This window comes from Falsigemmobacter faecalis, from assembly GCF_003863335.1.
Lineage (GTDB): Bacteria > Pseudomonadota > Alphaproteobacteria > Rhodobacterales > Rhodobacteraceae > Wagnerdoeblera > Wagnerdoeblera faecalis.
The window spans coordinates 57,672-112,505 of sequence record NZ_RRAZ01000008.1 but is presented as its reverse complement, the minus strand read 5'-3'; the positions used below and the strand labels follow the sequence as shown (position 1 = coordinate 112,505).

General features: G+C 63.9%; 57 protein-coding genes and 3 pseudogenes (1 of these 60 cut by a window edge). 20 read left to right on the top strand and 40 right to left on the bottom strand.

Annotated features, from left to right (window positions below):
• From EG244_RS21385 to EG244_RS20640, 5 genes and pseudogenes are all read right to left on the bottom strand, one after another.
• Positions 1 to 759: pseudogene (locus tag EG244_RS21385) on the bottom strand (TRAP transporter large permease); it reaches 111 nt to the left of the window's first position.
• A gap of 59 nt (positions 760 to 818) precedes the next feature.
• Entirely contained in the window at positions 819 to 989 is a 171-nt protein-coding gene (locus EG244_RS20655) for a hypothetical protein (protein ID WP_199737861.1), read from the bottom strand.
• Entirely contained in the window at positions 949 to 1,329 is a 381-nt protein-coding gene (locus EG244_RS20650) for a TRAP transporter small permease (protein WP_233588932.1), read from the bottom strand. The genes EG244_RS20655 and EG244_RS20650 overlap by 41 nt, the downstream gene beginning before the upstream one ends.
• Complete coding sequence (gene dctP / locus EG244_RS21460; protein ID WP_199737856.1) at positions 1,212 to 1,949, bottom strand: TRAP transporter substrate-binding protein DctP; 738 nt, start codon at positions 1,947 to 1,949, stop codon at positions 1,212 to 1,214. Before dctP ends, EG244_RS20650 begins: the two co-directional genes overlap by 118 nt.
• Positions 1,950 to 1,954: 5 nt before the next feature.
• On the bottom strand, positions 1,955 to 2,272 hold the full coding sequence (locus tag EG244_RS20640; protein ID WP_199737853.1) for a type 2 periplasmic-binding domain-containing protein: 318 nt from the start codon (positions 2,270 to 2,272) through the stop codon (positions 1,955 to 1,957).
• A gap of 181 nt (positions 2,273 to 2,453) precedes the next feature.
• Between EG244_RS20640 and EG244_RS07275 the strand changes: the two genes are divergently transcribed.
• Both EG244_RS07275 and EG244_RS07270 read left to right on the top strand, forming a co-directional pair.
• On the top strand, positions 2,454 to 3,206 hold the full coding sequence (locus tag EG244_RS07275; protein ID WP_124964346.1) for a GntR family transcriptional regulator: 753 nt from the start codon (positions 2,454 to 2,456) through the stop codon (positions 3,204 to 3,206).
• A complete protein-coding gene (locus EG244_RS07270; RefSeq protein ID WP_199737850.1) occupies positions 3,203 to 3,697 on the top strand; it encodes a GntR family transcriptional regulator in 495 nt (164 codons plus the stop codon). Before EG244_RS07275 ends, EG244_RS07270 begins: the two co-directional genes overlap by 4 nt.
• Positions 3,698 to 4,168: 471 nt before the next feature.
• Here EG244_RS07270 and EG244_RS07265 read toward each other — a convergent pair whose 3' ends face one another.
• Genes EG244_RS07265 through EG244_RS07255 form a run of 3 tightly spaced genes read right to left on the bottom strand, consistent with a single transcriptional unit; the run spans position 4,169 to position 6,757 of the window.
• Positions 4,169 to 5,110: a dihydrodipicolinate synthase family protein gene (locus EG244_RS07265; protein ID WP_124964345.1), complete on the bottom strand. Its 942-nt coding sequence runs from the start codon at positions 5,108 to 5,110 to the stop codon at positions 4,169 to 4,171.
• A 9-nt stretch (positions 5,111 to 5,119) separates the two neighbouring features.
• Positions 5,120 to 5,977, bottom strand: a complete 858-nt coding sequence (locus EG244_RS07260; RefSeq protein ID WP_124964344.1) for a D-amino-acid transaminase — start codon at positions 5,975 to 5,977, stop codon at positions 5,120 to 5,122.
• 9 nt (positions 5,978 to 5,986) lie between these two features.
• A complete protein-coding gene (locus tag EG244_RS07255) occupies positions 5,987 to 6,757 on the bottom strand; it encodes a LamB/YcsF family protein (protein WP_124964343.1) in 771 nt (256 codons plus the stop codon).
• A 172-nt stretch (positions 6,758 to 6,929) separates the two neighbouring features.
• On the opposite strand from EG244_RS07255, the gene EG244_RS07250 reads away from it, so the two are divergent.
• The 9 genes from EG244_RS07250 to EG244_RS07210 all read left to right on the top strand — a co-directional run bounded on the left by EG244_RS07250 (position 6,930) and on the right by EG244_RS07210 (position 15,614).
• Positions 6,930 to 7,916, top strand: coding sequence for a TRAP transporter substrate-binding protein (locus EG244_RS07250; RefSeq protein ID WP_124964342.1), 987 nt, complete (start codon positions 6,930 to 6,932; stop codon positions 7,914 to 7,916).
• 112 nt (positions 7,917 to 8,028) lie between these two features.
• Entirely contained in the window at positions 8,029 to 8,562 is a 534-nt protein-coding gene (locus tag EG244_RS07245) for a TRAP transporter small permease (RefSeq protein WP_124964341.1), read from the top strand.
• Between the two features lie 12 nt (positions 8,563 to 8,574).
• The gene (locus tag EG244_RS07240) at positions 8,575 to 9,876 is read left to right on the top strand and encodes a TRAP transporter large permease (RefSeq protein ID WP_124964340.1); all 1,302 of its coding nucleotides are present in this window, start codon (positions 8,575 to 8,577) and stop codon (positions 9,874 to 9,876) included.
• Between the two features lie 73 nt (positions 9,877 to 9,949).
• Positions 9,950 to 10,684, top strand: coding sequence for a 5-oxoprolinase subunit PxpB (gene pxpB / locus EG244_RS07235; protein WP_124964339.1), 735 nt, complete (start codon positions 9,950 to 9,952; stop codon positions 10,682 to 10,684).
• Positions 10,681 to 11,745, top strand: coding sequence for a 5-oxoprolinase subunit C family protein (locus EG244_RS07230; RefSeq protein ID WP_124964338.1), 1,065 nt, complete (start codon positions 10,681 to 10,683; stop codon positions 11,743 to 11,745). Before pxpB ends, EG244_RS07230 begins: the two co-directional genes overlap by 4 nt.
• A complete protein-coding gene (locus EG244_RS07225) occupies positions 11,742 to 12,401 on the top strand; it encodes a GntR family transcriptional regulator (protein WP_124964337.1) in 660 nt (219 codons plus the stop codon). Before EG244_RS07230 ends, EG244_RS07225 begins: the two co-directional genes overlap by 4 nt.
• Positions 12,402 to 12,536: 135 nt before the next feature.
• Positions 12,537 to 13,817, top strand: coding sequence for a hydantoinase/carbamoylase family amidase (locus tag EG244_RS07220; RefSeq protein WP_124964384.1), 1,281 nt, complete (start codon positions 12,537 to 12,539; stop codon positions 13,815 to 13,817).
• Entirely contained in the window at positions 13,814 to 14,449 is a 636-nt protein-coding gene (locus EG244_RS07215) for a GntR family transcriptional regulator (RefSeq protein ID WP_124964336.1), read from the top strand. The genes EG244_RS07220 and EG244_RS07215 overlap by 4 nt, the downstream gene beginning before the upstream one ends.
• Positions 14,450 to 14,453: 4 nt before the next feature.
• A complete protein-coding gene (locus EG244_RS07210) occupies positions 14,454 to 15,614 on the top strand; it encodes a M24 family metallopeptidase (RefSeq protein WP_124964335.1) in 1,161 nt (386 codons plus the stop codon).
• A gap of 48 nt (positions 15,615 to 15,662) precedes the next feature.
• On the opposite strand, the gene EG244_RS07205 is transcribed toward EG244_RS07210, so the two are convergent.
• From EG244_RS07205 to EG244_RS07170, 9 genes and pseudogenes are all read right to left on the bottom strand, one after another.
• The gene (locus tag EG244_RS07205) at positions 15,663 to 16,385 is read right to left on the bottom strand and encodes a ribonuclease activity regulator RraA (RefSeq protein ID WP_124964334.1); all 723 of its coding nucleotides are present in this window, start codon (positions 16,383 to 16,385) and stop codon (positions 15,663 to 15,665) included.
• Between the two features lie 18 nt (positions 16,386 to 16,403).
• Positions 16,404 to 16,541 (bottom strand): hypothetical protein, encoded by a 138-nt coding sequence (locus tag EG244_RS20875; RefSeq protein WP_233588930.1) that lies wholly within the window; start codon positions 16,539 to 16,541, stop codon positions 16,404 to 16,406.
• Positions 16,542 to 16,655: 114 nt separating this feature from the next.
• The gene (locus EG244_RS20870; protein ID WP_233588929.1) at positions 16,656 to 16,943 is read right to left on the bottom strand and encodes an SDR family oxidoreductase; all 288 of its coding nucleotides are present in this window, start codon (positions 16,941 to 16,943) and stop codon (positions 16,656 to 16,658) included.
• A gap of 636 nt (positions 16,944 to 17,579) precedes the next feature.
• Positions 17,580 to 17,831 (bottom strand): hypothetical protein, encoded by a 252-nt coding sequence (locus EG244_RS07195; RefSeq protein ID WP_124964333.1) that lies wholly within the window; start codon positions 17,829 to 17,831, stop codon positions 17,580 to 17,582.
• Positions 17,818 to 18,189 carry a hypothetical protein gene (locus EG244_RS07190; RefSeq protein ID WP_124964332.1) on the bottom strand — a complete coding sequence of 124 codons (372 nt, stop codon included), beginning with the start codon at positions 18,187 to 18,189 and terminating at the stop codon, positions 17,818 to 17,820. The genes EG244_RS07195 and EG244_RS07190 overlap by 14 nt, the downstream gene beginning before the upstream one ends.
• Positions 18,168 to 18,452 (bottom strand): hypothetical protein, encoded by a 285-nt coding sequence (locus tag EG244_RS07185; RefSeq protein WP_124964331.1) that lies wholly within the window; start codon positions 18,450 to 18,452, stop codon positions 18,168 to 18,170. Before EG244_RS07185 ends, EG244_RS07190 begins: the two co-directional genes overlap by 22 nt.
• A 1,195-nt stretch (positions 18,453 to 19,647) precedes the next feature.
• Positions 19,648 to 20,387 (bottom strand): annotated as a pseudogene (locus tag EG244_RS07180) (enoyl-CoA hydratase/isomerase family protein).
• A gap of 111 nt (positions 20,388 to 20,498) precedes the next feature.
• Entirely contained in the window at positions 20,499 to 20,882 is a 384-nt protein-coding gene (locus EG244_RS07175; RefSeq protein WP_124964329.1) for a MaoC family dehydratase, read from the bottom strand.
• Between the two features lie 13 nt (positions 20,883 to 20,895).
• A complete protein-coding gene (locus EG244_RS07170; RefSeq protein ID WP_124964328.1) occupies positions 20,896 to 21,306 on the bottom strand; it encodes a hypothetical protein in 411 nt (136 codons plus the stop codon).
• Between the two features lie 106 nt (positions 21,307 to 21,412).
• On the opposite strand from EG244_RS07170, the gene EG244_RS07165 reads away from it, so the two are divergent.
• From EG244_RS07165 to EG244_RS07145, 5 genes and pseudogenes are all read left to right on the top strand, one after another.
• A complete protein-coding gene (locus EG244_RS07165; protein ID WP_124964327.1) occupies positions 21,413 to 22,318 on the top strand; it encodes an SDR family NAD(P)-dependent oxidoreductase in 906 nt (301 codons plus the stop codon).
• A 21-nt stretch (positions 22,319 to 22,339) separates the two neighbouring features.
• Positions 22,340 to 22,645: a hypothetical protein gene (locus EG244_RS07160; RefSeq protein ID WP_124964326.1), complete on the top strand. Its 306-nt coding sequence runs from the start codon at positions 22,340 to 22,342 to the stop codon at positions 22,643 to 22,645.
• Positions 22,646 to 22,655: 10 nt separating this feature from the next.
• Positions 22,656 to 23,858 carry an acetyl-CoA C-acetyltransferase gene (locus EG244_RS07155; protein WP_124964325.1) on the top strand — a complete coding sequence of 401 codons (1,203 nt, stop codon included), beginning with the start codon at positions 22,656 to 22,658 and terminating at the stop codon, positions 23,856 to 23,858.
• 1 nt (position 23,859) lies between these two features.
• A complete protein-coding gene (locus EG244_RS07150) occupies positions 23,860 to 25,149 on the top strand; it encodes an acetyl-CoA hydrolase/transferase family protein (protein ID WP_158617266.1) in 1,290 nt (429 codons plus the stop codon).
• 112 nt (positions 25,150 to 25,261) lie between these two features.
• Positions 25,262 to 25,750, top strand: a pseudogene (locus EG244_RS07145) (transposase); the annotation flags it as partial.
• Here EG244_RS07145 and EG244_RS20635 read toward each other — a convergent pair.
• The 3 genes from EG244_RS20635 to EG244_RS07135 form a co-directional block, all read right to left on the bottom strand.
• On the bottom strand, positions 25,649 to 26,092 hold the full coding sequence (locus EG244_RS20635; protein WP_199737869.1) for a hypothetical protein: 444 nt from the start codon (positions 26,090 to 26,092) through the stop codon (positions 25,649 to 25,651). The pseudogene EG244_RS07145 and the gene EG244_RS20635 overlap by 102 nt on opposite strands.
• 303 nt (positions 26,093 to 26,395) lie before the next feature.
• Positions 26,396 to 27,271, bottom strand: a complete 876-nt coding sequence (locus EG244_RS07140) for an alpha/beta hydrolase (protein ID WP_124964323.1) — start codon at positions 27,269 to 27,271, stop codon at positions 26,396 to 26,398.
• Positions 27,272 to 27,293: 22 nt separating this feature from the next.
• Positions 27,294 to 27,899, bottom strand: a complete 606-nt coding sequence (locus tag EG244_RS07135; protein WP_124964322.1) for a TetR/AcrR family transcriptional regulator — start codon at positions 27,897 to 27,899, stop codon at positions 27,294 to 27,296.
• A gap of 280 nt (positions 27,900 to 28,179) precedes the next feature.
• On the opposite strand from EG244_RS07135, the gene EG244_RS07130 reads away from it, so the two are divergent.
• Positions 28,180 to 29,025 (top strand): protein dehydratase, encoded by an 846-nt coding sequence (locus EG244_RS07130; protein WP_124964321.1) that lies wholly within the window; start codon positions 28,180 to 28,182, stop codon positions 29,023 to 29,025.
• Between the two features lie 469 nt (positions 29,026 to 29,494).
• Here EG244_RS07130 and EG244_RS07125 read toward each other — a convergent pair whose 3' ends face one another.
• The 5 genes from EG244_RS07125 to EG244_RS07105 all read right to left on the bottom strand — a co-directional run bounded on the left by EG244_RS07125 (position 29,495) and on the right by EG244_RS07105 (position 33,756).
• Positions 29,495 to 30,247 carry an SDR family NAD(P)-dependent oxidoreductase gene (locus tag EG244_RS07125; protein WP_124964320.1) on the bottom strand — a complete coding sequence of 251 codons (753 nt, stop codon included), beginning with the start codon at positions 30,245 to 30,247 and terminating at the stop codon, positions 29,495 to 29,497.
• A gap of 2 nt (positions 30,248 to 30,249) precedes the next feature.
• Positions 30,250 to 31,065: an enoyl-CoA hydratase/isomerase family protein gene (locus EG244_RS07120; protein ID WP_199737848.1), complete on the bottom strand. Its 816-nt coding sequence runs from the start codon at positions 31,063 to 31,065 to the stop codon at positions 30,250 to 30,252.
• A gap of 11 nt (positions 31,066 to 31,076) precedes the next feature.
• The gene (locus tag EG244_RS07115) at positions 31,077 to 31,634 is read right to left on the bottom strand and encodes an aromatic-ring-hydroxylating dioxygenase subunit beta (protein ID WP_124964319.1); all 558 of its coding nucleotides are present in this window, start codon (positions 31,632 to 31,634) and stop codon (positions 31,077 to 31,079) included.
• The gene (locus EG244_RS07110) at positions 31,631 to 32,890 is read right to left on the bottom strand and encodes an aromatic ring-hydroxylating oxygenase subunit alpha (protein ID WP_124964318.1); all 1,260 of its coding nucleotides are present in this window, start codon (positions 32,888 to 32,890) and stop codon (positions 31,631 to 31,633) included. The genes EG244_RS07115 and EG244_RS07110 overlap by 4 nt, the downstream gene beginning before the upstream one ends.
• 101 nt (positions 32,891 to 32,991) lie before the next feature.
• Positions 32,992 to 33,756, bottom strand: coding sequence for an enoyl-CoA hydratase/isomerase family protein (locus EG244_RS07105; protein ID WP_158617265.1), 765 nt, complete (start codon positions 33,754 to 33,756; stop codon positions 32,992 to 32,994).
• 133 nt (positions 33,757 to 33,889) lie between these two features.
• Between EG244_RS07105 and EG244_RS07100 the strand changes: the two genes are divergently transcribed.
• Entirely contained in the window at positions 33,890 to 35,080 is a 1,191-nt protein-coding gene (locus EG244_RS07100; protein WP_233588928.1) for an acyl-CoA dehydrogenase family protein, read from the top strand.
• A 300-nt stretch (positions 35,081 to 35,380) separates the two neighbouring features.
• Here EG244_RS07100 and EG244_RS07095 read toward each other — a convergent pair whose 3' ends face one another.
• On the bottom strand, positions 35,381 to 36,457 hold the full coding sequence (locus tag EG244_RS07095) for an MBL fold metallo-hydrolase (RefSeq protein ID WP_233588927.1): 1,077 nt from the start codon (positions 36,455 to 36,457) through the stop codon (positions 35,381 to 35,383).
• A 398-nt stretch (positions 36,458 to 36,855) separates the two neighbouring features.
• On the opposite strand from EG244_RS07095, the gene EG244_RS07090 reads away from it, so the two are divergent.
• Positions 36,856 to 38,094 carry an acetyl-CoA C-acetyltransferase gene (locus EG244_RS07090; protein WP_124964315.1) on the top strand — a complete coding sequence of 413 codons (1,239 nt, stop codon included), beginning with the start codon at positions 36,856 to 36,858 and terminating at the stop codon, positions 38,092 to 38,094.
• Positions 38,095 to 38,099: 5 nt separating this feature from the next.
• Positions 38,100 to 38,429, top strand: a complete 330-nt coding sequence (locus tag EG244_RS07085) for a 2Fe-2S iron-sulfur cluster-binding protein (RefSeq protein WP_124964314.1) — start codon at positions 38,100 to 38,102, stop codon at positions 38,427 to 38,429.
• 62 nt (positions 38,430 to 38,491) lie between these two features.
• On the opposite strand, the gene EG244_RS07080 is transcribed toward EG244_RS07085, so the two are convergent.
• The 14 genes from EG244_RS07080 to EG244_RS07020 form a co-directional block, all read right to left on the bottom strand.
• Complete coding sequence (locus tag EG244_RS07080) at positions 38,492 to 39,643, bottom strand: ABC transporter substrate-binding protein (protein WP_124964313.1); 1,152 nt, start codon at positions 39,641 to 39,643, stop codon at positions 38,492 to 38,494.
• Positions 39,644 to 39,667: 24 nt separating this feature from the next.
• Positions 39,668 to 40,714 (bottom strand): branched-chain amino acid ABC transporter permease, encoded by a 1,047-nt coding sequence (locus tag EG244_RS07075; protein ID WP_124964312.1) that lies wholly within the window; start codon positions 40,712 to 40,714, stop codon positions 39,668 to 39,670.
• Positions 40,714 to 41,586 (bottom strand): branched-chain amino acid ABC transporter permease, encoded by an 873-nt coding sequence (locus EG244_RS07070; RefSeq protein WP_124964311.1) that lies wholly within the window; start codon positions 41,584 to 41,586, stop codon positions 40,714 to 40,716. The genes EG244_RS07075 and EG244_RS07070 overlap by 1 nt, the downstream gene beginning before the upstream one ends.
• Positions 41,583 to 43,526 (bottom strand): AMP-dependent synthetase/ligase, encoded by a 1,944-nt coding sequence (locus EG244_RS07065; RefSeq protein ID WP_124964310.1) that lies wholly within the window; start codon positions 43,524 to 43,526, stop codon positions 41,583 to 41,585. The genes EG244_RS07070 and EG244_RS07065 overlap by 4 nt, the downstream gene beginning before the upstream one ends.
• Positions 43,526 to 44,347 (bottom strand): ABC transporter ATP-binding protein, encoded by an 822-nt coding sequence (locus EG244_RS07060; RefSeq protein WP_124964309.1) that lies wholly within the window; start codon positions 44,345 to 44,347, stop codon positions 43,526 to 43,528. The genes EG244_RS07065 and EG244_RS07060 overlap by 1 nt, the downstream gene beginning before the upstream one ends.
• The gene (locus EG244_RS07055) at positions 44,344 to 45,147 is read right to left on the bottom strand and encodes an ABC transporter ATP-binding protein (protein WP_124964308.1); all 804 of its coding nucleotides are present in this window, start codon (positions 45,145 to 45,147) and stop codon (positions 44,344 to 44,346) included. The genes EG244_RS07060 and EG244_RS07055 overlap by 4 nt, the downstream gene beginning before the upstream one ends.
• Before the next feature lie 210 nt (positions 45,148 to 45,357).
• A complete protein-coding gene (locus EG244_RS07050; RefSeq protein WP_158617264.1) occupies positions 45,358 to 45,990 on the bottom strand; it encodes a TetR/AcrR family transcriptional regulator in 633 nt (210 codons plus the stop codon).
• Between the two features lie 30 nt (positions 45,991 to 46,020).
• A complete protein-coding gene (locus EG244_RS07045; protein ID WP_124964306.1) occupies positions 46,021 to 47,316 on the bottom strand; it encodes an FAD-dependent oxidoreductase in 1,296 nt (431 codons plus the stop codon).
• Positions 47,317 to 47,768: 452 nt separating this feature from the next.
• Positions 47,769 to 49,883 (bottom strand): histidine kinase dimerization/phosphoacceptor domain -containing protein, encoded by a 2,115-nt coding sequence (locus tag EG244_RS07040; protein ID WP_158617263.1) that lies wholly within the window; start codon positions 49,881 to 49,883, stop codon positions 47,769 to 47,771.
• A gap of 17 nt (positions 49,884 to 49,900) precedes the next feature.
• On the bottom strand, positions 49,901 to 50,479 hold the full coding sequence (locus EG244_RS20345; protein WP_158617262.1) for a biliverdin-producing heme oxygenase: 579 nt from the start codon (positions 50,477 to 50,479) through the stop codon (positions 49,901 to 49,903).
• 211 nt (positions 50,480 to 50,690) lie between these two features.
• The gene (locus EG244_RS07035; protein WP_124964304.1) at positions 50,691 to 51,680 is read right to left on the bottom strand and encodes an NAD(P)H-quinone oxidoreductase; all 990 of its coding nucleotides are present in this window, start codon (positions 51,678 to 51,680) and stop codon (positions 50,691 to 50,693) included.
• Positions 51,681 to 51,743: 63 nt separating this feature from the next.
• On the bottom strand, positions 51,744 to 53,054 hold the full coding sequence (locus tag EG244_RS07030) for a TRAP transporter large permease (protein WP_124964303.1): 1,311 nt from the start codon (positions 53,052 to 53,054) through the stop codon (positions 51,744 to 51,746).
• Positions 53,051 to 53,599 carry a TRAP transporter small permease gene (locus EG244_RS07025; RefSeq protein WP_124964302.1) on the bottom strand — a complete coding sequence of 183 codons (549 nt, stop codon included), beginning with the start codon at positions 53,597 to 53,599 and terminating at the stop codon, positions 53,051 to 53,053. Before EG244_RS07025 ends, EG244_RS07030 begins: the two co-directional genes overlap by 4 nt.
• Before the next feature lie 57 nt (positions 53,600 to 53,656).
• Entirely contained in the window at positions 53,657 to 54,790 is a 1,134-nt protein-coding gene (locus EG244_RS07020) for a C4-dicarboxylate TRAP transporter substrate-binding protein (protein ID WP_233588926.1), read from the bottom strand.
• Positions 54,791 to 54,834 lie beyond the last annotated feature (44 nt).

The window sequence follows — 54,834 nt, the reverse complement described above, 5'->3', positions numbered from 1 at the left end:
TGCCGCCGGGATCAGCACCGCGTTATAGCCCTCGCGCCAGGTCAGGCTGCGGCAGATCAGCACCGAGACCCGCACCGCATAGGCGGCAGCCTCGGTCGGAGGGGTGATCCCGCTGCAGATGCAGCCCGGCAGGATGACCGGCATCAGAAGTGTCGGAAAGGCCGCCCAGGTGACACCGGGGATTTCGCGCAAAGGCACGCGCGCCTCGACGGGGAAGTTGTGCCGCCTGGCATCTCAGGCGACCTGGGCCATCTGCATGGCGGCCATGATCAGCCCCGGCACCACACCAGCCAGAAAGAGAGAGCCAATCGAGGCATACGAGACGGGCGCATAGACCACCATCGGGATCGAAGGCGGCAGGATCGGCCCGATCACCGAGGTCACGGCCGATAGTGCGGCCGCATAGCTCGGGGTATAGCGGTTCCCGCGGGCCATCATGGCCTGCATCATCCGCCCCAAGCCCGCGGCATCGGCGATGGCTGAGCCCGACATCCCCGCAAAGATCAGGCTTTGCAGCACATTGACCTGCGCGAGGCCGCCGCGCAGATGCCCCACAATGACATTGCAAAAGCGCAAAAGCCGCTCGGTCATCGCGCCGGAGTTCATGATTTCCGCCGCAAAGATGAACAGCGGCACCGCCAGGATGATGTCATTCGAATACATCCCGTTCAGAAACGGCTCGGCGGCCGTGCCCATATCCATGCCGGTCATCCTGAGATAGCCGACAGAGGCCAGGATCCTCGACAGCCCGATGGACATGCCAGGCAGCGCCAGCGCGGTCAGCGCATAGATCGTCAGCGCGAAGGGGCTGGAGAGATTCATACGCCGGAGCTCGCTTTGGTGGGGTCAAAGGCCTCGGGCGCTTTGCCATAGATCGCGCGAAATCCGATCCAGAGGTGCCGCACGATCAGCGCAGCGGCAAAGATCACATAGATCGACCAGAGCCAGTCAAACCGCAGCCGCAGACAGGCGGTTTTCTCCACCTTCATGAAGGTGACGTAATCCCGGCATCGACAGCACCAGAACCACCACCGCCACCGCCACCGCCGAGGTGACCAGCGCCATGCGCCGCCGCGTTCTGTCGCCTACCGCGCCATAGATCAGATCAAAGCGCATCTCCCCGACATCGCGGATCACAAAGGCCGAGCCAAAGAGCCTCAGCCAGATCCACAGGATCACGCTGACCTCATGGGTCCGGCCAATCGGCCAGTTCAGCAGATAGCGCGAGACGATCTGCACCAGAACGACGACGCACATGGCCGACAGCAACGCCACCACCACATCCTCAGCCCGGCGCGCAAGCCAGGCCGCAGGCTTTTGATAAGGCATGCCCCCCCCGCCGGACCGGATCGCGCGCCGCGAAACGGGGGCGCGCGGCCGCCGGGATCACAGCGCGGAGATGCGCTCAACCAGGCCCCGGGGCCAGTCTTTCGCCAGGGCGGACTGGAGACAGGCTTTCTGCACATGGCTGCGCAAGGCGTCGAGATCGGGGGTATAGACGTCGATCCCTTTCCCGGAGAAGCTTTTCGCCAGCCCGGCCTCATGCTTGTTATCCGCGGCTTTCCGGAACCCGGCTTTCTGCGCGTCTGAGAAGCCCTGCCAGACTTTCCCGAGACGGCCGGCAGATCAAAGGCCACCAGATGTGAGGTCATGATGATCTGCTTCATCACCTCATAGAACTTCATATTTTCGACATTCGGCAGCGGGTTGTCCTGATCGTCGATCGCGCCGGTCTGAAGGCCGGTACAGACCTCCGCACAGGCCATGGGCGTCGGGGTCGCGCCAGGCGCCGAGCCGGGGAACTGCCAGGCCGCGCCGCCGGGCATCCGCAGCTTCCCCCCGGCCAGATCGGCAGGGGTATTGATCTTTTTGGTGATGCTCAGACCGAGCTGACGGGTGCCATAGAAGGTCGGCCCGAGGAGTTTGATGCCCAGCTGCTTTTCGGCCATCTCCTTCATCCCGGCCCCGAGATCGGAGGCAAAAAGGTCGTCAGATGCGCGAAATCGCGGAAGAGACAGCCCGAGGTCAGCGCCGACCAGGCCGGGGCCTGGTTGGGCATCTCCTGCGGCGCGATGTTGGACATCTCAAGGTGACCGCGCTGAAGCGCCACCAGCCCGGTGTCCTGTTTAAACAGCACGCCGCCATAAAAACCTTCATAAGTGAAGTCTTTGCCAATGGCCTTTGCAAACTGCGCCATCATACGGGCGCGGATATCCTGCTCAGAGAAAACCGCGGAAAAGCGGATCTTCTGCGTGGTCTGTGCCTGCCCCATACGGGCGAGGAGCGGCGTGGCAAGCGCAGCCGCGCCCAGGGAGGGTGAAACCCCGCCGCGTCAGTCTGCTCTTCTTACTGCCCTCCCCGGCGGCCCTGGTCATGGCTGCGCTTTGCATCGGAACATTTTCCAATCAACCGGGGGTCTTTGTTTCAACAGATATTTTTCAAATGACACGATGATGCCTGGCGCTTGCGCGGCAGGGCCGCTGCGGGTGAAATACCCCCTGGGGAGGCCCCTTATAACCTCTGTCCGGCAGGCGGCCCAATCCGCGGGTGAGCAGATCTGTGGCCGGCTGCGCGGTAACATTCTCTTTGGTGGTCTGGCACCGGGGCTGCGCCTCCGGCTGGAGCGGCTGCGCGAGGAGTATGAGATCTCTGTCACCACCCTGCGCGAAGTCCTGGGGCGGCTGACCTCTGAGGGGCTGATCCGTTTTGAGCCGCAAAAGGGCCTTGAGGTGGCGCGGATCTCCGCCACGGAACTGCGCGATATTGCAGAGATGCGGATCCTGCCGGAGTGCCATGCCGCGGCCCTGTCCTTTGCGCAGGGCGATCCGGACCGGGAAGCGCGGGTGGTCGCGGCGCCTCACAAACTCACCCGTATGAAGGCGCGGATGCTGGCCGGGGACCACGAGGCCACCGCCGCCTGGAAGCGCGGTGGCCGCGACTTTCATGTGGCGCTGATCCTGGCCTGCGATTCAGCGGAACTTCCGGGCGTTCACGCGCGGATCTTTGATCGCTTCCTGCGCTATCAGATGCTTCTGGTAATGTTTCGCGGCGCGGTGGCCGCGGCCGAACATGATGCGCGGTTGCAGGCCGCCCTTGCGCGGGATGTCGCGGCGGCGCAGAAGATTCTGACCCGTCATATCCCGGCCTGCATTGAGTATACCCTGGTCCATGGCCTGCTCCTGCAGTCTGAAGGACCCCTGCCATGAGCGATCCGCGCCGCCCCGGAGTGGGCGAGGGGCTTTATCACCCTCTGCGCGGCGATATCATTCAGGGCCGTCTGGCGCCCGGCGCAAAGCTGCGCCTGGAGCAGTTGCGCGAAAGCTGTGGCGTGGCCGCCAGTACCCTGCGTGAGGTGCTGTCGCGACTGGCGAGCGACGGTTTCGTGCGGACCGAGGGGCAGCGTGGTTTTCAGGTGGCCCCGATCTCAGCCGAGGGGCTGCATGAGATTGCAGGTCTGAGATTTTTGCCGGAAGAACATGCGCTTGCGCGCAGTTTCTCGCGTGGAACCCTGGAGTGGAAAACCCGGGTGATCGCCGCGCATCACCGGCTCGACAGCCACGAAGAGCGGCTTGAGGCCGGGCACCGCAGCGATATCAGCCTCTGGCGTGAGGCGGGCGGGCGGTTCCACCAGGAGTTGATTTCGGCCTGCGGCTCTGCGGTGATGATGCAGACCCCTGCCGGGGTTTTTGACAAATAGCTGCGCGATCAGATGATCGCGCCTGCCTTCCGGGCCGGGCACCGCGCGCTTTGCGACGCGGCCCTGGCCCGGAACACCGACAAAGCGGTCAGCCTCCTGCGCCATCCCATTCACGCGGGCGTAGACCACGCGCGGCAGCGCTGGACCGGAAGGCTGTAGCAGCCGGGGCCGGGCGCGATTTTCCACGGCATATAGATGCGGTGCCGCAGGCTTTTGGCGCAGCCTCTCCGTCGGCATCAGCTCATGCCCGTCCCGGCGGGGATCGGGGCGCGCGGCTGCCTTGTCCTGGTGGCCCTGCGATTCAATTCCGGACCCGGGAGAACAGGGAATTGGCGCGCCCTGAATGCGGGTTTTCTGCCTGTCTGCGACAACCTGCGGGCGGATCGGTCAGCCGCGCGGGCAAATCCGGGGGGAGGGGTTTCGACGCCGGGGCGGGCGAAAAGCGGGGCCGGAGCCCCGCTTACCTCTGTCTCAAAGGCGCGGCAGATCGCCCTGCAATGCACGCGCAAGCCGTGCCATCAGGCGGTCGGCCTCGGCCATGTCCGTGGGCGACATCTTCGGGCCGGGTGCGCGGGTTGCGGCCGAGGCGATGGCACCGCGGCGCATCAGGATATATTTGCGCACGCCAAGGCCAAAGCCGGGCTGCTGTTCGTGGCGCAGGATGGGGAGGTAGCGATCGAACAGATCTTCGGCCTCCTCCCTGCGGCCCGCTTCATGCAGGGCCACGGTCTGCACGAGGGCCTCGGGATAGGCGAAGCCGGTCATGGCGCCATCGGCCCCGCGCTGCAGCTCCTGGGGGAGATAAAGCCCGCCGTTACCGGTCAGGATCGACAGCCGCTTCGTGCCCGCGGCCGTTTCATCGCCGCGCAGCCGGCTGATTTTGGCAAGCCCCGGCCAGTCCTCATGCTTCAGCATCACAATCTGATCACAGGCCTGCGAGAGGCGGCGGATCAGCGCAGAGGAGATCGGCAGACCCGTCGCCAGCGGAAAGTCCTGCAGACAGACGGGGACATCGGTGCCGATTGCCGCGCAGACATCGTGGAAATAGGCCTCGATGCGGTCTTCGCGGGCGGGACCGGCGGCGGGCGTGACCATGACGCCGGAGGCACCTTTGTCCATGCTGTAGCGGCTCAGCTCCGCCAGATTGGCCATGCCGGGGTCTGAGACGCCCACCACAACCGGCAGATCGCCGCTGCGGGCGAGAACCGTGTCGATGACCGCGCGGCGCTCTTCGCCGGTCATCTTATTGGCCTCTCCCATCATGCCAAGGATCGTCAGGCCGCTGACACCATGCGAGATGTAGAAATCCACCAGGCGCCGCAGGCTCTCATGATCCACAGCGCCCTGATCGGTGAAGGGCGTGGCGGCGATGATGTAAACGCCGCGCGACTGCCGGTTGATAAGCTGTGCCATAACCGCGCCTCAGATCGCCGCGGCGCGGCGGGTGTCGATATAAAGGCGGCGCAACTCCTGCGTCAGAGGACCGGGTTTGCCATCTGCGATGCTCTGCCCGTCGATTTCAACCACCGGAACCACGAAATTGGTGGCCGAGGTGATGAAGGCTTCACGCGCGGCCAGTGCCTCTGCAGGGGTGAAGGGGCGCTCTTCGACCGAGATGCCCTGAGCGGCGGCCAGATCCAGCACGGACGCGCGGGTGATGCCCGGCAAAAGGGCATGCGAGAGATCGCGGGTGATCAGCACACCCTCCGCCGAGACGATATGCGAGCTGGCGGCGCTGGCTTCGGTGACAAAGCCGTCTTCCGTCAGCCAGGCATCATCCGCACCGCGCGCTTTCGCCTCCATCTTCGCCATCGACGGATAGAGCAGCTGCACGGTTTTGATGTCGCGGCGGCCCCAGCGAAGATCGGGCAGCAGCACGACCTTGATGCCGCGCTCTGCGGCGGCATTCTGCAGCACATTCTTGCTTTGCGTGAACATCACAAGGGTCGGCGGGGTGTCTGCCGGGGGATAGGCGAAATCGCGGTCGGCAACGCCTCGGGTCAGTTGCAGATAGATCATGCCCTGATCCATCTGATTGCGCGCAACGATCTCACGATGCGCAGCGAGCAGCGCCTCTTCGCTGAGCGGCAGCGTCAGGCCCAGTTCTTTGGCCGAGCGTTGCAGCCGGGCGGCATGACCGGCGTAATCGACCAGTTTGCCGTCGAGCACACAGGTCACTTCATAAATGGCATCGGCCATCAGAAAGCCGCGGTCAAAGACCGAGACCTTTGCCTCAGGCTCAGCAAGCCACTCGCCGTTGAGATAGATAATACGGGTCATATCAGGACCTTACTTCGCTGCGAAGGGCGCGATTACGAGCCCGTTTTTTTCAAGTTCACCGCGCAGATGCCGCGCGATACCAACGGCTCCGGGGGTGTCGCCGTGGATACAAAGGCTGTGCGGCTCGACCGGCAGGCGTTTGCCGCCCGTGGTCGGGATATGGCCGTCAAGCACCATCTCCAGCACCTGATCGAGGCTTTGCTGCGGATCATGGATCACCGCGCCGGGCTGGCTGCGCGGGGTCAGCTCGCCCATATCGGTATAGCTGCGGTCGGCATAAATCTCACAGGCGACGCGGATCCCGGCTTTCTCAGCCGCAAGATAGGTCTCAGAATAGGGCAGGGTCAGAAAGACCAGCCCCGGATCAACGGCCTTGATCGCGCGCACACAAAGGGCTGCCAGATCGGGATCAACAGCGGCCATATTGCCAAGTGCGCCATGGGTTTTCACATGGGTCATCGGATGACCCTCAAGCGCGGACATCCCCTGCATCGCGATGATCTGAAAGATCAGCTGCGTCTCAAGATCCTCCGGGCGCTCGCCTGAGATGCGGCGGCGGCCAAAGCCGTAAAGATCGGCAAAGGAAGGATGCGCCCCCACCGAGACGCCTTTCTCTTTCGCCATGCGAATCGTGCGCCGCATGACCACCGGATCCCCCGCATGAAAGCCGCAGGCGATATTCGCGCTGCTGACCAGATCAAGCATCGCGGCGTCATCGCCGACGGTAAAAGCGCCAAAGCTTTCGCCCATATCGCAGTTCAGATCAATCGTCTGAGCCATTCCCGTCCCTGTTGTTCAATTATTGATCGTTTTTTGCGTGGTGTCGGAATTTTTTCCCTCAGCGTCATGTGCCGATTGACAGCTCAAACGACCCCGCCACATAACAAGGCATACAGTTGGTATACCGAAAACTCAAGACATTTCAAACCAACCAAACCCGGAAAGGGACATTATGAAACAGGGAAAATTCTTTGCAGTATCAGTGGCTTTTGCCGCTGCGCTCACCGCTGCCCCGGCCTTTGCCGAGACCCGGTGGGACATGTCAATCGTCTGGCCGGAAGGCAATTTCCACACACAGAACGCCATGGCTTTCGCCGAAGCGGTCCAGACCGCGACGGAGGGTGAGGTGGTCATTACCGTCCACTCCGGCGGCGCGCTCGGGATCAAAGGTCCCGAGGCTATGGCAGCGGTTCGTGACGGTATTGTGCCGATTGCCGAGATCCTTTTGAATCAGCAGGTCGGTGAAGCGCCGGTGCTGGGCATTGAGACGCTGCCTTTCCTGGCGCCGACGATGGCCGATATTGCGCTTTTGCACAAATATTACCGCCCGAAACTCGATGAAGTCGCCAGCAGCATGAACCAGAAGCTGCTTTATACGGCACCCTGGCCGGGCCAGGCGGTCTATGCGCCCCATGCGATCAACACCGTGGAGGACCTGAAGGGTCTGACCATCCGCGTGGTGGATTCCAACGGCAATGACTTCTTCGGCGCACTTGGTGCGACCCCGATCCAGATGCCCTGGGGCGAAGTGGTCCCCTCGCTTGCGGCGGGCACCATCAAGGGTGTGACCACCTCGTCCTCCTCGGGCGTGGATGGTGCGTTTTGGGAATTCACCAAACATATGAGCACCTTCAACTGGCAGGCCTCATCGAACATCATGTCGGTGAACCTCGATGCCTGGAACGCTCTGCCGCTGGAGACCCGTGAAGCCATTGAGAAAGTCGGCCGCGACCTGGAGGGCCAGTTCTGGCTTAACAGCCGCGCGGAGGACGACAAAAAGATGGCCGTGCTGCGCGAGAATGGCGTTGAGATCACTGCCCCTTCGGCCGAGCTGTCGGCGCAGCTGATGGAGCGCGCTCTGCCGCTCTGGGACGCTTTCAAGATCCGGGTGCCCGATGCCGCCCCGGTGATCGACGCCTATCTGGCGGCCCGCAAGTGAGACCCGCTCTCTGCGCCTCCCCCATCGGGCTGTGCGCAGAGAGCCCCGGACACGACCGCCTGTCCCCCGCCGCACGGGGGGCAGAATTTCCGCGCCGGAGTGCAGGGCCATCATGACATCCATTCCTTCCAACCGCTTCCGCAGGACGCTGGCCGTGATTGACGCCGCGACCGATGCGGGCGGCTTTCTCGCAGCCCTGAGTCTCCTGGGCATTCTCTTTCTGATCGGTGCCGAGATCTTCTCGCGTAATCTGCTGTCTTATTCGCTGCATTTCTCCTGGGATCTGGCGGGCTATCTGATGGGCGCCTGTTTTCTGCTCGGCTGCGGCAGTGCGATGAAGGGCGGCAGCCACGTCCGCGTCACCGCCCTGCTGGAGGCGCTGCCGACATCCATGGGGCGACTGCTGGAGCTCGCCTCCTGCCTCGTGGGGCTGGTGATCTGCGGCTATCTGACCTGGGCTCTGGCTGAAATGGCCTGGCTTTCGGGTCAGCGCGGCTCAACGGCGGCCACCTCATTTCGGGTGCCGCTGGTCTGGCCGCAGGCGGTTCTGGCGCTTGGGGCGGCTTTGATGACGCTGCAGTGCTTTGCGCAGTTTCTGCGCCTGACGCGCGGCGAGGCTCTCTCGGTCGGCCCGGGCCTGGAATAAGGAAGATCTGATATGGGAAAAATTGTTACCTCCCTTCTGGGGCTGATGACCCTGCTTTTGGGCAGTGGTCTGTGGATCGGCCTTGGGCTGATCGGAACCGGCGTCGGGCTGCTGTATCTCTTCCGGCCGAATATGCCGGCGGTGAAGCTGCTGGCGCAGCAGGCCTATAACGTCGTCGTCTCGCCGGAACTGCTGGCGCTGCCGCTGTTCATTCTGATGGCCGAGATCCTGTTTCGGACCAAAATTTCTGAGGCGCTGTTCACCGGGCTGTCGCCCTGGCTGCGCCGCGTGCCGGGGCGGCTGAGCCATCTGACGGTGCTGGGCTGCACGATGTTCGCCTCGGTCTGTGGCTCTTCGGCGGCGACCACGGCCACCGTGGGCCGCATCACCGCAAAAGAGCTGATCGACCGTGGCTATAACCGCGATCTGGTGACCGGAAGCCTGGCCGGAGCCGGGACCCTTGGCTTTCTGATCCCGCCCTCAACCATCATGATTATCTATGGCGTGATGGCCGAGGAATCGATCCTGAAGCTCTTTATCGCGGGGATCGTACCGGGGGTTCTGCTGGCGGCCAGCTATATGGGCTATCTGGCGATCCGCTCCTGGCTGAACCCGAGCCTGGTGGGCGAAACCCCGCCCTCGACCACCTTTCGCGAGAAGATGATCGCGCTGAAGGACCTCGGGCCGCTTTTGCTGCTTATCGGCGGGGTCATTGGCTCGATGTATGGCGGTTTCGCCTCTCCGACGGAGGCTGCGACCGTGGGTGTTCTGGTCTCGATGGGCATTGGCTTTGCGCAACGCACCCTGACCCTGCGCGGCGTCATTGCCGCGGCGCGTCAGGCGGCGGAAAGCTGTGCGATGATCGGGCTGATCATGCTGGGCGCGATGTTTTTGTCGACGGTGATCGGCTATCTGGGCATCCCGCGCTATATCGCGGCGGAAATCCAGAGCTGGGGCATGTCGCCTGTCATGCTGATCGTGGTTCTGCTGGTCTTCTATGTGATCCTCGGCACCGTGATGGAGGGGCTTGGCATCATCGTGATGACGCTGCCGATCACCCTGCCGCTGGCCATGGCGGCGGGCTATGACAAGGTCTGGTTCGGCATCTTCCTGGTGATCGTGGTGGAAATGGCGCAGATCACCCCGCCGGTGGGCTTTAACCTGACCGTCATTCAGCGGCTGACCGGAGACAGCATGGGCCGGATCACCCGCGCCACCCTGCCGTTTTTCTGGATCATGTCGGCTTTTGTGCTGATGATTGCGCTTTTTCCCGGCATTATCAGCTTTCTGCCCGAGCTGATACGTGGGAAATGAGCGGGCTTCGCCCCCCGCTCAACCCCTGACCTGACCTGACCTGTGCCTGCCTGAAGTGAGCCTGACTGTGATGATGACACCGAAACTGCTTCCCTGTGGCGACAGCGCGATCTCGCTGCAGCTTGGCGAGACCGTGGATGCTGCGACCAATGCGCGTATCATCGCCCTCGCCGCTGCGGTAAAGGGGCTTTGCGACGAGGGGGCTTTGCGCGGGGTGCTCGACATCGTGCCCACCTACCGCTCGCTTTTGCTGCGCTATGACCCGGCGGAAATCCGCGGCCGCGCGCTGGAGGAGCTGCTTTTGGATCTCGCAGGCCGCCCCGCGCTGCCTGCCGCCCCCGCGCGGCTCTGGCGGGTGCCCTGTCTTTATGGCGGAGAGGTCGGTCAGGATCTGGAAGATCTTGCCGCCATGAAAGGGCTGAGCACAGATGCGCTGATCGCCATTCACGCAGGCACCGATTACCGCGTCTATATGATCGGCTTTGCGCCGGGCTTTGCCTATCTCGGCGGGCAGCCTGCGATCCTTGACACCCCGCGACTGCCAAAGCCGCGCCAGCTGATCCCCCGCGGTGCGGTGGGGATCGGCGGGCAGCAGGGCAATATCAATTCGGTCGCCGGCCCCTCGGGCTGGCGGTTCTTAGGCTGGACCCCGGTCCGCGCCTTTGACCCCGCGCGGGCAGAGCCTTTTCTCTTTCGGGCCGGAGATCTGATCCGCTTTTGCCCGGTCGGGGCCGATGAGGCCCGCGCGCTTGAAGCCCGCAGTGCTGCGGGCGAGATGATTATCACTCCCGAGGACGTCCCGGCATGACCATCACTCTGATTTCCGCCGGACCCATGCTGACGATCCAGGACGCGGGCCGCTTTGGGCTGCGCCATATGGGCGTCTCTCCCGCCGGTCCGGTCGATGCCGCCGCCATGGCGCTTGCCAATGCGCTTTGCGGCAATGAGCCGGGTGCTGCGGCGCTGGAGTTCTCCGGCCCCGCCGGAAGCTTCCGCACCGATCAGGCTTTGCGCTTTGCGGTGACCGGCTCGGACTGCAGCATCCGCATTGATACGCGCCTGGTCGCGGCGGGCGAAAGCCACCGCCTGAACCCCGGCGAGACGCTGAGCATCGCCGCCCCCCGCGAGGCCACCTGGGCCTATGCTGCCTTTTCAGGCGGGATTGCGACGCCTCTGGTGCTGGGTGCGCGGGCGACCCATCTGCGCTCGGGCCTCGGCGGGATTGAGGGGCGGGCTTTGCGCGCGGGCGATCGCCTGCCGCGTGGCGCCGACAGCGCCGATACCCCCTGTTTGCGCCCCGCAAGGCCGCTGACCGGGCACCGCCCGCTGAGCGAAAGCGGGCCGATCCGGCTGATCCCCGGCCCGCAGGATGATTATTTCTCGGCAGAGGCTCTGGCCCGTCTGACCGAATGTGAGTTCACCGTGACCCCGCAGCGCGACCGCATGGCTATGGTGCTTGGCCGCACCACGCTCAGTGCCGCGCGCGGGCATGATATTGTCTCGGATGGCACGGTTCCGGGCTCGGTCCAGGTGCCGGGATCGGGGATGCCGCTGGTGCTGCTGGCGGAAAGCCAGACCACCGGGGGCTATCCCAAAATCGGCACGGTGGCCTCGGTCGATCTGGCGCGGCTGGCGCAGCTGCCGGTGGGGGCGGGCTTTCGCTTTCAACTGATCTCGCGCGATGAGGGCGAGGAGCTGTTGCTTGCGCAGCGCGCGCGGCTGCGCAAGCTGCTGGCGGATCTGGTGGCCAAACCCGACAGCTGGATGCGCTCGGAGTATCTTTTGTCCTGCGATCTTGTTGGCGGGTTTTACGACCCCGGGGAAATCCTGCGCCCCGTCATGCAGGGCCGCGGCGGAGAGACCTCATGAGCGGCGCCCGGCCCCTCGCGGCGCTGGCGCACCAGCGCATTCTTGCGATGATTATCGACGGTCGCCTGAAATCGGGAAGCCTGCTGCAGGAGGCCGCTTTGGGCGAGGCCTTCGGCATGTCGCGCACCCCCGTGCGCGAGGCAATCAAGCGGCTGGAGGGCGATGGACTGGCGGTCGTTGACGGCCGCTTCATCCGCGTGCGCAGCCTGACGCCCGAGGATATTGATGAGATTTTCTTTCTGCGGCTGGAGCTTGAGCCCCTGGCCGCCCGCGCAGCCGTGCGGCTTGCACCCGCCGAGATCACTGCGATGGAGACGCGGATCCGTCAGCTCATGGCCTCGGATACCTCGGATCTGAACGATCTGCAGCGCGCCACCGATCATGATTTTCACCAGTTTCTCGCCCGGTCTTTCGGCAATGCCGCCGTGTCGCGCACCATCTCTGAACTCCAGCGGCGCACCTGCGTGTTTGACTACAGCCAGGTCCCCGACCGCCTGCTGCGCGGCTGCAATGAGCACCTTGAAATTCTTGAGCTGCTGCGGGCCGGCAATCCCGATGCGGTTGAGCAGGCCCTGCGCTGCCACCTGCAAAACGCCCGCGCGGCGGTGTTGCAGCGGCTGCGCGCCGCCACCGACCAGACGCCCGGGGAGAGCTGACACAATGATTTTCTGCGCAGACCTGCCCCGCCTTTCCCGCCCGCGTCCTGCGGGCCCCGTCGCCCCGACATCCCTGAACCCGGGATTTCTCATCCCCGGCATCACCCCCAGACTGGTCCGGAGGACCCGAGCATGATGACTTTTTGCGCGGAGCCGGTGCCCGGCCTGAACCCCGTGATCTTAACCACCATTGAGCGCGTTCTGACGCGGGTGAATGCGCTGAGCCAGGGCGGCCCGGGCTGGACGCGCCCCTCCTATTCTCCGCTGGAAAGCGCCGCCCATGCGATCATCGAAGAGGAGGCGCTGGCGCTTGGGATGGAGGTCCGGCGCGATCACGGCGGCAATCTGATCGCGCGCCTGCCGGGGCGTGATCCGGAGCTGCCGCCGATCTGGTGTGGCTCGCATCTCGATACGGTGGCCGAGGGCGGCGCCTATGATGGCCAGGCGGGGGTGGCGGCGGCCCTTGCGCTGGTCACCGCGCTGCGCAGCACGGGGGTGACCCCGGCGGCGGATTTCGTCATTGTGGTTACCCGCGCTGAGGAAAGCGTATGGTTTCCCGTCTCTTACATCGGGTCCCGCGCGGCCACCGGGCAGCTTCTGGCGGCCGATCTTGAGGCGCGCCGCGTCGATACCGGGCGCAGGCTTGCCGATCACATGCGCGAGGAAGGCGGCGATCCGGAGGCGCTGATGGCGGCCACGCCGCCCGCTCCGGCGCGGTTTCTGGAGTTTCATATCGAACAGGGCCCGATGCTCGACAGCACCGCAGAGCCATTTGGCATCGTCACCGCGATCCGGGGCGGTTTGCGGTACCGCGCGGCGCGGCTTCACGGCGTCTGGGCGCATTCCGGGGGGGCGCCGCGCGACGGGCGCGCCGATGCTGTGGTGGCTTTTGCCGATCTGGTTCTGGCGATGGACCGGATCTGGGAAGATTTCCTTGCCAAAGGTGCGGATCTGACGGTGACCTTTGGCCGTGTCAGTGCGGCCTCACCGGCCCATGCCATGGCGAAAGTGGCGGGAGAGCTGGATTTCTGCCTCGATCTGCGCTCAGAGGATGTCAGCGTGCTGGATGCGGCCGATGCGGCGCTGAAGGCGGAAATCGCCCGGATTGAGGGGGCGCGTCCCGGCATCCGCTTTGATCTTGGCCAGCAAAGCCGCAGCCGCCCGGCGCAGCTCTCCGAGAGCATGGCCGAGTGGGTTGCGGGCGGGGCTGCGCGTCTCGGGCTGAACCCGCCGCGGATGCTGTCGGGGGGCGGCCATGACGCGGCTGCTTTCGCCACGGCGGGATGGGAGAGCGTGATGGTTTTTATCCGCAACTGGAACGGCAGCCATTGCCCCGATGAGGGGATGAACCCCGCCGATCTGGCGCTGGCCGTTGAAGCGGTCTGCACCGCGCTGAGCGGAAACGCCGGACCATGAGCCGCGAGACCCTGTCGCAGCAGGCCTGCCGGCTGATCCGCGATGAAATCAACGCCGGCCTGATTGCGCCCAATTCCATCCTGACCGAACGCGATCTTGCGGAACGGCTCGGGATCTCGCGCACGCCGCTGCGCTCGGCCCTTTCGGTGCTGGAGCGCGAGCAGGTCATTGAGCGGATGGCCAATGGCGCGCTTCTGGTGCGCCGTATCGCGATTGAGCAGCTGCTCGATATCATTCAGCTGCGGCTTATTCTGGAACGCGCGGCGGCGGTGCGCGCGGCTGAATTCGGCCTCACCCCCGAGCTTGAGGCGGCGCGCGCGCGGCAGCTGCGCTATCTCAAGGCCGATCCGGCGAATTTTGAGAGCTTCTGGATCGACGACAGCGAGTTTCACCGGGCCGTCGCACTGGCGGCACGGCTGAAGCTTCTGCCGGAACTGCTCGATGAGCAGCGCGCCATTGTGCGGCGCAGCACCATCATCCGCAGCCACGATAATTTCGCCGATCAGGCGCGCGAGCATATCGCCGTCATTGACGCCATCGCCGCCCGCGACCCCGAGGCGGCGGGTGCGGAAATGGCACAACATTTCAAACACATGCGGGCCCGCACCCTCGGCTGGCTTGATAAGGACTAAAGCAATGAGCGATCATCTGCAGGGCCGCGATGCGGTTTTCCCCGCCGCGGAATTTGACACCCGCCTGGCCCGGCTGCAAAGCGCAGCTCAGGCGCTTGGCACCGAGGCGCTGGTCCTGACGGGGCCGGAGAATATCTTCTGGGCCTGCGGTCGTCAGACCGCCGGATATTTCGCCTTCCAGGCCCTGGTGGTGCGCGCCTCTGCCCCGCCGGTGCTGCTGGTACGCCAGCTGGAGACCACGGGGGCACGGGCCTCCACCTGGCTGAAAGACATCCGCGCCTGGCAGGACGGCGAAGATCCCGCAGAGGCGCTGGCGGCGCTGGTGCAGGATCTGGGCCTGCGCCACATCGCCGTCGAGCGCAACGCCTGGTTCGTCTCAGAAGCGCTTGCCGCCAAAATCGCGGCGGCGCTGACGGGTGTCACCATGATCGACGGATCGGGCGTGACCGAAGGCCTGCGGGCGGTGAAATCGCCCTCTGAGCTGGCCGCCATCCGCCTTGCGGCGGGCTATGCCCAGGCCGGGATTGTCAGCGCGATTGACGCCTGCCGTGCGGGTGCCACCGAGAATGACGTGACGGCGGCGATGATCTCAGCAGCGATCTCGGCCGGCTCTGAGGCCATGGCGATGGAGCCGCTGGTCTCTTCGGGGCCGCGCTCGGGCGTGCCGCATGCGACCTGGCGGCGGCGGGTTCTGCGCGAAGGCGACGGGGTGTTTCTGGAGCTGGCGGGCAGCCATGACCGCTATCATTCGGCGCTGATGCGGGCCGTCTGGATGGGACCGCCGCCGGACGAGGCGGCGCGGATGATGGATGTGGCCGAACGCGCGCTGGATGTGGCGCTGTCGGCGATGCGCCCCGGCGTCGCCTGCTCGGTCCCGCATGAGGCGGCGCAGGCGGTGATTGACGCCGCAGGCTATACCGAAGCCTTCCGCAAGCGCATCGGCTATTCCATGGGCGCGGCCTTCGCGCCGGATTGGGGGGAGGGGGCGATCCTGTCGCTTTTCACCGGGGTCAACCGTCTGCTGGAGCCGGGGATGGTCTTCCATCTGCCCGCCACCCTGCGCAGCTACGGCCATTATACGGTCGGCGTTTCTGAGACGGTGATCGTGACCGAAAGCGGCATCGAGGTGCTGTCGGATCTGCCGCGTCAGATGACCATCCGCTGAACGGCTCCCCCGCCCCCCGGGAGAGGGGGGCGGGGATTCACGCCGGGATCAAAGCCCGCTGTTGCTGCGGAACGCGTCATAGCGTGCGAGGGTCGCGGCATTGGCGGGGTAAAGCCCCGGAAGGGCCACGCCCCGGGTAACCTCTGCAAGGACCCAGCTTTCAAAGGCTTCCAGCGCAACCGCTTGCGCGGCGACATCCTCAACGAGCGCTGCGGGGATGACCACCGCGCCGTCGCCATCCGCTACGATCATATCGCCCGGAAAAACCGCCACGCCGCCGCAGCCTACCGGCTCCTGCCAGCCGACAAAGGTGAGGCTTGCCACCGCGGGAGAGGCCGCAACACCGCTGCACCAGACCGCCAGTCCCGTCTCGCGCACCCCGGCACCATCGCGCACCACACCGTCGGTGATCAGCGCCGTGACACCGCGCGCCTGCATCCTTGCGCAAAGAATATCGCCGAGGATCCCCGCATCCGTGACCCCCATGGCATCGGTCACGCAGATGCAGCCCGCCGGCATCTCCTCAATCGCGGCGCGGGTGGATTTGGGCGAGGACCAGCTGGCCGGATTGGCCAGATCTTCGCGCGCGGGCACAAAGCGCAGCGTGAAGGCCCGCCCCGCGCGGCGTGGCTGATCCGCGCGCAGCGCAAAGGCCCCGCGCATCCAGACATTGCGCAGGCCCTTTTTCAGCAGAACCGTGGTCAGGGTGGCCGTGGTCACCCCGCAAAGCGCCGCCGTCAGCGCATCCTCTGCCGCAGTGGTGTCAGTCATGGAAAAGTCCTTTCAGAATCAGTGGCTCACGATCCGCCCACCCTCGATGCGGATCGTGCTGCCGATGGTGTCAGAAGCAGGCCCCGAGCCGGGAAAGGCAACCGCATCGTTCTCTTCTCCGGGCAGAGCGTCGCGGCGCAGCGGGATTGCGGCCACACTTTCGGCAACCCCTTTGGCCAGAGGGCGGTTTTCGCGCAGGCCTTTTGCGCGTCGGAAAGGGCGATCCGCCCGGGCAGGAGGATGCCGGAGGTGATCCCAAAGGCCCCGGTTTTACGCGTCAGGGTCCTGAACCAGATCCGCAGCGCATCTGAAAGCCCAAGGCTCGTGATCGGGGCCACCACGCCCTGGGGAGGAGGTGGCGCGGCCCCCGCCTGCGGCTTTCATCCCCGGCATCACCGAAAGCACCATTCCTTCAAAGCTCCCGCGCCAGAGCACGGCGGGCTGACCGCTGACGCTTGAGGGCTTTGGCCCGCCGGAATTGTTCATGAGAACCGCCACAGGGCCGACTTCAGGCTCAATCCGCGCGAGAGTGCCCTCCATCCCCGCGGCGTCGCCCAAGGTCCCTCCAGGCGGCAGCGCTCACCTCTGCGGCGGTGACTTTGGGATCACCGATGGCGATCTTTGACCCCCGCGCGCCAGCGCATGGGCACTCGCACCGCCCGGCACCAGTGCCGTCTTCCCTCTGCGGTCCAGATCCGTTGGGTCTGTCCTCTGTGACCCCGCCCCTCAGGCCGCCATGGCCTCGACGCCGATGGGGAAGAGATCGGCAAGGCGCGGGGCCGGGCGGTCCTCCCGGATCTCCCATCACCGAGCCGCGCGGCAGCGACGGTGGTGCGTCTGTCGACCGATCAGGGCATCCGCCTCTCGCGCCCGTCTGCGCCAGGACAGCCGCATTGAAAGACAACAAAGCCGGAGAGAGAGTACATGCTCTTCTCGCGAAACCTCAAAAGTCCGGGAAAGCCGCAGCGATCCGGATGGGCGCGCAGATTGGCAAGCCGGGCCTGGAACGCCGCAGGGGTGAGATGAAGCGACGTGGGTCTCTCCCGTCTCAGGTCATCAAGGGGGGCGACGGGGATTTTGCTCAGGATCTCGCAGCCCGTTTCGGTGACGGTGATGGTGCGCCCCGGACCCACTGCGCGGCGGCTTCCGACGGCTCCGGGCATGATATGCGGGCAAAAGCCATACCCGGTTCCATCACGGAGGACGGAACACATAGGTGGCATATCCATTGATGGTCGGTGCACAGGTCGCGTCCAGCGCATAGCCGCAGGCGCCATAGCGATCCCCCGCAAAAGCCGCGGCAGTTTTCGCGCTCGACATCCCCCAAGGGGGGCCAGGGCAGAAAGCCTCCATCATGGCGGCGAAGGTGCCGCCCACCACCGGGACCATCGAGGCCTGATCATCCGAGAGACACCCCGGGATCAGCCTGCGCTCAGTGCAGACCATATAACGGCGGTGGCCGGCCCCGAACCCGGCCATGATCTGATCGTTTGCTGCCTGCCGGAAGATCGCCGCCCTGCTCCGGCACGGTCGGGATGGCCAGGCCCGACAGCTCCCCCGAACAGATCCCGGGCTTCGCACGGTTGTGCGCCGCCATATGCGACAGATGACCTGCCTCCCGCATATGGATCACTTCGACCGCAGATTTCGCAAGGCGCAGATTGCGTACCGGTTCCGATCCGTCCTCCAGCCTGCCGACATCCGCCATCTCGCGTGCAGCATTGCGCGACTCGCCGGCGGTCTGATCATAAGTGAAGAGTTCAACCCCGATCTTCGCGGCTTTCAGGCGCTTTTCCGGCACCATCCCGCGCAGATCTGCGGCGGGGTTCCTGACAACGGCGTGACACCAGACGCGGATAACGGTGATATGTGAGGTGTCGCGCGCTCCACCGCCGGATCCTGCGCGCCGGCCAGAAGCGCGGTCGCCTGCTCTTTTTGCCCGCCAGCGGTCCAGGCAGGCTCCGTCAAACCCTGCGCGCCGGTGGGAGTGCCCAGCCTCCGAGCGGGGCCTTTGGCGATATCTTCGAGGTTGTGCAGGCCCTTAGGGGTATCGACGGAAAGAAGCATGGCGTCATCCACCGCGAAACCGGCTCTGCAAAGGGGGCCTCGATGTAAGGATCGGGGCGGATATAGAGCCCCGAGGCGATGATACGATGCGCTTTGATTTCAGCGCCGCGCGCTGAAGCGCATCAGAGCGGCGTCAAATTCGCCCGCGCCCATCTCGGCCATCCTGTGTTCAGGTCCCACGATCTCTGAGCCTTTGATCGAACCATCGGGGCTTGCGCAGCTGAGGGGGCCTCACTGGCAAAGCCGATCCGCGACGGCTCTTTGCGGCAATCTGATCGCTGAGCGGTCCCGCAGCGGCGGCCCGGATGCGAGAGCGGTGCCGGCGAGGATGGTCGGGAATTTCACGCCCCTGACTGTCAGACCGGACCGGGCCCGAAGGCGGCCTTATGGCCCTGGCTGGCCGCTCGGGGGCGGAGATTTCCCGGATCGTCCGGGCTGTAAAGCGAGGGGCGCGGGTTTTCTGCGCAGCGCGCCCGGCTGTCGGGATCATCGGCAGGGCAGGGCGCTGATTTGAAGGTTTCGGCGAAGTCCGGGGCGCTGCGGCGCTCAGCGGCTCTGTTGGCTCAGCCAGATCTGCCGGCAGGCCTCGGGCTTACCGGGCCGGGGGCTGGTCGCTCCCGGCGCATGTGCTGTTGTGTTTTGCCGGCCCTCAACCTGCGCGGCGACAATCGGGCTGACGTTTTTCTGAAACGGCCTGCCCCCCTCCGGCAGAGCTTTCTGCTGCGCAGCGTCTTCAAGGGCGCGTTGTGTTTCAAAGCTTTGCCCGGGGCTATGCGGGTGAAGCTGACGGATCATGCTGAGGGTCGTCGTGGGACCATCGCCAGCTGTCCTGCGATCAATCTCCGGCCGGGTGTCGTCTCAGCACCCGGCCTGCCGCCGATCCGCGACAGCTCCCGCGCGGGCAAGGCAGATGAGGCGGGGTGAAATCAGCAGTCCGGCATCATGCCGATCTCACGGAAGACCTGCAGACAGACCCCTCATTTTGCTGCAGAAATTATATCGTGCCGCAGCCCAGGGCGCATCGCCCGCACCGCTGTTGAAGACGGCGATCAGCGGTACCGGGCAATTGCGCATCCCACTTCAAAAGGGATCATAGTCGCGTGGCAGACCGGACATCCGGCCTGCAGGGCGCGCCTCTCTCCCGGTCTGTATTGAGGCAGGGCAGCGGCTGATCCCCTGTGGGAGGGGCTGAGCGTCAGGTCCTTCGGCTCAGGAATGCCGCGCGCGCCTGCAGATGCTCAGGCGAGGCGAGCAGGGTCAGATAGCTCTCCATCCCGCGTGTCAGGGCCCCCTCCGGATCGCCCGCGCTGCGGGTCAGGGCCGCTTTGACATGGGTCTTGACCGCCTGGGTACGGGCCGACAGCTCACGCGCCCGCGCCGTAGCGGCGCTGAGAAGCTTCTTCCCCGCCACCAGATCATCCGCAATCCCGAGCGCCAGGGCCTGTTCTGCGCCAACCACCTCTGAGGACAGCAGAATCCGCCGCGCTCTGGCGTCGCCGACGCGGCGCGGCAGGGTGAAGCTGAGCGCGGGATCGGGCGGCAGCCCGCTCGCCCGAAAGACGCAGAAAACCGCGGGTCAGGGCTGACGATCACCTGGTCACAGCAGAGCGCCAGCGAAAAGCCCGCCCCGAAGGCCGTACCACTGACCGCAGCGACGACGGGCCGCCCCCCGGCCCGCAAAAGCCGCACGACATCATGCAGGATGCGCATCCGCGCCACCTTCACATCGCTGGTCATCGCCGAGATATCCCCGCCCGGGCAGAAATTGCCCCGGCACCCGACAGCACAATCGCGCACCTCCGGATCGCTTTGCGCCGCAGTAAGTGCCGCGCGAAGCTCAGCCCGCAGGGTGTCGGTCAGGGCGTTCTTTTTAGAGGGAATATTCAGCTCAAGATGCAGGATCCCCTCTGTGCGGTGGCTGTTCAGCGGGTCCATTCCGGTCCTTTCCGCGGTGAGATTGCATCGGTTTGGGTGCTTTCAGGGCCGCGGTCCGGGACCACAGATCCGTTGTGGCCTCCATCGCCGGGCTGAAGGCATCCGCCCGCCTTACGGGGCATTCCCAGGATAAAAGACCCCCTTCAGAGTGGCCTGCCCTTCCGGGGTGCTGACGCTGACCGCATAGCTGCCGTCCCCGCAGCGGGTGCCGGAGGCGGTGATGGTCTGCCCGACTTTCACCGGCGCCGAAAACCGCAGATCGAGCCGCCCCGCGCCAATGGACAGCCCCGGGGTTGCGCTGATCGCCTGCAGCAGCAGGTTCAGCGACATGGTGCCATGCGCGATTGGCACGCCAAAGGCGGTGCGGGCGGCGAAATCAGCGTCCAGATGGATCGGGTTTTCGTCGCAGGTCAGCGCCGCATAGGCCCGCGCCGTCTGCGCCGAGGTCTGCAGCGTCAGGGGAGGGATGGTCTCAGGAGGAGAAAGGCTGTCCATTGCGATCCTCCCCTCACTCTGCCCAGATGGAGCGGATCCGTCCGCGCAGCAGCGACAGATCCCGGGCGCTGGCCGCGACGTCGAAATCGACCCAGCGGCGTCCGTTCTTCAGCTCTTTGCCCGCGCAGGAAACGGTGAGCTGCAGCAAAGCCCCCCATTCAACCCTCTGTCCGGAGAAAGACAGCTCCTGCGAGGCGTGAACATTGCCATCGGGGCGTGGTTGAATGGCGCGCACATAGGCCTCCATCATCGCCGCGACGATAACGCCTTCGGGCAGGCTGTCGCCGGGGCAGGGACCATAGATGGCCTCCCAGCTGCGCCGCCGCGCCTCATCCGTGATGACGTTCAATGTTCCAAAGATATGGCCCGGCTCAAACCGCTCAAAGGTCCAGAGCGGCGCGGCCGCCTCGTGTGTTGTGCTCACCTCAACTCCCTCTCGGCCACTCCCTGCGTCCTGCCGCGACGGTCAGGTAATCCTTGCAATAACCGACCGTCCGTTTTTATTATAAGCGGAATGAGGGAGGACTCCAGTGCTGAATGAGAAGGTGGTGATCGTGACCGGGGCCGGGGGCGGCATCGGTCGGGCGCTTGCGCTTGAATGTGCGAAATCCGGGGCGCGGGTGGTGGTCAACGACATCGGCGCTTCCCTGAGCGGTGAGCCGGGTGATCCGGGCGCGGCCGAGGCGGTCGCGGCGGAGATCTGTGCAGCGGGTGGCGCGGCCATGGTCTCGACCCATTCGGTCACCGATCCGGGCGCGGTCCAGGACATGGTGCGCGGCGCGGTGCAGCAGTTCGGGCGGTTGGACGGCGTGATCAACAATGCCGGAATTCTGCGCGACACCTTCTTTCATAAGATGAGTTATGACGCCTTTGATGCGGTCATAAAGGTGCATCTTTACGGCAGCTTCAACGTCAGCCGCGCGGCGGCGGCGGTCTTTAAAGATCAGGGCTCAGGCGCTTTTGTGCATATGACCTCGACCTCGGCGCTGATCGGAAACTTCGGCCAGGCCAATTATATGGCTGCCAAACTCGCCATTGCGGCGCTGTCGAAATCCATCGCGCTGGATATGCAGCGCTTTGGCGTTACCTCCAATTGCATCGCCCCCTTTGCCTGGAGCCGGATGACCTCGTCTCTTCCCACCGAAACGGCTGAGCAGATCGCGCGGGTGGAAAAGTTCAAACAGATGGTGCCGGAAAAGATTGCGCCTCTCGCGATTGCGCTTCTGTCGGGGCGTGCGTCGGTCCCCTCGGGTCAGATCTTCACCCTGCGCAACAATGAGATCATGCTGATGAGCCAGCCGCGCCCGCTGCGCTCGGTTCACCGTGCAGAAGGCTGGACGCCCGAAACGGTGCTGGATCATGCGCTTCCGGCCATGGCCGCGCAGTTCTATCCGCTGGATCGCTCAGAGAATGTGTTCACCTGGGATCCGATATGACCATGGGCGGCGGACTTTGAGATGACGGATCACACGCCGACCGGGATCTTCTTTGAAAGCATACTTATCCCGGCAGATGCGCTGATCGGCGAAGACGGTAAGGGGTTTGAATATATCCTGACCGGCATGAAGGCCGCGCGGCGGCTGATCGCCCCGGAGGCGGCGACGGCCTGCATCCGGAGCCACGGCGGCTTTGGTTTGACGGAAGACGATGACGTCGGGCGGAAGTCCTGCGACATTCGCCTCTGTCAGGTCGCGCCGATTTCGACCAATCTGATCCTGTCGTTCACCGCCGGGCATATGCCTGGCCTGCCGCGCAGCAATTGAGGAGCCGCCCATGAGCCGTCGAGCCGCCATTGTCGCCCCGCTGCGCAGCCCCATCGGCCGCTTTGGCGGGGCTTTTCGCGATCTGCCGCTGGAGGATCTTGGCGCGGCGGTGATCCGTGCAGTTCTTGCCAAAAGCGGCATTGATCCGGCGGTGATTGAGGATGTGGTCTTCGCGCAGTCCTATGCCAACAGCGAAACCCCCTGCACCGGGCGCTGGCTGGCGCTGCAGGCGGGCCTGCCCGTCGAGGTGCCGGGGATGCAGCTTGACCGGCGTTGCGCGGGCGGTCTGCAGTCCATCGCCACCGCCGCGATGATGGTGCAAAGCGGGGCCTGTGATGTCGTCCTTGCGGGCGGTATCGAGAGCATGAGCCGGATTGAATATTACTCCACCGATATGCGGTGGGGCAAACGCGCAGGCTCAGCGCAGTTCTATGACCGTCTTGATCGCGGGCGCGAGCGGTCGCAGCCCGTAGAGCGGTTTGGCTTGATCTCGGGCATGGTTGAAACGGCTGAGAACCTGGCGCGCGATTATGCCATCCCCCGGGAGGCCTGTGACGTTTTCGCCGCAGCCAGTCACCAAAAAGCCGCCGCTGCCTGGGCGGAGGGGCGCTTTCGCGATGAGGTGGTGGCGATCGATGTGCCGACGGCCCGGGGCGAGCGCCGCCGGATCGACCACGATGAAGGGATCCGGGCTGAGACGACCGGGGAGACGCTGGCGAACCTGCGCCCTATCTTAGCGGGGGGCGTGACCACGGCGGGCAATGCCAGCCAGCAAAATGACGCCGCCGCCGCCTGTCTGATCGTGGCTGAGGACCGTCTGGCCGATCTGGGCCTGACGCCGATTGGCTTTCTGACCGGCTGGGCTGCGGCGGGCTGTGCGCCCTCGCATATGGGCATCGGTCCGGTTCCGGCAAGCGCACGGGCTTTGAAAAAGGCCGGGCTGCGGCTGGATCAGATGGACCTCATAGAGGTGAACGAGGCATTTGCCGCGCAGGTCCTCGCGGTGACTTCGGCCTGGGGGATCGGGGGGGCGGATCCGCGCCTGAACGTTAACGGCTCGGGCATTTCGCTCGGGCATCCGATCGGGGCGACGGGGGTGCGGATCATGACCACATTGTTGCATGAGATGGCGCGGCGCGGTGCGCGCTATGGTCTTGAGACCATGTGCGTCGGCGGTGGCCAGGGCATGGCCGCCATCTTTGAGCGCGCCTGAAATGCGGAAGATCTCCCCCGAGGCCCTTGAGTTCGCAAGCCTTCTCCAGCCTGGCGATGGTCTGGCCTGGGGCCAGGCGGCGGCCGAGCCGCTGACCCTGACGCGCGCCCTGATGGCGCAGCGACAGGGCCTCAGCGGCATTCACGCCTTTTGCGGCATCGGCTGGGCCGACACGCTCGATCCCGCCTATACGGATGCTCTGCGCTTTACGTCTTACTGCGGCACGGCGCGCAACCGGCTTTTGCAGGCCGCAGGGCAGCTTGATATCCTGCCGGTGCATTACAGCGGCCTTGAGGCGGCCCTCGCGCCCCGCGTTGACGTTTTGCTGATCCAGATCGCCGAGGGGCGCATCCCGGGAACCTTCAGCTTCTCGCTGGCCTGTGAATATCTGGCACCGCTGGTCAAATCGGCGCGTCTGGTCATTGCAGAGCTGAACAGCCAGGCCCCCTCCACCCCGGGCATGGTAACTATCACGCGCGATGAGATTGATATTCTGGTGCCGGTCTGCCGCGCCCTGCCGCTGCCGCCGGAGGCAAAGGGCGACGCCGTGCAGGCGCGTATCGCCGAGCGCATCGCCGCGCTGATCCCGGAGGGGGCCATCCTGCAGGTCGGCCTTGGCGCTTTGCCCGAAGCGATCCTGTCGAGGCTGCACCACCACCGTCATCTGGGGCTGCACAGCGGGCTTTTCACCGAAGGCATGGCCGGGCTGATCCACGCCGGGGTTGTCGACAACAGCACCAAAGCTGCGGCGCGGGGCGTCTCGGTCACCGGGCTGATTACCGGGGGCGAAGCGGCCTGGGCCCTGGCGCAGGAGACCGATCTTATCCGGCTTGCGCCGACCTCCTATACCCATGCGCTGCCGGTTCTGGCAGCCCTGCCAAAGCTGGTCGCAATCAATGCGGGGCTTGAGGTTGATCTGACGGGCCAGGTGAATTCCGAGGTCGCTGCAGGGGCTTATGTGGGGGCGATCGGGGGCGGGACAGATTTCGCACGCGGCGCTGCCGCCTCTGCGGGCGGGCTGCCGCTGCTGGCGCTGCCATCGGCGCGGCGGGGCAGGGACGGACGGCTGATCTCCGCCATTGTGCCGGCGCTCGGCGGGCCGGTCAGCCTGTCGCGGGCCGATGCGGGGGTGATCGTGACCGAAGAGGGGGTGGCCGATCTGCGCGGCCAGCCCTTCGCAGAGCGCGCTCTGCGCCTGATCCGCGTCGCACATCCGGAGCTGCGCGAAGATCTGTCGCGCGAGGCCCGAGACCGCGGACTTTTGCGCCCGCATCACCTGCGGCGGGATTAGCTCTGTGATCGGCATTATTGCCGAAGCGGTCCGCGGGTCAGACGGGCCCCCTTTTCCTTTAGAGGTTACGCCACGCGCCCGGCGTTGTTACAGCAGTTCGCAGCGAGCTGCGATTCACATGGCAATGGACAGGGCCACCGGTGACATCCGTGCCGTGGAGATCACCTCAAGCGACAAGGGGCGACGGTCCCGTTCAGCCAAGGCTGTCGGACCAGATCCCTGCTGATGAACAGATCAGCACCGTGACAGGCGATGGCGCTTATGACACAGGGCGATGCTTAAGCGCGATCCTTGAGCATGGCGGCACAGCGATCATACCGATCCGCAGGAGCGGGCGGCAATGGCGCGAAACCTGTCCCGCTGCCAGGCCCCGTAAGAAATCCTCAGGGCCACACAACGCCTGGGACGAGCAGCCTGGAAGTGCTGCCCCGGATATCACGCCCCAACCCGGATCGAAGCAAAGATGAGCTGCCTGAAAGCATTCCGAGAATGCATCGCCTCACGCGACCCGGACCGCCAGATGGCCGAAGTCCGGATCCTTGCCGCACTCATGAACCGGTTCAATGCACGCGGCACCGTCGGGATCCAACCTGTGGCCTGAATACAACGGGGAAAGGGGCACATCCGGCCAACGGCCCATTTTTGCAACACTGCCGATCAGGCCCATCAATCTGCACCAACGGGCCGATCTGCTCGCGCCGGAGGCGTGGCGGATGGATATGGCGCCTTTGCGCAAGGCTCTTCCACAGACCACCGCGATCATCCATTTGCGCAGCGTCCCGGACGAAATGTGAGCGCCATGCCGTTCCGCCAGCTTCTCAGACGCCAATGTCGGGCCGAAATCAGCATAGGTCTCGCGTATCAGGCGAAGCGCATCGTCGCGCAAGCCCGCACCGATGCGAGTGTTCGAAAGGGCGACCGCGCAGCCCGTGCCGGATCGCACCGGCAGCCTCCTCAAGATAGCGCACCAGCAGCCGTTGAACCTGCCGAGGGCTGATTGCCAGGACAGAGGTCGCCCTCGCTGTTCGCATGCTGCCGTCCACCACGCGTGACAGCACTTCCACAGCTTGAAGCTCGTGCTCGCTCATCAGAACCCATGATTGACCTATGCACGGGCCGAAGAGGGACATTTTAACCTTGGCAGATGGCGACAATTCTACGTCGCGCCTGCATTCTTCTATCTAATAATGTGAATTATGTTCATATTATCTGCCTCTCCCTGATCCAGCCTGCGACCTTCTGATTGTCAGCCGATACGGCGGCGCAGGAAGGCTCCGATCTGAGAGATCGAGGACTCAGCCTCGGGCAATTCCGGGAAAACCTGAAAATGATGCACCATTCCGGCCCAGACAACCAACTCGACCGACACGCCAGCCGCGCGCGCACGCTCGAGCAGCAGCTCGCTGTCCCCCAGCACCGTTTCGTGGCTGCCGACATGGATCAGCATCTCGGGAAGCCCGGCCAGATCGCCATTCACGGGCGAGGCCAGCGGATCTGCGGGATCCCCCCCGCGCCCCAGATAGGCGCGTACCATGGCGAGGACTTTGCTTTTCTGCGTCAGAGGATCCTGGGCGGCGTTGCTGTCATAGCTCGTCCCGCGCGCCTGCATATCCACCCAGGGCGAAAGAAAGACCGCCGCCGCCGGAAGCGGCAACCCCTCAGCCCGCGCGCGCAGCAGGGTGCCAAGCGCCAGACCCGCACCTGCGGAATCCCCCGCAATCGCAAGCCGCCGCGGGTCAGTCCCGGAGGCCAGCAGCGCGCGGTAGACCGAAAGCGCATCTTCGGCGGCAGCGGGATAACGGTGTTCCGGCGCCAGGCGGTAGTCGAACCCCAGCACCCGAACGCCCGCTGCCTTCGCCAGATCCGCCATCAGCGGTCCGTGAGACCGCAGCGATCCCATCTGATAGCCGCCGCCGTGGCAGTAGAGTAAAACCCCCTCGCCCGCCCCCGTCCAGGCCGCCGGGATACCGCCAATAACCTCATGTCGCAGCGCTGCTTCCCGGCCGCCGCTGATCAGATCTTCAAAGCCTTCGCGCATCGCATCCAGCGTCGTCTCACGCCCCCAGTGCCCGGTTTTCTCAGTGATACGGCGCAACAGCTGATCCATCGGGGTGTCGGGCATCGGGGGGCCTTTTGGCAAGGGGTCAGCCAGAGGCGCCTGGCGCAAGAAATCCGTTCAGAAAGACATCAACCACCTGATCTGCATAATCTTCTGACCGGACCGGGCCTTCGGGATCGAACCAGATATAGGTGTAATTCAACGAGCCGAGCAGCGACATCGCATAGGTCGAGGCCGTGCGGGAGGTCATGCGGTGCTGCACATCCACCCGGGTCAGCGCATCGCGGATCAGCGCGACAATCTTCCGCTGGCGCGCCGCAATATCGGCGACGACCGGCGGCTCCAGCAGGCTCCAGTCATTCAAAAGCACGACCTGTTCATTTTTATGGGTCGCGTTCAGATACATGATCTGCCGGGCCAGCGCGCGCAGATGGTCCTGCGGGGCCAGGCGCTGTTCACTGACCTCTTCCAGCGCCCGCAGCATGGTGCCGACATGGGTGCTGATAATCTCAGCCAGGATCTCTTCTTTTGAGCCGAAATAATGATAAAGCGCACCGCGCGACGACTGGCAGGCATGGGCCAGATCGACAATCGTCGCCATGGGAAAGCCCTTTTCTGCAAAGAGCCGCGCGGCGGAGCGCAGAATATTCTCCCGGATCTCGGAGTAGTCTTTGGACTGGGTACGCGCCATGGTGCAGAAAGCCGATCTTTGGGTTACTGAAGGATTGCACCCGGGCGATACGGCCAGGATGCGCCCCGGATGCGGCACCGGGGAATTGCGGAGCTACTCATAAGCCGGACGCATGGTCCGGACAACCCATTCGCCCGAAAAGCGGAGCGGGAGGCAGGAAAGGACCCTGAATTGCTTCATCTTACGGCCTTCGCTGCGTCCCTTTGGTGCAAAGCAAATTTCAACTTTACATAAACCGGACAAACGGTCAATTAATATAAAGCCTGTAACGGAGCCTGATATGAGCGAGCTTACCCTTGATCCGGATGTACTGCGCGGCTGGGTCGGGCGGCGCGAGACGGCAGAGGATAGCGCCGGGATTGACACCTTTGCCCGGGTCGCGGCGCTCTTTGATCTGGCGCCTTTGAGGCAGGGCGAGCCGCTTCCCGAGCTGTGGCACTGGTTTCTTTTTCCGCCAAAGGCCGCACAAAGCGACCTTGGGCCCGATGGGCATCCCCGGCTCGGGGGGTTTTTGCCGCCTTTCGCGCTGCCCCGCCGGATGTGGGGCGGCAGCGGGGTTGCGTTCTGCCATCCGCTGCGAAACGGTCTGCCGGTGCGCCGTGAAACGGTGATCGAACAGGTGGATCTGAAGCAGGCCCGCAGCGGCGTCCTGGGGATCGTGCGGCTGCGCCACGACCTGCACCAGGACGGGCGGCTGTGCCTGACGGAAACGCAGGATCTGATTTACCGGGCGGCTGCCATGCCCGGCGATACCCCCGCCGCTCCGCAGCCTGCAACCGATGACGCGCAGGCACAGCGGGTGCTCACCCCGGACCCGGTTTTGCTGTTTCGCTACTCCGCCCTGACCTGGAACGCGCACCGCATCCATTATGATCTGCCCTGGGCGACCGGGGAGGAGGGCTACCCCGGGCTGGTCGTCCATGGCCCGCTGACGGCCACTCTGCTTGCGGCCCATGCCAGAGCGGTGCGCCAGGCGCCCCTGCGAAAATTCCGCTTCCGCGGCCTGAGCCCGCTGTTTTGCAATGAAGCGCTCAGCCTGAATGCCTGTGAGGCGGATGGGGCTCTGCGGCTCTGGGCTTCGGGGCCGCGGGGCGGGGTCTCGATGTCGGCGGAGGCGGGATTTTAGGCTGCGAAGCCTTTGATCCGGTCAGACTTTCAAGACACAGGCTTCCTGCCGGAGGGGGGTCTTCAAGCCTGGCATTCGGATGGACGGCCGCGTGATATCCCCCCCCGCAATTTCTGCAACAGGAGCCTAATCCGCTGTCCCCGGGCGCGGTGAAACCGTTCAGGTTAGCCGCGCGAATGTGTCCACCGCCGACCTGCCCGCCGAATGTTATTACTCTGAAGCGCGGGCCGGGCTGTTTGATGCCGTCATCCGACCGCCAACTCATGCCAGACGCCCGGCAGGATGCGCCAAAGCTTTGGATATCAGCCGAAAATCGTACAGGGCCTCATCAAAGGGCGGCAGAGCATTAAGCCCGATCAAAGCCCGGGATCCCGATCTTTTCGCAGGCCTGAGGCCGACGCCGGGCATATGTCGGCTCAATGACAGCCCCGGATCTTCGCTGCGCTGAAGTGCCGAGGCGGTCAGATCCTCAGCCCTGGGATATGCCCATTCCGCCTGAGACACCCAATGTCTCGCCGGTCACATAGCCGGCCTCGCGCGATGCGAGAAAGGCCACGGCTGCGGCCACTTCGTCGGGGGTGCCAAGGCGGCCAAGCAGTGTTGCGCTCTGCATGGCCGCAAGCAGTTTGTCGCCGCCGGTGACGACCGCTTTGCGCAGCAGCGGGGTGTCGATCGGACCTGGCAGCACGGAATTAACCGTGATGCCGAAGCGCGCATTCTCCAGCGCCAGGGATTTGCTGAAAGCGATCAGCCCGCCCTTGGCCGCCGCATAAACCGCCCCCCCGCGCGAGCCAAGCCGCCCCGCCTCGGAGCCGACATTGATGATGCGGCCAAAACGCCTGGCCTGCATCGCGGGCAGCACCGCATGGGTGACGGCAAAGACCGCTTCCAGATTGATGCGCAGCAGCCGCGTCCAGTCCTGCTCGGTGGTGCGGGTGAAGAAAGCATGCTGGTCGAGGCCTGCGTTATTGACCAGAATGTCAAAGGGACCGGAGCGGGCAACGGCGGCGCGAATGGCGGAAAAATCCGTCAGATCCAGCACCTCTGCGCGGATCTGATCGGGATAATCTGCGATCAGCAGGTCACAGCGGTCCGGGTTGCGGTCAATCACCGTGACCTGAACCCCCTCTGCGGCAAGCCTGCGCGCAACCCCGGCGCCGATCCCGGCGCCCGCTCCGGTGACGAGAGCACTCAGCCCGCGCAGTCGGTCGTGACATCCCATCCTCAGCGCCCCGTAAACTGCGGTGCGCGGCGCGCGATCACCGCCTGCAGCCCCTCAAGGCTGTCGGCGGTGCCGGAAAGCCGCGCCACCTCACGGGCCTCATCGGGCAGGCTTGCCTCAAAGCCGCGGCCAAGGCCGTTCCACATCAGCCGCTTGGTGGCAGACTGGGCCTGGGGCGCGCCTTCGGCAATCCGGCGGGCAAGGACCATGACTTCGGCATCAAGCGCCTCATCATCGACGACCCGGCTGACCAGACCGATCTGAAGCGCCTCTGCGGCATCGACAAAGCGGTTGGTCAGGACCAGATCCATCGCCCGCCGGAAGCCCACGATCCGCGACAGCGTCGCGCTTGCCCCGGCATCGGGCGCCATGCCGACCCGGGTGCCCCCGGCCATAAACCGCGCGGACCGGCCTGCAACCACCAGGTCGGTGCAGCACACAAGGCCCAGCCCTGCCCCGCCCGTCGCCGCACCCTGCACGCGGGTGATGACCGGCACTTCCAGGTTCACAAGCCCCGAGACGCAGACCTGCAGCCAGGCGGTGGCCATGCGCAGATAATTCGGCAGATCCGCCCCTTTTGACGCAAATTCCTTCACATCGCCGCCGCCGCAGAAAATTTTGCCCGTGCCCGACAGGACCACAGCGCGCACCCGGGCATCGCCGTGAACGGTCATGATCGCCTCCTGCAAAGCGCGCATCAGTGCGATGCTAAAGCCGTTGCCCGCCTCGGGACGGTTGAGCGTGATATGGGCAATCCCCGCGCCATAACTCAGAAGGACCGGGCCTTCGCCGATCAGGATCTCATCGCCTGCGTTCATCGGGATTTCCTTCACAGCAGGAACGACAAGGTCCAGATGGCCTTGTTGTTATTGACCAAAACCACCTTTTTATAGGCGATCTTCAATGCACCGCTCACACGGCGCAGATGATATTCGTTGCGCGCGCCCCACATGACATCGCCGCGCAGGTTGGTTTCAAAGATCTGCACATTGCAGGCCACGCGGATCTCTTCGCCTTTGGCCTCCAGCAACTCCAGATTGGAGATGACACGCGCCAGTTGCGAAGGCGGGGTCTGCGAATGCCGCCGACCCGTCTTCAGCTGCCGCACCCGCAGCGCGAGGCGCGAGCGGTTATCATAAATCATCGACATCCGACTTTCAGGATCGGTATCGGCCCCATTGGCCGGCACCCAGTACAGCGCATCATCGCTCCAGAGCGCCTCCCAGCCGTCATAGTCATGGGGGTCCTGAAGGCGCGCCTCGCGGTAGATGAACTGGCTGATCTCATGATAAAGCAGCAGATCTTCGGAATAGCGGTAGCTCTTTTTCGCGCCGATCCATTCGGTCAGAATATCGGGCGGGCCTTCGGTTTTCTCAGCCGTGCTCATACCTCGGCCTCCATGATCGCGCGGTAGTGTTTCCAGATCTCGCGCGAGGGCAGATCGTCGGTCGAATGCCCGATCAGATAGCCATCCTCATCGCGCCGCTCGCGGTGTTCTCCGCGTTTGAGAAACAGATATTCCGGCTCACGGATTTCAAGACCGCGCTGGTTGCGCTCATACATCTCGGTGTCATCGGCCAGCAGGAACCCCGCCGGGCCGACCGATCCCATGGTCTGCTGGCGCAGACGCCGATTGATATCGGGCGCGCCTTTGAACTGGATCGCGGTGCAATGCTGGATCGATTCACCGGCCGAAACCGGCTGGATCACAAAGATCTGGATTTCCGCAATAAAGAGGTTCGGGAAGATCATCACATGCGGTGTGCCGTCGATCATGATCTCACGGGCGCGGGTGTCACCATAGGTTTCAATCATCTGGCGGGTGTATTCCGGCAGCCGCGCGGCGGTGGTGCCGAACCAGCTCATCGGGACATCGCAGTTGCGAAACTCGGGGCGCGGATCGACCTCCGTATGGCCATTGCCGAAAGCGCGGGTGACCGCCAGGGCCTTATCGCCATAAAGATCACCGATCGCACTGTCGGAGACCGAAAAGATCGAGGAATGCACGAAGGCCGGGTGATAGCCGTCGCATTCATTCTCAAGGATAAACTTCCAGTTTGCGCGGGTGCGGTGGCGCAGAAAGCCCGCGCTGATCTCAACTTCCCCGGTCGGAGAGTTGTTGCATAGCTGGTCAATGGTGCGGATCGCACCGCCCAGATGCTCTTTCAGCGTCGGCCCTTCTGCCGCCATCGAGCCGAACACAAAGCCGCGATAGCGCTCTACCCGGGTCACTTTTCCCAGGCCGAGCTTCGATTTATCAACGCCCTGGTACCCCTCGGGGAAGGCATAATTGATCAGCTCACCGCTGTTGGCGAAGGTCCAGGAGTGATAGGGGCAGGTAAAGCGCGCACGATTGCCCTTTTCCTGCACACAGACCGCATTGCCGCGGTGCGGGCAGCGGTTCAGCAGCAGCTGAATCTCGCCATGACGATCGCGGACCATCAGCACCGGCATCGGTCCCAGCGTTTTGGTCACGAAGTCATTGATATCCGGCACTTCGCTTTCGTGGCCGATATAAACCCAGGTCCTGAACCAGATCTTCTCCACCTCTTCGCGGAAGATCTCTTCATCAGAATAAAGCGAGCCATGCACCATGCCAGGGCGGATCAGCCGATCCCAGCGGTTCTCAAAGGTTCCGTCCATCCCATGTCCTCCTGTCTGACCCTGAGCATAGCGCTCGGGGCGCGCCCCGCAACTATAATCCGGACAGCCGACCTTTTTATGGATCAAGCGATCCGTCGCGGTCACCGCCCCTCAAACCGGGGCGGGCGACCTGCCAGAAAGGCTGCGCCCCCCTCGGCCGCGTCTGAACTGTTGAAGATCCGCGCCTGACCAAGCGCCTCTGCCAGAAGCCCCTCTTCGGGGCTGCGCGCGGTCCGAAGGATCTGTTTTGACAGCCGCAGCGCCATGTCAGGACCTGCGGCGAGCGCATGGGCCTGCGCTTCGGTGGCCGCCGCAAAGCCCTCGCCCGGCAGCACCACAGAGCCAAGTCCACAGGCAAAGGCCTCCCCGGCTTGCAGGAGTTTGCCGGTAAAGATCAGCCAGGCGGCGCGCTGATAGCCAAGGGTCTCGCGCAGAAAAACATGCAGGCCCGCATCGCATAAAAAGCCGATCGCCGCATAGGGCGCGCCCAGCCGGGCCGTCTCGCTTAACACCATCAGATCGCAGGCCGCAGCAAGCCCCAGCCCGCCGCCGACGCAACTCCCTTCCACAGCCGCAAGCGTTGGGATCGGCAGCGCCCGCAGCGCCTGAAGCGCCGGGTTCACCAGACCGTCGATCACCTCAAAGGCATCGGTCTCACCGGGGCGGATCCCCGACAGATCAAAGCCCGCGCAGAAATCTCCGCCCACCCCGCGCAGCAAAAGCGCCCGCGCCGGGCCTTGCGCCACCTCTGCAATCGCCACCCGCAGTGCCTTCCAGTCGTCCTGATCCAGGGCATTTTTGCGCCCTGGTGCGCTGAGCGTGAGGATCGCAAGACCCTGATCGAGGTGCAGTGAAATCGCTGACATGAAAGGTCCCGCTCGATTGAAATTCATAAACCGGCTGATCGTTTGGTTTTTGGATAGCATTAAACCCGCAGCCATGCAATCATTCGCCGGAAGGTCGCAGCAGGCGGTGCGGTGAAAGCGGAAGGGAGGATGGATGAATATGTCAGCGTCAGCAGAGCGCAGCGAGGCGGGTTTTCGTCTGGCAGATCCGGTGGGTCTCGATGAAAGCCACCGGATGCTGCGCGAGCAGGTCCGGCGTTTTGTGGAAAAAGAGATCGTACCCCATGCCGACGCCTGGGAACGCGAGGGCAAAATTCCACGCGCCCTCTTTCGCAGGATGGGCGATCTCGGCTTTCTCGGCATGCAGCACGAAGAGGCTTCTGGCGGCACCGAAATGGGGGCCATGGCCTCTGTCATCTTTGGCGAAGAGCTGTCGCGCTCGGGCTTTGGCGGTGTCACCTCTTCGGTGACGGTGCATACCGATATGTCCGCCTGCCATATCACCCGCGTTGGCACCCCAGAGCAAAAAGCGAAATGGCTGCCCGATCTGATCTCAGGCCGCAAAGTCTGCGCGATTGGTGTGACCGAGGCGGGCGCGGGCTCTGATGTTGCGGGCATTCGGACCAGGGCAGTGCGCGACGGCGATCACTGGGTGATCAATGGCACGAAAATGTTCATCACCAATGCGGTATACGGCGATCTGTTGATCCTCGCGGCGCGCACCTCAGGCCCCGAGACTGGCGCGCGGGGCCTCTCGCTCTTCATCGTGCCGACCGATACCCCCGGCTTTAAGGTCGCTGCAAAGCTGGAAAAGCACGGCTGGCTCTGCTCGGACACGGCGGAGCTGGTCTTTGAGGATATGCGCGTCCCCGCGCAGAACATGCTGGGCGAAGAAAACCGCGGTTTTTACGCCATCATGCGCGGGTTTGAGCATGAGCGTCTGATGATCGGCTCGTTCTGTTCGGGGGAAAGCTCCCGTGCGCTGGAGCTGACGCTGGACTACGTGCGCACCCGTCGCGCCTTTGGAAAAACGCTGTGGGAGCAACAGGTTGTGCGCCAGAAGCTGGCCGAGCTTGCCTCGCGCGTGGCGCTGATCCGGGCGCTGACCTATCAGACCGCGGCCACTCTTGATGCCGGTCGTCCGGCAAGCATTGAGACGGCGATGATCAAATCCGTGGGCCCCGAAATTCTGCATGACGTTGTTCACGGCTGTCTGCAACTGCACGGGGGCACCGGCTATATGCGCGGAACACCCATTGAGCGGATGGCCCGCGATGCCCGCATCCTGCGCATCGGCGGCGGCGCGACAGAGGTGATGCTTGAGGAAGTGGCCAAGCGGATCTGACCCCGCGCCCCCTTCCCCGAAGATCCGGCCCGGAGCCTTCCCGCTTCAGGCCTTTGCGTTAGGAAAGCGCCCCCTCGCGCTGAAGCGCGTCGATGTGCCTTCAGAATGCCCGCCCGGCCGTCGATGCCAGCGACCCGCCCTGCCCCCAACCGATCATGCGGCCATAAACGCGGCCCGGATCCGTCAGCGGCCAGGGGCCGCCATGTCCATGATGCGCAGATCTGCCAGCGGTCCCTGACGGGGGTCATCGGGGTCGCCTCCTGAAAGGGCTGAAAAAGATGGCGGTCGGGCAAAGTCTGCTCAGCCGGCGGTCGGGCGGGCTGCGGGGCCTGGCACATGCAAAATCCGGCGGCCCTCGGTGCGGCTGACGATTTCCCCGCGCCGGATGAGGCGGTTCACATGCGACAGGGTTTCGGTGAAGGCAAACCCCATCTGGTGGGGGTCAAGCGCGCGCTCAAACAACAGCGGCACCAGTTCATCGACGCTGTGCGGGCGCCGCGCGCAGGCGCGGCGGATGCGGTCACAGCGCTCTTCGTGATGGGCCTCAAACTCTGCGCAGCGCCGGTGAAGGCCGTAAAACGGGCGTCGGTGCCCCGGCAGAACCAGCACATCATCCGGGATCTGCGCGCGCAAAAACCGCAGCGAGCGCAGGAAATGCCCGAGGGGATCGCAGTCGCGCTCCTCTGAGCTGACGCTGACATTGGGCGTGATCTTCTCCAGTACCTGATCGGCGGCAAAGAGCAGTTTTTCTTCGTCGCAATACAGCAGGATCTGCTCGGGCGCATGGCCGTCGCAGCTGAGAACGCGAAATGAACGGCTGCCGATTTCCAGCAGATCCGGCATCAGAAGCCGTTGAAACGTATCCGGAAGCGGCGCGACATGGCGCAGATAGTCCTGCCCCATGATGGCGACCACGCCTGCGGTTTCCGCGGTCATGCCGTGGCATTGATAAAAGTCGAAATAGCGCGTGACCGCCCCCTCATCCCGCGCAACCGAGGTGGCGCGGCTGGCCATATAGCTCGACAGGCTGGTCAGCAAAGGCGCGTTGAACCGCCGGCAGAGCCAGCCTGCAAGTCCGATGTGATCGGGGTGATAATGGGTGACAATCACCCGCGTCAGAAGAAAGCCGCGCAGCGGACCCGCGAAGAGGACCTCCCAGGCGGAAATGGCCTCCGGGGTCTGGATCCCGGTGTCGATCACCGCCCAGCCGGCACCGTCGCGGATCAGCCAGACATTCACGTGATCGAGCTGATAGGGCAGCGGAATGCGCAGCCATAAAATGCCCTCTGCCACCTGCAGCACCTGCCCCGCAGCGGGAGGCGTGGGAAAGGGGAACCGCAGCGCGCTTTCGGGGCCCGGACCGACCTCTGGTTGCATGAAACGCCCTCCTCTGCCGTGGCATAATTATTAAGACGATCATTCGGTATATTTTTTTCCGGAGCAACTTGAATGTGAGAAAGGCTGTGCTAATCTTGCCCGAAGCTGTTGCGGATCCCCGGTGTGATCCGCGCGTCCTGAACCCTCAGATCCCCGCGGGCCGCAGATCCGGCACGGGCGCGCATGCCTGCGGGCGGCGCGCTGCACGGGTGCCATCCGGAGCCGGCATGTCACAGACACTCATTATTCCCGGCGCGGTCCAGGGCGGCTTTCAGACCACAGCCAGCCTCCCGGCCCGGCCCCCGCATTGAGAGTACGGCCGCCGGCGGTCGCCCTGCCGCTTTGTTGACAGCGCGCAGCCAGGCCGCCGCCTGACCCTGTCAGAGGAGATCCGACCCATGGCGCAAGCCTATATCATCGACCATTGCCGTACCCCGCGGGGCAGCGGAAAACCCGGCAGGGGGGCGCTGAGCGGCCTTCACCCGCAGGAACTCGGCGCGGCCGTGCTGCGGGCTTTGCGCGACCGCAATGATCTGCCGACCGGGCAGGTGGACGACATCCTCTGGGGCTGCTCAAACCAGCAGGCGAAGCAGGGATCTGATCTGGGGCGGATGACAGCTCTGGCGGCGGGCTATGATCTGCGCGCCTCGGGGATCACACTGGATCGGTTCTGCGGCTCGGGGCTTTCGGCGGTGATGCTGGGGGCGGCTTCGGTGATGTCGGGCATGGAGGATATCGTCATCGCGGGCGGCTGCGAGATGATGTCACATAACATCGCCGATCCCCGGGCGCAGCGCACGCGGCTGATGGATGCAGACAACCCTGCCCTGCGCGCGCTGTACCCGCAGGTCGCACAGGGGCTTTGCGCTGATGCAATCGCGAGCCTTGAAAACATCCCCCGCCCGGCACTGGAAGCCCTGGCGCTGGAAAGTCAGCGCCGCGCGGCTGTGGCGATTTCTGAGGGGCGCTTTCGCGGGGCGCTGGTCCCGGTTTATGACGCGGCAGGCGCCGTTTTGCTGGCGGAGGACGAACACCCCCGCCCCGGCACAACGGCAGAGGGGCTGGCAGCCCTGGCCCCGGCATTCGGGACAGCCGCCGGGGTGGTGATCGACGACGAGGGCACCACCCAGCTTGATCTGTTGCTGCGGGCTGTGCCGGATCTGCAGATGCAGTTCATGCACCACGCCGGAACCTCATCGGGGGTGGCGGATGGTGCGGCGGCGGTGCTGCTGGCCTCTGAGGCGGCCGTGGCGGCGCATGGCTGGCGGCCGCGCGCGCGGATCATTGCGATGGCGAATATGGGCGACAGCCCGGAACTGATGCTGAATGCCCCGGTGCCTGCCACCCGCAAGGTGCTGGCCAAAGCGGGGCTGACGCTGGAGGATATCGACCTCTTTGAGGTGAATGAGGCCTTCGCCGTGGTGCCCGAGAAATTCCTGCGCGACACCGGCGTTTCGCGGGACAAAGTGAATGTCAACGGCGGCGCCATCGCGCTTGGCCATCCGATCGGAGCGACCGGCGCGATCCTGACCGGAACCCTTTTGGATGAGCTGGAGCGGCGCGGGGTGCGGCGCGGGCTGGTGACCATGTGTGCGGCGGGCGGCATGGCCCCGGCGCTGATTATTGAACGTCTCTGACAGGGCTGACTGATGGCGAAATCACGTATATTCAACACAATGGCACCCGTCATGAGATCGGGGTTGCCACCGGGCTGACGGTCATGGAGGGCGCGCGCGACACTGGCGTGCCGGGCATTGAGGCCGACTGCGGCGGGGCCTGCGCCTGTTCGAGCTGTCATGTCGATGTGGCGCAGGACTGGCTCGAGCGGCTGACCCCGCCCCAGCCGGGAGAGGCGGATATGCTCGATTTCGCCTGCTCGCCGGACCCTGCGCGGTCGCGGCTGAGCTGTCAGATCCGGGTGACACCGGCGCTGGACGGCCTGGTTGTGCATCTGCCGGAACGGCAGATCTGAGCGGCCCCTGGATGCCGGAGCGCGGCAGGTTGCCCTGCCGCGCTTTGCGGTGTCACGCGGATTTATTCGACCAGAGAATAGCTCGCCGTTGCAGCATCGGCGCGCAGAATATGCACCGGTGAGTTTGAAAAGCGGCTGCCGCCCGCAAAGGAAATCGGCGCCATGACACCGGTGTCCATCGCCGGGTTGGTCTCCAGCGCTTTGATGGTGCAGGCCCAGGTCAGATCGGCCTCGCAGGCTTTGATGGCCGCAATCAGCGTCGCGGTCGAGGAATAGCCCGACATGGTATAGCGGTTGACGCGGGCCACCTCTTCGGGGCTGAGGTATTTCGTGGCCTTTTCCAGAAACGCGATACCGCCCGCGGATTGCAGCGGCATCACATAATCGACGCTCAGAAGACCATCGCTGGCCGGACCGATCGCCTTCAGGACTTCCGGCACCCTTCCAGGCCAGAAGGTCGCGATGACGGGCGAGATGCCCAGGCGCTCGGCCTCTTTGACCATGGCAATGTTTTCCGAGATGATGCCGCCTGCGATCAGCACCTCGACCTCTTTGTCCTTTACCCCCAGCATTTCAGAGGCAAAGTCCCTCTGGTTGCGGGCATAGGTCGCCTCATAAGCAATGTTCAGCTTCACATCATTGCGGGCCTGTTTCAGGCCTTCGGCGAGCGCTTTGCCGTAGTCATCATCCTGCAGGATGACGCCCCAGCGTTTGTCGGGATGAGCTTTGGCAAGATGCAGCGCCAGCTGGCGCATCCCTTCGGTATAGGTCTGGCCCACGACGAAAACATTGTCGCGCGGCGGCTCAAACAGCTGCGGCACCGGCCCGATGGAGATCATGGTCGGGATCCCCGACTGCTCCACCACAGAAAGCGCCGCAATCGCCTGACCCGAGCCCGAAAGCGAGGTCAGCGCGAAAACCTTATCGCTGTGGATCAGCTTGCGCACGCCCTGGATGGTGCGGGAGTTCACATAGCCGTCGTCCTCGGCGATCAGGCGCAGCTGCCGCCCGGCGATACCGCCTTCGGCATTGGCCTCGGCAACGGCCAGACGCGCGCCCAGATTATGGGCAACCCCCAGCAGTCCCGGAGGGCCGGTCAGCGGCTCAATCTCGCCCAGCAGAATTTCTTTATCGGTGATGCCCTGATTGGCAAGGGCCGCGCCTGCAGGCGCTGCCAAAAGTGCAGCCGCCAGAAGTCCTTTCAGAATAGTCATGCTTACTCCTCCGGTGTTCACTCGTCAGTATCTGAGCGGCCAGATCGTCCAGGCGCGTTTCAGATCGGACCACAGGCCCATGAGCCCGTGGGGTTGCAGTCTCAGAAAGAAAATGATGATGAGCCCGTAAAGCACGCCCTTCACCTCATGCGCACTGGTCGCCAGCAGACTTTGCACCTCAGGTCCGAAGAAAGAGAAAACCATCCCCAGCAGCTCCGGCAGGCCGACGAGGAAAATCGCGCCCAGCACCGCCCCCGCAATCGAGCCGATGCCGCCCACGATCAGAATGGCCAGCGCCTCAATCGACAAAAGGAAGGGAAAGCCATCCACCGTCACGAAGCTGAGGAAAATCCCGTAAAGCGCCCCGCAGATGCCCACCACAAACGAGCTGACCATGAAGGCATAGATCTTCCAGGCGCTCAGATTGATCCCCATGACGCGGGCCGCATTGTCATTGTCGCGGATCGCAAAGAAGGCCCGCCCCACGCGGGAGCGACGCAGATTGAGGCTGAGAAGGATCGCAAGGATCCCAAAGCCTGCCACCAGATAGAACAGGCTCGCATCCGAGTTGAAGGCATAGCCAAAGATCACCGGGCGGTTCACAAAGATCCCCGAAGAGCCATTGGTCAGCCCGTCAAACTCCAGCACCAGATGGTTGACGATGAAGGAGGAGGCGAGGGTGGTGATCGCCAGATAAAGCCCGGTCAGCCGCAGCGAGGGGATGCCGATCAGCACACTCGCCAGCATCGGCACGATCCCGGCCAGCGCAAAACCCAAAAGCGGCGGCCAGCCCCAGGTCTCGGTGCTGATCGCATAGGCATAGGCCCCGAGCACCATAAAGGCGGTCTGCCCCAGCGAAATCAGGCCCGTCCAGCCGGTCAGGATGTTCAGCCCGATGGCGCCGATGGCCGTGATCATCATCAGCGTGACCAGCGACAGCCCGTAGAAGTTCAGCCACAAAGGCGCGGTCAGCAGAACCGCCAGCCCAATCAGGATCCAGGCTCTTTGCAGCCGCGAATCCGTGAGGTGGATATGCTCAACGATGGTCTCTTTGAAAAATCCGCTGCGCATCAGAGCCTCTCGATACGTTTTTGCCCGAAAAGCCCGTAGGGACGGATCATCAGGATCAGAATGATGATCACGAAGCCCGCGATCTCTTTCAGGCCGGAGCTGATATAGCCGCCGACAAGGTTCTCGGTGATGCCGATGACGATGCCGCCAAAGGCCGAGCCGATGATGCTGTCGAGACCACCCAGGATAGCGGCCGGAAAGGCCTTGAGGCCAAGATGAAAGAGCGCAGGCGACAGCTCATAGGCGATGGCAAAAAGCACGCCTGCCGCCCCCGACATCACCGCCGCCGCCCCCCAGGCGGCCATCTGAATGCGGCCGATATTGACCCCCATCAGACGGGCGGTCGCCTCATCCGCAGCCACGGCGCGCATCGCTACGCCAAAGCGCGAGCCGCGGAAGAAAAGCCACATCGCCAGGATCGCGAGAAAGAGGCAGCCCACCACCGCGATCTGCGCCACCCGCAGCCGCACGCCGCCCAGATCCACCAGCGCATTGCCCGAAGCCACCGCCATATTATGCGGCAGCCCGTCCAAGATCAGCACCACGGCTGAGCGGAAGATGACCGAAAGGCCGATGGTGACCATGATCTGCGACAGGATCGGCTCTCCCATCATCGGGCGGATGGCGATCCGCTCAACGATCAGAGCGAACAGGATCGCAAAACCGATGGAGCCTGCGGCGACGATAAAGGGATTGCCCTCCACCCGGACAGAGATGGACCAGGCCACATAGGCGATAATCATCGCCATTTCGCCCTGGGCAAAGTTCAGCAGGCCGGTCGATTTATAAATGATCGCAAAGCTCATTGCGATCAGCCCATAGACGGCGCCGATGGCGAGGCCCGATGAGATCAGGTCGAGAAAATAAGTCATCCTTCGGCCTTTCCATAGATCTCTTCCAGCTCACGGGCGAATTTGGTGTCGATGACCGATCGGCGCACCTTCTGGGTCGCGGTCAGCTCTCCGTCATCGTGATCGAGCTCTTTTTCCAGAATCACAAAGCGGCGGATATTCTCGACCCGGGCAAAGCGCGGGTTCACCTCATCGACGACCGACTGCACCAGCGCCCTCACTTCGGGCAGCTGGGTCAGCGACTTATAGGTCGTATAGGCGAGGTCGCGGTCTGCCGCCCAGCGGCCGACATTGTCAAAATCAATCTGAATGAGCGCGCCGAGGAATTTGCGCCCGTCCCCGGTGATGATGACTTCCCTGATCCAGGGGCTGTCCTTCAGCGCATTCTCAATCTCAGAGGGCGCGATGTTTTTGCCGCCCGAGGTGATGATGATCGCCTTTTTGCGGTCGATAACCGAGATCTCGCCGTTCTCCAGTTCGGTGACGATATCACCGCTGAGCAAAAGCCCGTCCTGCATGGTCTTTTCGGTGGCGACAGGGTCGCGGAAATAGCCCCGGAAAATGGCCGGGCCGCCCAGCAGGATCTCACCATCCTGCGCGATTTTGTAATGCGTGCCCTCAACCGGCAACCCGCAGCCGCCAAGACGGAAGGCCCCCGGGCGCTGCACGAAAACGCAGCCCGCGACTTCTGTCATGCCGTAGCCCTGGGAGATCGGCAGCCCGATCACCGAGAAAAACCGCAGAGTTTCCGGCGAAACCGAGGCCCCGCCACAAAGCCGGTGATAGCTGCGGTCAAGCCCGAGATGTTTTTGGATATTGCGAAAGAGCGCCCAGTGCAGAAACAGCGCCTCAAGCTTCGCGCCAGCGGAAAGCCGGCCGTCATTCGCCTGACGGTGATCATCCAGCTTTCGGCCCCGCGCCAGCAGCCGGTTGGCCACACCGCGACGCAGCGGGCCGCTTTCGCGCAGGCGAAACTCAAAGCCCTCTTTCATCTTCTCCCAGATCCGCGGCACGCCCACCATAAAGGTCGGCGCAATCTCACGGACGTTGTCGTTCACCGTATCAATGCTTTCGGCGAAATTGACCGTGCCGCCCACGCATAAAAGCATGGCCATCGAATAGCAGCGCTCTGCCGCGTGACAGAGCGGCAGATAGCCGACCGAGCTGATCCCACGCAGATCCGCCCCGGTGGAGCGCGCGTAGTTATAGGTGGAATAGATCAGATTGCGGTGCGTCAGCATCGCGCCTTTCGGCGGCCCGGTGGTCCCCGAGGTATAGACCATCAGCGCCACATCATCGGGCAGTGTCGCCTCAATCAGTTCATCAAGATGGCGCGTGGCATCGGGCAGCTGCGCTGCAAAGGCATCGCCGCGCTTCAGGAAGTCCGCAAAGGCGACCACGCCGCTTTGCGCATATTGGCGCATCCCCTTCATATCGACGCAGAGCACCTCCTGCAGATCCGGCAGGCCGCCCTGATGGAGGCGGGCATCGAGCACTTTATCCGTCTGTTCCTGATCGCCGCAGACCGCGAGTCTGGCGCCGGAATGCCGCGCGATATACTGCAGTTCCGGCCAGGGATTGGTGGGATAGATCCCGACCGGAATGGCGCCGATGATCTCGGCACCGAGATCGGCGTAATACCACTCAGGGGTATTTTCAGAGGCGATGATGATGCGGTCGCCCCTTGCCACGCCCATCGACAAAAGCGCAAAGGCAAAACGGCGGGCGGTTTCATAATAATGCGCCCAGTCATAAGACCGCCAGACGCCGAGCCGCTTTTCACGCAGCGCAAGCGCCGCGCCGCTGCGCCGCGCATGTTCGCGCAGCAGCCGCGGCAGCGTGCCCTCCCCCGCAGCGAGATGGCTGCGCGACAGCGGATCGAAATCGGCCGCAAGGCTGCGCCGCGGTGAGACGAAAAGGCTTGCCGCCAGCTCAGGATCCACTTTCGAAAAATCACCCATCAAAGCCCCCCTGAGCCGGCTGCCGCCACCGCCCCGCTGCCGCCGCCCCGTGCCGCGCGGGCACCGAGATAGGCTTCAATGACCTTGGGATGGCTGCGCACCTCCTCCGGGCGCCCCTCGGTCAGGGTGGTGCCGAAATTCAGCGCATGGACGCGGTCTGAAATATCCATGACAAGGTGCATGTCATGCTCAATCAGCAGGATCGCGATGCCGAGTTCTGCGCGGATATCGAGGATGAACCGCGCGATATCCTCGGTCTCTTCCTGGTTCATCCCCGCCACAATTTCATCCAGCAGCAGGATTTTCGGATCGGTGGCCAGCGCGCGGCCCAGCTCGACCCGCTTTTGCTGGCCATAAGAGAGAGTGCCGACCACGTGGTCGCGGATCGCCTCAATTTCCAGAAATTCGATGATCTCTTCGACGCGCTCGCGTGCCTCAATCTCTTCGCGCCGGGCGCGGCCAAAATGCAGGACCGCATCAAGAACCGAGGTTTTCATCCGCCAGTGCCGCCCGACCAGCAGGTTTTCGACCACCGTGCCATGTTTGAAAAGCGCAAGGTTCTGGAAGGTGCGGCCAATGCCGTGGGTGACAAACTGATGCGGAGGCACCTTCGACAGATCGGTGCCATTGATCAGAATGCGGCCCGAACTGACCGGCATCACCCCCGACGTCAGATTGAAAAGCGTGGTCTTCCCCGCACCGTTCGGCCCGATCACCGAGACGATCTCGCCGGGGTCGACATGCAGGCTGACGTCATTGACGGCGGTAATGCCGCCGAATGTCCGGGTCACGTTTTTCAGCTGCAAAAGATGCCCGCTCATGACAGCCACCTCTTGCGCCGCTTGTAATGTTTGACGTCGCGAAAGCTTTTCCGGCCTGCCTCGCCGCCCGCCATGCCGAGGTAATACTCCTGAACATCGGCGTTGTTGCGCATGGTCTGTGCAGGGCCATCCAGCACGATGCGGCCGTTTTCCATGATATAGACGTAATCCGCGAGGCCCATGGCCTGAACGGCGTTCTGCTCGACCAGCAGGATGGTCATTTTCAGCTCATCCCGCATCCGGCCAATCGTGTCGTAGATCGCATCAATGACCAGCGGCGCAAGGCCAAGCGAAGGTTCATCCAGCGCCAGAAGGCGCGGCTGAGACATCAGCGCACGGCCCACCGCCACCATCTGCTGCTCGCCGCCGGAGAGATAGCCCGAGATCTGGCTGCGCCGCTCATAGAGCCTGGGGAAAAGATCAAAGACCTCCTCTTTCATGCGCCGCATCTCGGGGGCGCTTTTCAGATGCGCGCCCATGACAAGGTTTTCTTCCACTGTCAGGTTGATGAAAAGCCGACGCCCCTCGGGCACAAGCGCAAGCCCATTGCGCACGATCCATTCCGTCGGGCGGCCCGCCAGATCCTGACCGCCATAGCGCACCGAGCCCTTTTCCAGCACGCCCTCTTCAAACTCCAGACCGCCGGTGATGGCTTTCAAAAGCGTGGATTTGCCCGCGCCGTTTGACCCCAAGAGAGCGACGACCCTGCCCTCATCGACAGAAAGTGAGACATCCCGCACTGCCTCGACCGCGCTGTCATAGATGATTTTTGCGTTGGTGATCTCAAGAAGCGCGCTCATGGCGCCGCTCCCGCGACCTGGCGGCGCCCGGGCTGCACCCGACGGGTATCACCTGTCGTCATTCTCCGTTCCTCCCGCAGGATCGGGCGTCCGGCCAGAATTCGCAGGCAGCCTCCGCGCTGCATCGACGAATAATCCGGACAGCCTGTCTAAAAATAGTGAAACACCCACCGGGGTTTCGGTCAATATCTAATTTTGGTTCGAAAGTGGTCAGCGCAGCGGAAGCAGGCCCGCAAAAGTCATCTCAGAAAAGGTCCGCGCCAGATCCCGGGCAGGCCCGGCTTCGGGGCGATACCACTCGGGGGCCCAGGCCATGGCGCCCAGCATCAGCATCCGCACCGCCGAAAGGCTGAGGTCGCTGCGGATTTCCCCCGCTGCCGCCGCCTGTGCCAGAAGGTCTTTCCACAGCGCGCCATAGATCTCTTCATTGGCGGCATGCAGACTGCGCAGATGTGGCGGCACCTCAGAGGAGAGCTTGGTATTGGCGCGGGCGTAATCACTGCGCTCCAGCAGGCATAAAAGATGCTGCTCTACGGCGGTGCGCAGCCGCTCAATCGGGCGGGCCTCGGGGCCAAGCGCGGCCAGCGCTGCCTCGACGCTTTCGGCGACCTGGCGCACGCCCCGCGCCATAACCTCGGCCACCAGATCCTCACGCGAGGCGAAGTGATAATAAAGACTGCCGGTTTTCAACCCGGCCGCCTTTGCAATGTCACTCAGCGTGGTGCCCGAAAAACCCCTGCGCGCAAAGATCTGCGCCGCCGCATCCAGCACGCGCTGCCGCGTCAGATCAGATTTCGCAGACGCCCGCTGAGACGCGTCCGGCTGCTGGGAAGTTTCGCTCACCCCGGCCACTCCTCTTCGCGGGCGCATAAATTACGCGGCCTCGCCCAGCACCTGATCGACGACGCGTTTGGCAGATTCCGCACAGGCCTGGGTGCCGCCATTGCCGTAAGTTTTCACCGCATCGCCCACGCACCACAAGCCCCCGACCGGGGTCGAGACCTCCATATCATAGCCCGCGCCCGAGCGCTGCGCCGGCCAGTCATCGCGCATCACCCGAATGGAGAGCATCTTTGCCTTCTGATCAAAGCCGGGGAACTGCGCGCGAAGATCCTCCAGCCCCATCGCAATCTCAGCTTCGCTGTTGAAATCCGCAATCGCCGGGCGCGGCACGGCATAGGCGACATATTGATGCCAGCCCGCAGGCGCGAGTTCCGGGCAGGTCGCGGTCAGATTGGCGATATTGCACAACCGTCCGTGCGTGGTTTTGCCAAAGGTCATAATGCCCGGCGCAGGCATGATGTCTTCGCGCGTGGCAAAGTTATAGACGATATTCGCGGCAGGCTTCAGCACCGTCCGGCTTTGGTGAAGGTAATCCGCCCCAAGCGCCTCCGCCCCCGCGAGAGCCACGGCGGATCCCGGCCCGCCATTACAGATCACCACCCCGGCTTCGACCCGAAGCAGATCGCCGCCGTCGCGCCGGATATGGACTGCGGTGACGCGACCGTCCCGCACCTCGATCTTTTCGGCCGGAGAGGACAGCCAGACTTCCCCCCCCAGACGCACCACCGCATCGGCCAGCGCCTGCCAGGCGCCCATGGTGCCTTCGGGGTGAAAGCCAAAGCGCTTGAACGCGCCCTTCTGAGTGAAATAGGTCAAAAAGGCCCGCGCCGGGATTTCATCGGCGTTCATCGCAAAAATCGCAGCGCAAAGGTTGCGGAAGATGGCGTGAACACTGGCATGAGAGGTATAGCGCTTCAGCCAGTCTTCCGTCGATTCGCGCCCGTCCGGCAGGCTGCCGCTGCGGGCCTGAGCGAATTGATCCAGCACTTTGGACGCCTGTTTCGTCAGCCCGCCCAGCAGAAATCCCAGCCCGCCTTTGCTGATATCGACCACTTTGTGATCGAGATAGAACACCGCGGCGGGCTTTGGCTCGCGGATGTCGAGCCTGGCGCCGCAAAGCGCGAAGGTTTCTTCAAAGACCCCGCCCGGCTCCAGCGCGATGGCGCCCATATTGACGCGGTGGCCGTCGATCATCTCGGTGCCCGCGCGCCCCCCCAGCCAGGCGTGATCGTCGATCATCAGCACATGTTGTCCCGCCGCCGCCAGACGTGCCGCTGCATGACAGCCGCCCGCGCCCGCCCCGATCACCACTGCGTCGAATTTCATCTCGAACCTCCTCCGCGCGCTGCGCCTGAAATTTCCGAATCCTGTTTAGAATTATAATTAAGACGAACGTCCGGTATAGTCCCATTCTGCGGGGGGCACCCGCCACCCGAAGCGCGGGTCCGTAACAATATGAGCTACGCCCCGATCCCTGGACAGATTTCCGGCTGATTTAACCTGCGCTGCGCCTGCTGGTCGGTTTCGATAATGTTGAGGTAAACCACGGCAGGCGGTTGCCCGCCATCGGCGCTATGTGGCCTTTGATGCGTGTCGAACGTGATCCAAGGGTCGATGGCGGCCTTAGCCTGCGATCCGGTTTTCCAGACAGACAGACGCAGTCCTATTTCAGAACTGGCCAAAATCGCTCGCAGCCCCACCGACGTCTGCAGGCCCGTCCTGGCGACGCGGGTTTGAACCCGGCAGGCCCTGGGGGCGCAGATCCGTATCTCTCGGCTTCAGTCGCTTTCGAGCGGGACAGACAGGGTGGCGCAGAGGCCGGGTTTGGTGTCATGAAGCTGAAGGGTTCCATTCATCGCTTCTACGAGAGCTGCCATCATCCTTGATCCAAACCTGCTGCCGGATGACTGCTGTCCGCCGCTGTAGCCCCGGCCAAAGTCGGCCAGGGTGAGGCTGAGGATGTCACCTTCCCTCAACAGCGTCACGCTCACCGGACCGGTCGCGCCGCCATAGGCATATTTGCTCGCGTTGATGAAAAGTTCGGTGAGGATCAGGCCCATGTTGATGGCCCGGTCAACCGGCACTGTGATCGCGGTCAGATTGCGGCGCAGGGCGGCTTTCCAGCCGGGATCGACCGTGCCCAGCAAATCATCAAGAAGATCATCGACATAGCGCGCGGCATCCACGGCCTGCACCTGTTCCGCATCGTAAAGCCGCCGATGAACAAGCGCGATGGCCGCCACACGATGCCGGGCCTCGGCCAGGGCTACTTTTGTGGGCTGTTCGGCGGAGGCGCGGGCCTGCATCGACAGAAAGCCTGAGATGATGGTCAGGCTGTTCTGAACGCGGTGGTTCACCTCTCCGAGCAGAAACTCGCGCTGTTTCAGCAGCCCTTCTTTCTCGGCAACGGTGCGAAGCAGGTCTCTGTTCAGATCACGGATCCGCCGGGTCTGCCAGGCGGTCTGAATAAGCCCGCCCAGCCGCTGCATCGCTTCCTTCTCAGCCGGGCTCCAGGGGCGGGCGCCACCACGGACCTGCTCGCTCCAGGACTGAAAGCTTGCACGCGGATTGAGCTGACCGGTGGCGTCGGCGCTGGCGGCTTTATGCGGATTTCCCGCCCAGTTGATCGTCTGAAGCACATCCGCCCGGAAGCAGAGCAGCATCCACCGCTCCTCCGCCGAGAGGATCAGGGCCAGAAGCCCGGTGGCAAGCTGGCCGGGGCTGTCACACCGCGGTCCGGGGCCGGCAAGGCGGTCGGTAGCGAAAACCATCCCCGCGCCCTGCGCCAGCGCAAAATCTGCCAGTCTTTCGACCTCAGCTGTCTCCGGGCAGCGCCCGTGCTGCAGGATGGCAGCCCCATGCACCAGCGCCACACCATCGGCGTCGAGCATTTCCGCAAGGAAGGGAAGCTGGCCGGGCAAAAAGTCCTCGGGCGCGGCTTCGTCCTGCAGATCGGCTGCGATCTGATCCTCATAGCTCTGCAGACGCACCTTCTCGCGGTAGATCGAGACATCTTCCCACGCCCGGATCTGCCGCGACAGCGCTCCGCAAAGCGCGCGTCCGCCATTGCGCACATCCAGCGACAGGCCACGGGGGGAGAAATGATGGCAGGCAATCAGCCCCCACAGCTCCCCGTCCTTGACAATGGAGAACGAGGCCGAGGCCGCGACCCCCATATTCTGCAGATAGCGCAGATGCACGGGAGAGACGCTGCGCAGGCTGCAGTCACTCATATCAAGCGGCTGATCCGCCGGGCGCGGCGGCCAAAGCGGCGCGGGGTGGTAGCAGGCATCCGGGATCACCCGCACCAGATTACGGACATAAAGCGCCCGCGCCTGGGCGGGAATATCGCTTGCCGGGAAGTGATGGTTAAGAAAGGAGGAATGCCCCGGCGCGATGTCATCGGCCACCACTTTGCCCGCCTCGTCCGCAAGAAAGCGGTAGACCATCACCCGGTCATAGCCGGTCAGCTGACGGATCTCACGGGCGGCGAGATTGAGCAGGCTCTGCATGTCGCCCGCCTGCTCAAAGCGCTGCGCGCCTTCTTCAAGCCGCGGCAGAATCGTGGCCATCAGCTCCGGCGTGGCCGCAGGCTCCAGCTCTATAAGCAGTTCAGCCCCGGCATGGGTGAGCTGAACGTCAAAGGCCTCTGTCGCATGGGGCGGCGTGACATTGCGGGGCAGACTGCCTGCCGGAGAGAAGATCGCCGCCGTTAACACGGGGCCAAGCAGCGCCTCCAGCGGCTGGCCTGCCCAGACCGCCACCCCGAGCCTTTCGGCAATGCGCCCCGCACCCTGGGTGACGCAGCGGGTCTGAGGGTCCACGACCAGCAGCACCCCATGCGGCTGGATGGATCCCGGAATATGAATGGGCTCCCGATCACACTCGGTCAACGGAGGCTGCGCGGGCGTCACAGCGGATCGCCACAAAGAATGCGGCGGGCGTCCTGGAACCCGCGCACGGCGCCGCGACAGATCGCCTGCCGCTCTGCGGGGGCCTGCGCGCCCGCCTGCTCGATCACCTCGATAAGCCCGCGCCACATGCGTCCGGTTTCCTCGCCATAGGGGTCAAGAAAATTCAGCCCCGGATCGTTGATCCCTTTGCTCCGCAGAGTTCTTTGAATGATCCGCCCGCCGAGCACAGAGCCTTCGACCACATAAAGCGCCCCCAGGGCTTCGGCCTGCGTTTCAGGCCGGGTGAGGCCCGGTGCCGTCAGATTTAAGGGCAGCGACGCGCCGAGCGCCAGCCAGCTCTCCGCGCGGGTCGAAAATGACAGGTTTCGGACATCCGCCAGCAGGTCGTGGAGGGCCGCGTGCGCCGAAGTGTAGAACTGAGCATAGCGCTGAATGGCGAGGGGGCGTCTGCGGTCGTCGGAGAGCTCGGCAATGGCGTCAAAACGGCTTTCAAGCGCCTCGTGAAGACCCCGGGTCGCGGTGCGAAGATCACTCAGCACCGATGCAGCGGCAATCTGACGAGTCGTGTATTGCATACCGTCTCCGAACCTTACTCCCACGTCGTCGCACGACCGCAGAACAGAGGCAAATCGTATTTCGACGTGAAATACGATCTCCGAAGAAGTTCGCACGACTGATTGCGCAGCTCAGACGAACCTGTCTTTTATGGGCGCCCACGCCTTGGGTCACGAGAGATATCCGTGACCGGCATAAGCGCCGGTCACGTCGGGGTGAGCCTCAGCTCAATCAGCAGATCTTCAGAACCATCTTGCCAATGTGAACCGAGCTTTCCATCCGCTCATGCGCGCGCCAGGCCTCTGCGAGGGGGAATTCCTCATCCATGACCGGGCGGAAGCGCCCGTCGCGGATCATGGGCCAGACATCGCGCAGCAGATCGCCCGCAATCCTGGCCTTCGCTTCGGGGCTTTGCGGGCGCAGCGTGCTGCCGGTAATCGTCAGGCGCTTTTGCATCATCTTCAGCAGGTCCAGCTCGCCGATGGTGCCCTCAAGGAAGGCAATTACCACCAGGCGGCCATCAAGGGCGAGGGCCTCGATATTGCGGGGCAGATAGCTGCCACCGACCATATCGAGGATCAGATCCGCCCCGCCTTCGGCCTGAAGCCGGGCGACGAAATCCTCTTCGCGGTAGTTGATCGCAATCTCAGCCCCCAGATCGAGGCAGGCGCGGCATTTTTGTTCAGAGCCTGCGGTGACGATCACCCGCGCGCCCGCCGCCGCGGCCAGCCGGACCGCTGTTGTGCCGATGCCGCTTGATCCGCCGTGGATCAGCACCCGCCCGCCCGCCTTCAGGCCGCCCCTTGTGAAGAGGTTGCTGTAAACGGTGAACAGCGTTTCACAAAGGGCGGCGGCCTCTTTCATCGACAGCCCCTCGGGGACCGGAAGGGCGTGGCGCGCGTCGGTCACGGCATATTCCGCATAGCCGCCCCCCGGCAGCAGCGCCGTGACCTCATCACCAACGCGCCACTGACTGACCCCTTCGCCAAGCGCTGCGATGGTCCCCGCGCCTTCCAGACCGGGCAGGTCTGAGGCCCCGGGCGGCGGCGGATAAACCCCCGCGCGCTGCAGCGCTTCGGGGCGGTTTACCCCCGCCCAATGCAGGCGGATCAGGATCTGCCCCGGGCCCGGCTGCGGCACCGGGCGCTCTGCAGGTTTCAGCACCTCGGGGCCGCCTGGCTTTGTAATTTCAACGACTTGCATCATTCGGGGAATTTGCATGGTTTCGTCCATTTCGTCAAAACGCGCGCGAAGCGGGCGCAGTGCCCGCCGCTCTCAGAAAGGTCAGCGGGCCATCATCTTGGGAAGGAACATGATCACATCGGGCCAGATCACGCACAAAAGCACGATCAGCAGATCGACGACCAGGAACCAGAAGATGCCCCGGAAGATCGTCGTCAGCTTCACCTGATCTCCGACCACGCCCTTGATAACAAAAACGTTCATGCCAACGGGCGGCGTGATCATCCCGATCTCCAGCAGCTTCGTCAGCACCACGCCGAACCAGATCAGCGAAAATCCGGTTTCCGCGACCAGCGGAATCACAATCGGCAGGGTCAGCAGCATGGCCCCGATCGGCTCTAGCACCATGCCCAGCAGCAGATAGACCAGCACGATGCCGAAAATGATGACATAGGGCGAGGCCCCGAAGGAGAGGATGAAATCCGAAAGCGCATCGCCGGTGCCGGACAATGTCAGGAACCGCGCCAGAAGGCTGGCACCGACGCAGATGATCATCAGCGAGGCCGTGGTGACCAGGGTCTCAATCATCGCCGCCCGCAGCGCCGACCAGGTCATGGTCCGGCGCAGAAGGGCCACTGCGCAGGCGAGGGCCGCGCCAAAGGCTCCGGCCTCTGTCGGGGTGAAAATGCCGCCGAAAAGGCCTGCAAACACACCAATGATGATGACGAAGACCGGCCAGGTCCCGGAGAGAACGGCAAACCGCTCGGCCCAGGTGGCGGAATTCCCGACTTTCGGGGCCAGCTCCGGGTTCAGTTTGACCCGGATCATGATCATCAGCGAATAGGCCACCATCGTTATAATCCCGATAACGAGGCCGCCAAGGAAGAGCTGGCTGACCGGCTGGCGCGAGATGATGCCATAAAGGATCATCAGAATGGACGGCGGGATCAGTGCCCCGATCGTCCCGGCGGCCGCCACCGTTCCGGTGGCCAGTTCAGCGCTGTAGCGGTGGCGCATCATCTCAGGAATGGCGATTTTGCCCATCGCCGCTGAGCAGGCGAGCGACGATCCCGTCACCGCCGCAAAGCCCGAGCAGCCCAGCACCGAGGCAATCGCCAGCCCGCCCGGCAGCCCCGAAAGCCACATCTGGGCGGCCTGAAACAACCCTTGGGTCATGCGGGTGTGATAGCAGATGAAGCCCATGAACAAAAACGCCGGGATCGCGCTCAGCACCCAGCTGGAGACAAAGCTGTGCGGCACCACCCCCAGCGAGCCCCAGGCGACATTCCAGCCCATCTGCGACCAAAGGCCCCCGAAGGACACCAGGATCAGCGAGATCCCGATCGGGATGCGGATCAGAATAAGCGTGAAGAGCAGCCCAAGAAAAAGGAAAGCAATCTGAAGTTCACTCAAAGGATCGTCTCCCCGTCTCCGGTTTCACCGCCAACGGGCGTCCGCGGCATCCCGGGCGCGCCAGGGCTCAGCGACAGCAGAAGCCGGCAAAAGGCCACCAGCGTCATTAATCCAAAGCCCAGAGGCGGCAGGAAATAGCTGGGCCAGGTGATGATGCGGGTCTGTCCCTCAATCGAAAAGGTGCCGAGGGCATATTTGCTCAGCGCTTCCTGGCCGGTCCGCACCGCCAGAAGCCCTGCCGCCACCACGGTCAACAGATAGCCAAAGCTCAGCACCGCGCGGCGCAGAGCGGGGGGGAAATAGTCGTAAAGCAGATCGACCGAGATCTGCGCATCGTCCTTTTCGGTCAGCGCCTGGGGCAGAAAGGCGATGGCGACCATATAAAAGGAGGCGACGTAGAGAATGGTGCCGGCAAGCGGCGCGTTAAAGAGGTAGCGCATGGTCACATCGATCGTGACATGCAGCACAAGCAGAGCCACGGCGACAGCCGCAAGCGCGGCCGTCCAGTTGCTCAGACGGGTCAACCCAAGGGTGAAGGCTGTCATCAGAGTGATCTTTCCTGTCAGCCCGCCCCACGCCCGTGGCGCAGGGCGGATGCTCCCTTACATCCCGTAGGTCGCTGGATCGATTTTGGAGTAAAGCTCATCCCAATAGATCTTCTGCAGATCCTCATAGGAGGTCACTCCGGCCACCAGACCCCGCCAGCGCTCAAGCACAACGGGGAATTCAGCGGCGATCTCGGCGGTGCGATCAACCCGGTAGGTCGATTTGAACACATCGACCATGGTCTTGAGGTCATTTTCCACGAAGGCCCGTACCGGGGCCAGCATGGCTTCATCTGGGGTGTGAACGCGAATGCCCTTTTCCTGCGCCATGCGGATGGCTTCGGCCTCCTGCTCGACGAAGTTCCAGGTCATGGCGGCGGCCATATGGCTTCCCCCCCAGATCAGCGCAGCGCGCTCTTCGGTGGAAAGGCCCTGCCAGACGGTGCGGTTGACATTGGTCCCCGCGACACCCGCAAAAAGCCCGCCCGGCACGTTCAGCGTTACATCAGTGACGACGTCGAACATATTGTAATTGATGAGTTCCGGCGCGCTGAGCATGGCGCAGTCGATCACCCCCTGCGACAGGGCCTCATAGACCTCATTGATCGGCAGCGGCACGGCGACGGCTTTGAAATGCTCGGCAAAGCGGACAAAGCCTGCGCCCGCGGTCCGCACGCGCTTGCCCGCCAGGTCCTCAATCTTGGCGACCGGAGATTTGCACTGCAGGCCATAAAGCGAGGTCACGCCAGTCCCGGTATAGACCTGGTTCTGGGCGGTAAATTCCGCCTGACACTCGGGGCAGCCGTTCAGCGTGTAATCCGCAATCGCGCCGGCATAGGCGAAGGATTCGATGCCTTTGTCCTGGCCAAGGTTCACCAGCAGGTTCATCTCATGCAGCAAAAGGCTGGTGGCATATTCGGCCGAATAATAGGGCGTCAGCACATAGCCGACATCGGCTATGCCATCGCGCAGGCCAGGGCCGGTTTCACTCAGGCTCAGCAGCGACATGGCGAAGGGTTTGACCTTCAGCGCAGCGCCGGATTTCTCTTCAACCCGATCGGCATAGGTGACGGCCGCTTTACCAACGGCTGATTCCGCCGGATAGCCATGGGCATAATTCAGGTTCTTCGCAGTGGCGGGCAGGCTGAAAGCTGCGGATAAAAGCAGCGCGGCAGTGGCGTGGCGTATCATTGTGTTGCTCTCCCTGATGCTGCGCTGATCTGGCCCGCCACCTG

Coding starts and splice junctions, on each gene's coding strand:
- EG244_RS20655 (WP_199737861.1), bottom strand. CDS start 989: ATGAAGGTGGAGAAAACCGCCTGTCTGCGGCTGCGGTTTGACTGGCTC.
- EG244_RS20650 (WP_233588932.1), bottom strand. CDS start 1,329: ATGCCTTATCAAAAGCCTGCGGCCTGGCTTGCGCGCCGGGCTGAGGAT.
- dctP (WP_199737856.1), bottom strand. CDS start 1,949: ATGGCCGAAAAGCAGCTGGGCATCAAACTCCTCGGGCCGACCTTCTAT.
- EG244_RS20640 (WP_199737853.1), bottom strand. CDS start 2,272: ATGGGGCAGGCACAGACCACGCAGAAGATCCGCTTTTCCGCGGTTTTC.
- EG244_RS07275 (WP_124964346.1), top strand. CDS start 2,454: ATGCCTGGCGCTTGCGCGGCAGGGCCGCTGCGGGTGAAATACCCCCTG.
- EG244_RS07270 (WP_199737850.1), top strand. CDS start 3,203: ATGAGCGATCCGCGCCGCCCCGGAGTGGGCGAGGGGCTTTATCACCCT.
- EG244_RS07265 (WP_124964345.1), bottom strand. CDS start 5,110: ATGGCACAGCTTATCAACCGGCAGTCGCGCGGCGTTTACATCATCGCC.
- EG244_RS07260 (WP_124964344.1), bottom strand. CDS start 5,977: ATGACCCGTATTATCTATCTCAACGGCGAGTGGCTTGCTGAGCCTGAG.
- EG244_RS07255 (WP_124964343.1), bottom strand. CDS start 6,757: ATGGCTCAGACGATTGATCTGAACTGCGATATGGGCGAAAGCTTTGGC.
- EG244_RS07250 (WP_124964342.1), top strand. CDS start 6,930: ATGAAACAGGGAAAATTCTTTGCAGTATCAGTGGCTTTTGCCGCTGCG.
- EG244_RS07245 (WP_124964341.1), top strand. CDS start 8,029: ATGACATCCATTCCTTCCAACCGCTTCCGCAGGACGCTGGCCGTGATT.
- EG244_RS07240 (WP_124964340.1), top strand. CDS start 8,575: ATGGGAAAAATTGTTACCTCCCTTCTGGGGCTGATGACCCTGCTTTTG.
- pxpB (WP_124964339.1), top strand. CDS start 9,950: ATGACACCGAAACTGCTTCCCTGTGGCGACAGCGCGATCTCGCTGCAG.
- EG244_RS07230 (WP_124964338.1), top strand. CDS start 10,681: ATGACCATCACTCTGATTTCCGCCGGACCCATGCTGACGATCCAGGAC.
- EG244_RS07225 (WP_124964337.1), top strand. CDS start 11,742: ATGAGCGGCGCCCGGCCCCTCGCGGCGCTGGCGCACCAGCGCATTCTT.
- EG244_RS07220 (WP_124964384.1), top strand. CDS start 12,537: ATGACTTTTTGCGCGGAGCCGGTGCCCGGCCTGAACCCCGTGATCTTA.
- EG244_RS07215 (WP_124964336.1), top strand. CDS start 13,814: ATGAGCCGCGAGACCCTGTCGCAGCAGGCCTGCCGGCTGATCCGCGAT.
- EG244_RS07210 (WP_124964335.1), top strand. CDS start 14,454: ATGAGCGATCATCTGCAGGGCCGCGATGCGGTTTTCCCCGCCGCGGAA.
- EG244_RS07205 (WP_124964334.1), bottom strand. CDS start 16,385: ATGACTGACACCACTGCGGCAGAGGATGCGCTGACGGCGGCGCTTTGC.
- EG244_RS07195 (WP_124964333.1), bottom strand. CDS start 17,831: ATGGTCTGCACTGAGCGCAGGCTGATCCCGGGGTGTCTCTCGGATGAT.
- EG244_RS07190 (WP_124964332.1), bottom strand. CDS start 18,189: ATGGTGCCGGAAAAGCGCCTGAAAGCCGCGAAGATCGGGGTTGAACTC.
- EG244_RS07185 (WP_124964331.1), bottom strand. CDS start 18,452: ATGCTTCTTTCCGTCGATACCCCTAAGGGCCTGCACAACCTCGAAGAT.
- EG244_RS07175 (WP_124964329.1), bottom strand. CDS start 20,882: ATGGACAGCCTTTCTCCTCCTGAGACCATCCCTCCCCTGACGCTGCAG.
- EG244_RS07160 (WP_124964326.1), top strand. CDS start 22,340: ATGACGGATCACACGCCGACCGGGATCTTCTTTGAAAGCATACTTATC.
- EG244_RS07155 (WP_124964325.1), top strand. CDS start 22,656: ATGAGCCGTCGAGCCGCCATTGTCGCCCCGCTGCGCAGCCCCATCGGC.
- EG244_RS07150 (WP_158617266.1), top strand. CDS start 23,860: ATGCGGAAGATCTCCCCCGAGGCCCTTGAGTTCGCAAGCCTTCTCCAG.
- EG244_RS07140 (WP_124964323.1), bottom strand. CDS start 27,271: ATGCCCGACACCCCGATGGATCAGCTGTTGCGCCGTATCACTGAGAAA.
- EG244_RS07135 (WP_124964322.1), bottom strand. CDS start 27,899: ATGGCGCGTACCCAGTCCAAAGACTACTCCGAGATCCGGGAGAATATT.
- EG244_RS07130 (WP_124964321.1), top strand. CDS start 28,180: ATGAGCGAGCTTACCCTTGATCCGGATGTACTGCGCGGCTGGGTCGGG.
- EG244_RS07125 (WP_124964320.1), bottom strand. CDS start 30,247: ATGGGATGTCACGACCGACTGCGCGGGCTGAGTGCTCTCGTCACCGGA.
- EG244_RS07120 (WP_199737848.1), bottom strand. CDS start 31,065: ATGAACGCAGGCGATGAGATCCTGATCGGCGAAGGCCCGGTCCTTCTG.
- EG244_RS07115 (WP_124964319.1), bottom strand. CDS start 31,634: ATGAGCACGGCTGAGAAAACCGAAGGCCCGCCCGATATTCTGACCGAA.
- EG244_RS07110 (WP_124964318.1), bottom strand. CDS start 32,890: ATGGACGGAACCTTTGAGAACCGCTGGGATCGGCTGATCCGCCCTGGC.
- EG244_RS07105 (WP_158617265.1), bottom strand. CDS start 33,756: ATGTCAGCGATTTCACTGCACCTCGATCAGGGTCTTGCGATCCTCACG.
- EG244_RS07100 (WP_233588928.1), top strand. CDS start 33,890: ATGAATATGTCAGCGTCAGCAGAGCGCAGCGAGGCGGGTTTTCGTCTG.
- EG244_RS07095 (WP_233588927.1), bottom strand. CDS start 36,457: ATGCAACCAGAGGTCGGTCCGGGCCCCGAAAGCGCGCTGCGGTTCCCC.
- EG244_RS07090 (WP_124964315.1), top strand. CDS start 36,856: ATGGCGCAAGCCTATATCATCGACCATTGCCGTACCCCGCGGGGCAGC.
- EG244_RS07080 (WP_124964313.1), bottom strand. CDS start 39,643: ATGACTATTCTGAAAGGACTTCTGGCGGCTGCACTTTTGGCAGCGCCT.
- EG244_RS07075 (WP_124964312.1), bottom strand. CDS start 40,714: ATGCGCAGCGGATTTTTCAAAGAGACCATCGTTGAGCATATCCACCTC.
- EG244_RS07070 (WP_124964311.1), bottom strand. CDS start 41,586: ATGACTTATTTTCTCGACCTGATCTCATCGGGCCTCGCCATCGGCGCC.
- EG244_RS07065 (WP_124964310.1), bottom strand. CDS start 43,526: ATGGGTGATTTTTCGAAAGTGGATCCTGAGCTGGCGGCAAGCCTTTTC.
- EG244_RS07060 (WP_124964309.1), bottom strand. CDS start 44,347: ATGAGCGGGCATCTTTTGCAGCTGAAAAACGTGACCCGGACATTCGGC.
- EG244_RS07055 (WP_124964308.1), bottom strand. CDS start 45,147: ATGAGCGCGCTTCTTGAGATCACCAACGCAAAAATCATCTATGACAGC.
- EG244_RS07045 (WP_124964306.1), bottom strand. CDS start 47,316: ATGAAATTCGACGCAGTGGTGATCGGGGCGGGCGCGGGCGGCTGTCAT.
- EG244_RS20345 (WP_158617262.1), bottom strand. CDS start 50,479: ATGCAATACACGACTCGTCAGATTGCCGCTGCATCGGTGCTGAGTGAT.
- EG244_RS07035 (WP_124964304.1), bottom strand. CDS start 51,680: ATGCAAATTCCCCGAATGATGCAAGTCGTTGAAATTACAAAGCCAGGC.
- EG244_RS07025 (WP_124964302.1), bottom strand. CDS start 53,599: ATGACAGCCTTCACCCTTGGGTTGACCCGTCTGAGCAACTGGACGGCC.
- EG244_RS07020 (WP_233588926.1), bottom strand. CDS start 54,790: ATGATACGCCACGCCACTGCCGCGCTGCTTTTATCCGCAGCTTTCAGC.